We start from the raw sequence: 57,671 nt of genomic DNA on the forward strand, positions 1-57,671 counted from the left end.
GGCTTGCTCGCGAAGGCGTCAGATCAGTCGACATCATTGTTTACTGAAAGACCGCTTTCGCGAGCAAGCCCGCTCCCACAGGGTGATGTGTTTCAGCAACGGGATCAGGCGTAAGACAGGTCTTTCTCTTCGAGCAACTCCTGATACAACTCGGTCCACTTGCGGCCCATTTCATCGGCGGTAAACAACTGCCGGTAACGCGCCTCGGCCTTTATGCCCATGGCTGCTGCGCGTTCGGGGTTTTCCCAGAGGCTGCGCATTGCCTCGCGAAACGCCTGAGGGTTGCTCGGCGGCACCACCAGCCCGGTTTCGTTGTGGATGTTGATGTAGCTGGTGCCGGTACCGATTTCGCTGGAGATCATTGGTTTGCCGTACATCGCGCCTTCGAGCAGCGAAATGCCGAACGCTTCGGAACGCAGGTGCGACGGAAACACGATGGCGTAGCACAGCTGTAGCAGGGCGACCTTGTCTTCATCGCCCAGGCGCCCGAGAAAGTGGATGTTACGCAGCCCCAGCGCAGCAGCCTGGGCGTGCAACTCCAGTTCCAGCGGCCCGGCACCGACGATCACCACCGGATAGTCCACGTCCTTCAAGGCGTCGAGCAGGATGTGCAGACCTTTGTAATAACGCATGACCCCGACGAACAGGAAAAACTTATCCCCAAGCTGCTGGCGCCAGCGATTCATCCGTTCGCTGTCGGCCTGTGGATAACCGGCCTTGTTCAAACCGTAGGGATCACCCGGGTCTTGTTCTGAAACTGCTGCAACACGTCGCTGGTGTGCAGGTAGTTCGGCGAGGCCGCGACAATCCGGTCGGCGCTGGCGAGGAAGCGGTTCATCAGCGGTCGGTAGAGTTTGAGCAGATGCTTCTGACGAATAATGTCCGAGTGGTAGGTCACCACGCTCGGTTTGTTCATGCCGCTGGCAAAGTGCACCAGGTCCATGAACGGCCACGGAAAGTGATAGTTGACCACATCGGCTTCGGCGGCCAGCTCGCGAAACTGTTTGAACACGCTCCAGGAAAACCCGGTGGAGGCGAACTGAATGTCGAGTCTGGCGCGATGCACTTCGTGTTGACCCAGTTGCACCACCGGCGGGGTCGGGTCGGCGCTGAGTGTCAGCACCTGGCCGTCGATACCGTGATGCGCACCGCTTTCGCACAGCTGAAATATCACCTGCTCGATACCGCCGACCGAGTCAGGCAAGTAGGTTTTGAAAAAATGAAGAACTCGCATTCAACCTCCCATGGCCTGGCGGTAGGCACCGGCCGTGGCCTGTGCGCAGCGCTGCCAGGAAAAAAGCCGCGCCCGCTGCAATCCGGCTTCTCGGCATGCTTGCCAATGCACCTGATCGTCGAGCAGACGGATCAGCGCGTCGCGCAAGCCGTCTGCATTGTCAGGTTCAATATAGTTGCCCGCGTCGCCCGCGACTTCCGGCATGGCCGAAGCGCGGGTGAGTACCACCGGCGTGCCGCTGGCCATCGCCTCCAACACCGGCAGGCCAAAGCCTTCGTATAACGAAGGAAAAATCAGCGCCCGGGCACCAGCCAACAGCTGGGCCAGGTGTTCATCGGGCAAGTAGCCGAGCAGGCACACATGCCCGCTTGCCAATGCCTGACGCAGTTCGGCGCTGAACTGTTCGCGCTGCCAGCCAGCCATGCCGACGATCAGCAGCGGAAAGCGTTGGCGCACGGCCTCCGGCAGCAAGGCATGGGCGCGCAGGGCCAGCCGCAGATTCTTGCGTGGCTCCAGCGTCCCGACACAGAGGAAATACTCCCGCGCCGTAACGGCATGGGCCTTGAGTACCGGGTCGATGGTGTGTGCGTCGCGCGGACGAAAGCGCTCGGCCACGCCCAAGGGAGCGACCACGAAACGTTCAGCGGGCAGGCCGAAACAGCTTTGAGCTTCGTCGGCGATCGCTTGTGAATCGGTGAGGATCACTTGTGCCTGCCGTACGCCGGTAGCCAGTCGGCGCTCGATCTCTTGCAAACGTGCCGGCGGCTGAGTTTCGGGGTAATGCAGGTGCGTCAGGTCGTGCAGGGTGATCACGGTCGGGCCGTCGAAGGCCAGTGGCCACAGACTCGGTTCGTGATACAGATCGATGCCATGCGCGCGCGCCTGATCGAAACGCTTTTGTTCCAGCCAGCGCCGCGCCTGATAAGCCCCGGGGATCTGCCGCAGCAGTGGCGTCAGGCGCGAATAACCGGGCATCGCCGCCTCCGGCAAGGCCGAACTCCAGCCCCAGCCGTGGAACAACTCAATTTCGATATCGGTATCGCTGCGCAACGCATTCACCAACTCGGCGACGTAGTGGCCGATGCCGGTGCGCGGTGCCTGCAGGATCCGGGCATTAAGGGCAATGCGCATGCGGCCTCGCTGGCGCCAATGGCGCTTGCACTGCATTGCGTACGGTGCGCTCGGCCAGTTGCGCACTCGCCTCGTGCCAGTCGATCCAGCGCCAGTCCGCCACATCGCGAGCAGCGGGGAATTGGCCACTCTGCAGGAAACGCATGATCAAGTCAGCGAGGCTTTGCGGATCCTGCAAATCGAAATAGGCCATGAATTCGCCGCCGATTTCGCGGAACACCGCAATGTCGCTGCCCATCGCCGGCAAGCCACGCTGCATGGCTTCCACCAGCGGCAGGCCAAAGCCTTCGACAAACGAAGGGAATACCAGCGCACTGGCGTGGGCGTAGGCATGTTCGAGGCTGGTGTCGCTCAAGTCGTTGAACATGAACAGGCGGCGATTCAGTTCGGGATGACTGCGCACCCGGGCGAGCAGGGCGTCGCACTTCCAGCCGATGCGCCCGGCGATGCACAGACGCGCCGGGGAGCCGGCGGTCCAGGCCCGTTCGAAGGCATCGAGCAGGTATGCGTGGTTCTTGCGCGGCTCAATGGTACTGACCATCAGGAACAGCGGCTCCGGTGTATTGAACAGCTGTTGCAGGCGCGGTTCGACGGTTTCCCCGGCGCTGTGCAGATCCAGTTCGGAACCGAGGTGAAAATAATCGAACCAGCGTTTTTCGGCCTGTACCGTGCCGATCCGTTGCTGCAGTTCGGCGCGCACCTGATCGCGTACCGTGGCGGAAATGGCCAGGTAGCCGTCGGCCGTGCGGGTGATCCAGTCGAACCATTCACTGAAGACCTGCACCAGCCGCGTGTCGTAGAACTGCGGGTGGGTCAGCGGTATCAAGTCGTAGATGACCGCGACAATACCGACACCCTCGCGCTTGAGCTGTTCGGCGTGGGAGAAAAAGTCCGAGTGCCAGGACGAATCCAGCAGCACCAGTTGGTCTCCGGGCTGATGCTGCAAGGGGGCACAGCGTTTTGGCAGTTGCTGGCGGTTGATCCGCTCGATCAGCCGCAGGGGTACGCCAAATGCCGCGAAAGCGCTCAGCCGATAGCCGACGTACAACAGGCGTCGTGGGGTTTTTGCCTGCAGGCGGCTGTCGAGGCGCTGATGCCATTGCCAGAAACGGTGCGCAAGGCGTTCCAGTCGTTCGCCGAATGTCGCAATGGCGTTGAACAGCGGCGCGTCCAGCGGGGCCAGGCGCGTGACCCGATACAGCCGGCCCCTCAGCGAAATGACCGGCAGGCACTCGACATCACCCACCCGCTCCGGCAATTGCTTGATGACGTTGCGCACCACGCGTTGAATACCGGAGTTGATCTTCGGGTGTTTGAAGACGTGGGTGCACTCGACCAAGAGGCGGGTCATGGCGCACGCTCGGTCAGCGCTGCCTCGGTGTGAGGGGTGATCGTCGTCTTGGCATTGAGCCAGGAACAGCCGACGAAATCTTCCTGGCGGTTGTTGATCACGTGAAACACCAGACCGTAATCGCGCCATTCGAAGTTGCGGTCCAGATGCGAGTCCAGGCGCGACAGGCTCAACGATACCGAATAGTTGCCCTTGCCCAGCCCCATGACGAAGGCGAAGCGGTAAGTGAAGCGTTCGCCGGCGCGCAGATCGGTCAGGGCCTTGTTCAGGCGATGGGTGTTGATGCCATACATCATCTGGCCCAGACGATCCTTGAGGATGAAGCCGAGCACCAGTCGTTCAATGTCGCGCCGAACCTCCACCTGAACTTCCAGTACCACTGGCTGGCCGACCTCGGCAGCGTCGATTGCGCGATCGTGTTCGTCCAGCAGGCGCACACTCAGAATGCCGGCCTCGCCGGTGCCGGACATGGTTTGTACTTCGCCGCCGGCGAGCATTTCCTGACGCACGATCTGCCCTTCGCGTTCGGCCATCAGGGCGTTGTAATAGTCGAGCACCACTTCCGGCTTGTCGTACATGGCCATGTGGCCGTCCTTGAGCAGGATCGCCGAATCGCAGATCGACTGGATGGCCGAGCGGTCGTGGGAGACGATCAGCAGGGTCGTGCCGGCCTTGCGGAAGCTGCGAATGCGTTCGAAGCTCTTGTGCTGAAAGTAGGCGTCGCCCACCGACAGGGCCTCGTCGACGATCAGAATGTCCGGACGCCGCGCGGTGGCGACGCTGAAGGCCAGGCGCATCTGCATGCCGCTGGAGTAGGTGCGCACGGGGTGGTCGATGGCTTCGCCGATTTCTGCGAAGTGTTCGATGTCAGGCATCAGCGCTTCGATTTCGCCAACCTGCAGGCCCAGCAACTGCCCGGCCATGATCGCGTTCTGGCGCCCGGTAAAGTCCGGGTGAAAACCCATGCCCAGCTCCAGCAATGCCGCTACGCGCCCTTCAATCTCGATTTTGCCGCAGGTGGGTTGAGTGGTACCGGTGATCATCTTCAGCAAAGTGCTTTTGCCCGCACCGTTGGCGCCGACGATACCCACGGCCTCGCCGGGGGCAATCTCGAAAGCGACATCCTGCAGCACCCAATGCTCGCGGTGGCGCACCGGGGAAAACGGGATCAGCCATTCCGCCAGACGGCTCCAGCGTGTCGGATACTGTTTATAAGCCTTGCCCAGGCCCGTTACGCGTATAAGTCCCATCAGAGTTCATCCACCATTTCACCGACGCGCTGGCGGAACAACCGCAGGGCGATCAGACACATCACCACCGTGACGATGAACACCGGTAAAAGCGAGTTCCAGACCGGCCATTGCCCATACAGGAACAGGTTCTGATAGCTGCCGATCAGGCTGGTCATCGGGTTGAGTTGCAGCAGCCGCTGGACCCACTCCGGGAGGATGGTGATCGGATACACGATCGGCGTCAGCCAGAACCAGAACTGCAGGCAGATGGCGAAGAGCTGGCCGACATCGCGAAAGAATACATTCAACACGCCGAGGATCATGCCCAGACCAGCGCAGAACAGCATCTGCAGCGCAATCAGGGGAATCAGCGCCAGGAGCGCCATACCGGGCCAACGCCCGCTGATCAATAGAAATCCAAGGAACAGGCCGATGATGATGGCGAAATTGATCGCCGCATTGCACAGCACGATCACCGGCAGGCAGATGCGGGGGAAGCTGATTTTCTTCAGCAGGTTGGCGTTATCCAGAAACATGGTCTGGCTGCGCAGGGTGATTTCCGAAAACATTCCCCAGGCGAGCAGCCCGGCGCAGAGATAGACACTGTAGGCCATGCTGTCATCCACGCCCGGCAGGCGGGCGCGCATGATGTGAGAAAAGATCACGGTGTAGACGATGATCATCGACAGTGGATTGAACACGGGCCACAAGGCGCCGAGCAGCGAATTGCGATAACGCGCTTGAAACTCTCGCTGTACGCTGCCGAGGATGAATCCTCGATAGCTGTAAAGCGAACGGTACAGGGAAAGCAGCATCAAACCGTCCTGCCGTATTGGTCTTCGAAGCGCACGATATCGTCTTCACCCAGGTATTCGCCGCTTTGCACTTCGATGATCACCAGGTCGATCACGCCGGGGTTTTCCAGGCGATGGCGATGGCCGGCGGCAATGAACGTCGATTCGTTCTTGGCCACCAGATGCGTGCCGCTGCCGTTGTTGGTGACCTTGGCCATGCCTTCGACCACCACCCAGTGTTCGTTGCGGTGATGATGCATTTGCAGCGACAGCTTGCCGCCGGGCTTGACCACGATGCGCTTGATCTTGAAGCGCGGGCCTTCTTCGAGCACGGTGTAGGTGCCCCACGGACGGCTGACCGTGCGATGCAGGCGGTAGGCTTCGTGGGATTTTTCCTTGAGCTGCTTGGCGACGCGCCGCACATCCTGGGCGCGATCGGCGTGGGCCACCAGCACGGCGTCGGCGGTGTCGACGATGATCAGGTTATCCACACCCACGGCAGCCACCAGCCGGCCTTCGCTCTGCACGAAGTTGTTGTGACTGTCGATGAACACCGCTTCGCCGCTGGCGCGATTGTTGTCGGCATCGGCCGGTACCAGCGCTGCCACGGCCCCCCACGAACCGATGTCGCTCCAGTCGAAACCGGCGGGCACCACCACGACTTTCTCCGAACGCTCCATCAAGGCGTAATCGATGGAGATGTCGGTGATTTCAGCAAACAGTGTCGGCGACAGTTCCTGTTGCAGACAGCCGACGGTTTCCACCGGGGCGCTGGCCTGCATGCAGGCGCGGGTCTGTTCCAGCAACTCTGGCGCGTGCAATTGCAGTTCGTTGATCAGGGTCGCGGTGGTGAAGCAGAACATGCCCGAGTTCCACAGGAAGTTGCCGCTTTCCAGGTAATGGGTGGCGGTTTGCAGGTCGGGCTTTTCCACGAAACGCTGCACTTTCGCTGCGCCTTTGGCGTCCAGCGGTGCGCCGGTTTCGATGTAGCCGAAGCCGGTTTCCGGGGCGGTCGGCAGCACACCGAAGGTCACCAGATAACCGTCCTTCGCCAGGTTGACCGCGTGTTCGACGGCACTCTTGAGTGCGTCCTGGTTGACGATCAAATGGTCGGCGGGCATCACCACCATGATTGCGTTGTCGCCGTGCAGCGCCTGCAGCGACAGGGCGGCGGCGGCAATTGCCGGGGCGGTGTTGCGCCCGGTCGGCTCCAGCAGGAAGTGCCCGCGATGGCGCGACACGTGGGCGGCGCAATAGTGATCCTTGCTCTGGAAGTAGTACTCGCGGTTGGTCACCGTGACGATGTCGCCCCAGCCGTCGAGCAATGCTGCCGCCCGCTGGTATGTCTTGCCGAGCAGCGACTGCCCGTCGGGCAGGGTCATGAACGGTTTGGGATGGCCCTCGCGGGACACCGGCCACAGACGCGTACCGGCACCGCCGGACAGAATCACGGGAATGAGCATGACCTACTCCTTGGCGACGCGTTTCATATCCGCATCCATCATCATGCGGATCAGGGTGTCGAGGTCGGTTTTCGGTTTCCAGCCCAGCACACGCTGCGCCTTGGCCGGGTTGCCGAGCAGCACTTCGACTTCGGCCGGGCGGAAGAACGCCGGGTCGATCTTCACGTAGTCGCGGTAGTTGAGGCCAACGTGATCGAAGGCGATGCGGCACATCTCGCGCACGGTGGTGGTGACACCGGTGGCGACCACGAAATCGTCAGGCTTGTCCTGTTGCAGCATCAGCCACATGGCTTCGACGTAGTCGCCGGCAAAGCCCCAGTCGCGCTTGGCGTCGATGTTGCCCAGGGCCAGTTCCTGCTGCTTGCCCTGTTTGATGCGGGCGGCGGCGTCGGTGACCTTGCGGGTAACGAATTCGATGCCGCGCAGCGGCGATTCATGGTTGAACAGGATGCCGCTGCTGGCGTGCAGGTCGAAGCTTTCACGGTAGTTGACGGTGATCCAGTGACCGTAGAGTTTGGCCACGCCGTAGGGGCTGCGCGGGTAGAACGGGGTGTTCTCGTCCTGTTGCTCGGCCTGGATCAGACCGAACATTTCGCTGGTGGAGGCCTGATAGAAACGCGTGTGCGGGCTGAACTGGCGGATCGCTTCGAGCAAGTGGGTGACGCCCAGGCCATCGACGATGCCGGTGGTCACCGGCTGATTCCAGGAAGCGGCAACGAAGCTTTGTGCAGCGAGGTTGTAGACCTCGTCAGGCGCCGACTGAATGACTGCACGTTGTACCGAGCAGGCATCGGCCATGTCACCGTCCAGGTAGACGATGTCACCTTCGACGCCCATCTCGCGCAAGCGCCAGCGCGAATCGCTGCTACGGCGTGCTACCAGGCCGTGAACCTTGTAACCCTTGTCGAGCAGCAACCTGGCCAGATATGCGCCGTCCTGGCCGGTGATCCCCGTGATCAGTGCACTTTTCATTGTTGTTTTACTCGCTGCCCCCAGTCGGACAGGATCGCCCGCAGGGATTGTTGTGTGGTGATTGCCGGTGCCCAGCCCGTGGTCTGGACCAGCTTTGCGTGACTGCCGCAAACGCGACGCTGATCGGCGCGCCGCATGCGTGCCGGATCCTGCACCAGTTGCACTTCGACCTGCGCCAGATCGCCCAACTGCTCGATCAGACTGCGGATGCTTTGTTCGCGGCCCGAGCAGATGTTGTAGACCTGCCCGGGGGTGCCTTTTTCCAGAAGGGCGAAATAAGCCGCGATCACATCGCCGACATCGAGGAAGTCGCGCGTGACGTCAATGTCGCCGACTTCCAGTCGTGCTGCCTGCAAGCCTTGCTTGATGCGGTTGATCTGGCGTGCGGCGCTGGCGATGACGAAGCTGTCTTTCTGTCCGGCGCCGATATGGTTGAACGGCCGCGCCACCAGCACCGGCCAGCCCTCACTCAGGCCCCATTGCAGGCTGAGAAACTCGGCCGAGAGCTTGCTCACCGCATAGGGGTTGCGCGGGCAGGGCGGTTGCAGTTCGGTGATGGGCAGGGCGCGCTCGTCGACTTGCCCATAGACGTCGCCGGAGCTGACATACAGGAAGGTCCCCCGAAATCCGCGGGCCTTGAGGGCCTGCAACAGATTGAGGGTACCCAGCAGATTGATCTCGAGCGTACGGGCCGGGTCACGGAAGGCTTCGGGAACGAAGGTCTGACCAGCGAGGTGAATCACCGCGTCGGGCAATTGTGGCCACAGGTCGACGAGGCTCGCCGCTGACGTGAGATCGTAGGGTGCGGTGGCAGGCAGCAGTTCCCACGTCGAGTCAGGCTGGGCCAGACGCGACTGGATATGTTGTCCCACGAACCCACTGAGGCCCGTGACGAACAGACGCTTTTTCAAACAGCGACCCCTTGGTCTTTAACATTCGCCACTTTCCCACAGGCTTTGAGGGGAAGTCTGTCAGGCCGCATGAAAAAGGCCGACAGGATGACAGGCGAAGTCGTTGTTGTAGTTGTTTGTTACCAATCTGTGCCAAATGCTTGGCAATTTCAACAGTGCAAACCGTGACTGGTCAGTTCTCGTCAGAGTAGACGGATTTATTCTCGCCGGGCGGTTCACGAATCCGCGACGGATGTGTTTAGAATGCCCCTCGTCGCGTTCAACAGGGGTTGTTCAGCCCCAGTCAGACCGACCACTAAAAACAAGAACAAAGACGGGCTGGAAGATGCAGGACGAGTGTCGGCATGCCGACCACGATTCAGCGCTTCGCCGTCATGGATTGAAGCAGCCGGGATGGCGGCTTCATCGTGGGATGCCATGAACTTCATTCTTTACTCGGACGTCAACGACCGTTCCATCAGCCAGAGTCTCGGGCGTCCCGAATACAGTTACTACTTCGTGCTCAAGGCTTATCGCCCAGTGCTGGAAAGCCTTGGGCGGGTGCATGTGGTGTCCGCCATCACCGAGGTTGATCCGCTCTTTCGCCAATTGCGCGAGGTGGGCGAAGACAGCCTGTTTCTCTCTTTCACCCCGCCGCAAAATACGCCGACCGATCTTGAGTGTCCGACCCTGTGTGTGGTTGCCTGGGAGTTCGATTCGATCCCGGACGAGATCTGGGACAACGATCCGCGCCACGACTGGACGCAGATGCTGGCCCGACAAGGGCGGGTGATTACTCTGTCCAGCCATACTGCCCGGGCGATTCGCCGGGCGCTGGGCGAGGGCTTTCCGGTACTGGTGTTGCCGACACCGTTGTGGGAGAACTTTGCGGCGATTCGTCAGCAGCAAGTTCCGGCGCCGGTCAATCCAGGCACGCCGCTGGCGATCAAGGGCTGCATTTTCGACAGCCGTACGCTGGCGCTCTCAGCCGATGACCTGCTGCCCAAACCACTGACCGCCGAGCAACTGGCCGCGATCGAGGCACAGCGACCTCCTCCGCTGACCTTCAAACGGCGCCTGGTCATCGCCCGGCACTACCTGCGCCAGTGGCGCCTGGATGCAGGCCGCGAACAGCTACAGCCGCGGGTGAAGTTTCTGCATCACTGGTATTGGGAGGGACTGCGTGATCTTTTCTCACGCAGGGCGCATGCCTGGCTGGAGCGACAGCTGCCGAGTATCGCCGGTCCACAGGCGGTGGCAGTGGCCGAACCGCCGCCGCTGGATCTGCCGGACACCACGTCGGTGGTCGACACCACGGTCGACGGTGTGGTCTACGTCACCGTGTTCAACCCCAAAGATGGCCGCAAGAACTGGCATCAACTGATCACCGCGTTTTGCTGGGCGTTTCGGGAAACGGCCGATGCGACGCTGGTATTGAAAATCACCCAGAACGACCTGGCGTCTTACTACAGCGAATTAATGACCCTGTTGGCGCAGCTCTCACCCTTTGCCTGCAGGGTGGTGGTGTTGCACGGTTATCTGGATGACGCCCAGTACACCCGGCTTTACGCTGCTGCCAGTTACTACGTCAACGCCTCGCGCTGTGAGGGCCTCTGTCTGCCGTTGATGGAGTTCATGTCCAGTGGCAAACCGGTAATCGCCCCGGATCACACGGCCATGGAAGACTACATCGACGACAGCGTCGCCTTCGTGATCAAGTCCAGCGAAGAACCCGCCATCTGGCCGCAGGACTCGCGGCTGATTTACCGCACCCTGCGCCACCGCCCGGATTGGGCTTCGCTGAAACAAGCCTACGAGGACAGCTACCGCATGGCCAAAGACCAGCCGGAGCGGTACCGGCAGATGTCGGCGGCAGCGGTCGAGCGCATGCATGACTACTGCGCTTTTGCCCCCGTGCAAATGCGCATGGCGGAATTTTTCGGGCTTGCACCGCATCCCGCCAATGCTGCGTCAGTGACGGAAAACGCCTCATGCTGATCATCATTCATTCGGAAACCAACCAGCACACCATTGCACAGAATCTGGGGCGCTCGGAGTACAGCTATTACTTCGTGCTCAAGGAATATCGCCCGGTACTCGAGCGTCTCGGACGCGTGGTGGAAGTGGCCGATCCGCTGACCGAAGTCGACGCGCTTTACGAGGAATGCCGCGCCAGTGGCGAGCCGTGCGTCTTCCTGTCGTTCTCGCCGCCCCATCGCACGCCGGTACACCTGATGTGTCCGACTTTGCCGGTGTTTGCGTGGGAGTTCAGCACCATCCCCAATGAGCCGTTTGCCGGTGAGCCGCGCAACGACTGGCGCACGGTGCTGCAGGCTTGCGGAGCGGCGATCACCCATTCCAGCTACACCGTTAACGCGGTGCGCGAGGCAATGGACAGCGATTACCCGATCGTCGCGGTGCCTGCGCCGGTATGGGATCGCTTTGCCGCCCGCGGTGCGCCGTTGCAGGGCCAGCCACCGAATGGATCGGTACGGTTGAAGATCAAGGGATTGGTGGCCGACAGTCGCAAACTTGACTTGAACGCATTCGCCCCCCGGCCTTTGCGCACGGGCAAGGGACTCGATTTCCATGCGCCGGTCAGGGAGCAAGAGTTGCTGCTCGACGGCGTGGTCTACACCTCAGTGTTCAATCCCGGCGATGGGCGCAAGAACTGGGAGGACATGCTCAGTGCATTCTGCGTGACGTTCCGCGAGGTCGAGGACGCAACGCTCGTGCTGAAACTGACGCACCACGATGCCGAAGAAGCGCTGAGCGACATCCTCCACCACCTGTACAAGAATCAGTCCTACCGCTGCCGGATCGTGCTGATCTACGGCTACCTCGCGGACGCCGATTATGAGCGTCTGGTGCAGGCGACCCGCTATGTGGTCAACACGTCCTATGGCGAGGGCCAGTGCCTGCCGTTGATGGAATTCATGTCCTGCGGCAAACCGGCGGTGGCGCCGCGTACGACGGCAATGATCGATTACCTGAGTGCCGACAACGCCTTTCTGATCGACTCCACCGACGAACTCACGGCCTGGCCGCATGACCCGCGCAAGGCCTTCCGCACCCTGCGTTATGTGACCAACTGGACGTCGTTGTGCACGGCCTATCGCGCCAGCTATGCGGTCGCCAAAGACGATCCGCAACGTTATGCACAGATGGCCGCTCAGGCGGTGAGCAGCCTGCAGGATTTCTGCAGTCAGGCAGTGGCCGAGCAGCGGTTGCAGGTGTTTCTGGGGCAGTTGTTCGAACGCCGGGTTGCCGCAGACCCCGAGATGCGCGGGGCATGAACAGCAAACGGATCATGGACATCGAGGTACTGCGCGCGATCGCGGTGCTCGGTGTGCTGTTTCATCACCTGCAGGGCAGCCTGTTCACCGACACCGTGCCGCTGCTGCAAACAGTCCACCATTGGGCGCAGTCCTGGTGGGGCGTTGACCTGTTTTTTGCGATCTCCGGATTTGTCATCGCCCGCAGCCTGATCCCCGCTCTGCAAGGCTGCACGAGCCGTCGACAGTGCTGGGAGCAGACACGCAATTTCTGGCTGCGCCGGGCCTTTCGTTTGTTGCCCTCGGCCTGGCTGTGGCTGGCGCTGATGTTGCTGGCCTGTGTCTTGCTCAATCGCTCAGGTGCGTTCGGCACGCTGCACGCCAACCTGCAGGCGACACTGGCCGGGGTGTTGCAGTACGCCAATTTCCGTTTTGCCGACAGTTTCTTTCAGTACGAATACGGCAGCAGTTTCGTCTACTGGAGCCTGGCACTGGAGGAGCAGTTCTACTTGCTGTTCCCGCTGCTGATTGTCGTGTGTCGCCGACATCTGGGCTGGGTATTGCTGGCGCTGGTCGCGGTGCAACTGTTCACGTTGCGCACCCCCTTGCTGATGGTGGTGCGCACCGATGCCCTGGCCCTCGGCGTATTGCTGGCGATGTGGAGCGCGCAGCCGGGTTATTCCCGTTGGGAACCGAGGTTCCTGCGACGGCCGTGGGCCGGAGTTTCGGTACTGACTGTGCTGGCGTTGCTGCTGAGCTACATGGCCACCGACCGCTTCACGTTCGCCTCTTACCGCATCGGCTCGATCGCCGTGCTCAGCGCGCTGCTGGTGTGGATTGCCTCGTACAACCGCGATTACCTGCTGCCGCGCGGAAGGTTGCAACGGCTGATGGCGTGGATCGGCAGCCGCTCCTACGGCATCTACCTGATCCATATTCCGGCCTATCTGCTGGTCCGTGAATTGATCTTCCGCTTGCAGGACGCGGGGCTGCCCAGTCCGGCCGGGCACCCGATTCTCACGGTGCTGATCGCCGGCGGTCTGATCGCGCTGCTCAGCGAATTGAATTACCGATTCATCGAAATGCCGATGCGCAATCGCGGCGCCGCGCTGGTGCGCCGCCTCGGTACGTCGCGAACCGCCGTCCCATCCTCTGGAGCTACCTCATGCTGAGCCTTTTGAAGAAACTCACGGCAACGTCTCCCGCACCGGTTGCTGTGCCATCTGCCGCCGACAAGGTTGATCCGTACATGCTCGGCCTGTACGACGCAAAGCTCAGTGGCTGGTTCAATCAAGAGACCGACGAGCTGTTCACAGGCTTTCGGGTGAGCGCCGATGACACGTTGCTCGATGTCGGCTGTGGCGACGGCGGTAATGTGCATTTCTGCGGCATGCGCGGGGCGAAGATCATCATTGCCGACATCGACGCGGCCAAGGTCGAGGCCACCCGCCAGCGTCTGAGCGATACCCCGGCACGCAGCGTCGAATGCCACGTGACCGACTGCAACCCGCTGCCGATTGCCGATGCCACCGCCACCCGCGTGGTCTCCACCGAAGTCATCGAGCATGTCGACGATCCGGCGCAATTTCTCGCCGAACTGGTACGTGTCGGCAAGCCGGGAGCGCTGTACCTGCTGAGCGTGCCGCATCCCAGCTCGGAAGATTTGCAGAAAGACATTGCCTCGCCGGATTATTTCCAGAAACCCAACCACATTCGCATCATCAGTGAAGAGCAGTTCAAGGCGATGGTCAGTGACGCCGGGCTGGAGATCATCAGCCACAGTCAGTACGGCTTTTACTGGTCGATGTGGATGCTGTTGTTCTGGGAAGCCAAGGTCGAATTCAGTAACCCCGATCACCCGTTGCTCGAGCATTGGGCCAATACCTGGCAAGCGGTGCTCGATTCGCCCCGTGGTGCACAGATCAAGCAGGCGCTGGACGCCGTGGTGGCGAAGAGTCAGGTGATCATTGCCCGCAAGCCTTGAGTGCTTTTGTGTACCCTTGCAGCCTGATGTCTCAGGGATCTGCAAGGTATGCGCGTTATCGTCGGGTTGTCGGCCATGCTGGCGGTGTTGTTGCTCTGTGCTTGTGAGCGACAGGACGCAGCGCCACTCGATCAGCAACTCTACGTCTGGCAACGGCAATGGACGTCCGCCCATGAGCTCGCGCTGAAAGACAGCCGTAGCGACTTTTCGACCTTGCGCGTGCTGGCCTTGCAGGCATTCCCCAGTGACGGCTGGCATCGGGCGCGGATCGATGCGCCGTTGCTCAAGCACGATGGCCGGCCTCTGATCGCGGTGATTCGTCTCGACGGTCAGCTCAAAAGTCTGGATCAGTCGCAGGTCACGGCGCAGATTCTTCAGGTTGTCGCCGACTGGCAGGCGCAGGGGCTGACCCTGAGTGGCGTCGAGATCGATCATGACGCGGGTAATGCGCGTCTGCCGGAATACACCGAGTTCCTGACACATCTGCATTCCGCGTTGCCCGCATCGTTGCCGCTGAGCATCACCGCGCTGCCGGCGTGGCTCGGCAGTTCACAACTGCCGGCGTTGTTGGCCACAGTCGACAGCAGCGTGCTGCAGGTGCACGCCGTCAGCGATCCGCGACGCGGCTTGTTCGACCCCAAGCAGGCTCGGCGCTGGGCCAGCGCCTGGGGCAAAATCAGCAGCAAACCGTTCTATCTGGCGTTGCCGGCCTATGTCGTGGCGCTGCTGCCGGATGCCGACGGTGCCCCGGTGGTGGAAAGCGAAGTACCGATCGAACGTGAAGGGCAACGCCGGGAACTGCTCGCCGATCCGTTGCAACTGAGCCGACTTGCAAAAGCGCTGCGCGAGGACCCGCCGGAACATCTGGCCGGGCTGATCTGGTTTCGCCTGCCGCTGGCCAATGATCGCCGCGCCTGGAGCCTGACCACGTTGCGCGCCGTGGCCCGCGGCGATGCGTTGAGCAGCCGGCTCGGTCTGGCGTTCAGCGACCACGATGGCCTGCAGGACATCGCCCTGCGCAATGTCGGAAACCTCGACAGTGCCTGGCCCGCACGGATCATCGTCAAGGCCAGCGCTTGCGAGGGCGCCGATGCGCTTGCCGGTTATTCGTTGCAACAGAGCGCGGATCTGCTTACCTTCACCCGCCTGCGCGACGGTCGTTTGCCGGCGGGTGGACAACGCGCCATCGGTTGGGCGCGCTGTGCATTTATTGATCAAGGAGGTTCGCATGTTGACCCGTAACTGGCCCCGCCATCTGCTCTGCCTGAGCCTCAGCCTGCCGCTGGGTTCGGCGTTGGCCTGCGGCCCGGACTTCCCGATGCGCCTGCTCGACAATCGCGGGCAAACCCTGGCCGATTTGCCGGAGGGCAACTTCAACTTCGAGATCAGCCGCCTCGGCAAGACCATTGCCGGGCTGAAGAACGTCACCGCTGCGACGCACAATCCCGACGACCTGTACGGCGACGCAAGCGAGCCTGCTGCGCTGCGCGAAAAAGCCGAGCAGGTCGGTCTGAGCGCCGAACAACAGGCGCTGGTCAAGCAACTGCGTGGCCTGACCGATGCGCGTCAGGTCGAGGCGCAGGGCGCCAGCCTGCCAGCGGAAATCCGTTTGTACGTGGCCGGCGCGGTGGCGTTTGCCACTGGCGATCATCCGCTGGCGATCGAATACTTCAACAAAGTGCTGGCACTGCCGGCCGATCAGCGCCCGCTGCGCAGCACCTGGGCGGCGTATTCCCTGGGCCGTGCCTGGTTTGCCACGAGTGCCGAGGCGGGCGATGTCATCGAAGTGCTGGAGGACGCACGTGCGGCCTTCCGTCAGGCTCGACAACTGAGCATCGATGGCTTCAGTGATCCGCTGGAACTCGGTGTGGCCAGCCTCGGTGAAGAGGCGCGGGTGCTGCGCAACGCTGGTGACTGGAACGGCGCCATCGAACTGTATGAAGCGCAGAACCTGCACGGTTCGGCCGTGGGTTACACCTCGCTGAAACAACTGATGAATGAGCTGGCCGAACTGCCCGAGCCGCAACTGGCGAAGCTGCTGGAGCGCAAGGCGGTGCAGCAACTGGTTACCGCTTCGTTGATCAGCCGCATGGGCTGGTCATTCGACGAACAACCGCCGAACGAGAAGAAACTGATCAAGCTGCTGCAGGACAGCACCCGTGGCAGCCTGGAAAACGCCGATCGACTGGCGGCGATGAATTATCAACAGGGTGATTACGCCAGCGCCAAAGCCTTCCTTGAAAACGCCGGTGACGGCGGATTGGCGTGGTGGTTGCGGGCCAAGCTGGCGGTGCGTGACGGTGATAAAAATGCCGCGGCTGCCGCCTATGCCAAAGCCGCGCAGGCGTTCCCGCAGAGCGAAGATTGGGGCTACCGGCGCACCCCTGACTGGGACTTCGAAACCGTCCAGCCGAAATGCCGGGTCGAGGGCGAAAGTGCGATTCTCGCGCTGCAACGTGGCGAATACCTGCAAGCGTTCGTGCAGTTGTATCGCAGCAACAGCATCTACTGGTTCGACGCGGCGACGGTGGCCGAGCGCGTGCTGACGGTCGATGAGCTCAAGCGCTATGTCGATGACAACGTACCGGCGCCGCCGGCATTGACCCAGCAGCAGCGCGACAACTACGTGCCGCTGCCGGTCGCCGCCAGCCTGCGCAATCTGCTGGGACGGCGCTTGCTGCGTGAAGGGCATTACGAGGAAGCGGTCGGCTATTTCGACAATCCCGATCTGCAGCACAAGGCCCGTCTGTACGGCGAGCAACGGATGAAGGCTGACGCTGCGTGGTGGCCGACCAAACGCGCCAGCGCCTTGTACAACGCGGCGTGGACCGCGCGTGAATGGGGCATGGACATTCTCGGTTACGAGATGGCGCCGGACTACGCCACGTTTGGCGGCAACTACAGCCTGGAAAACACCGAGCTGAAAGTCGGGCCGCTGGTGGCCGAGGCTGAAGTCCAGCGCCAGAAGGCCAGTGAAGCGCAGCCGGATGAGCGTTATCACTACCGTTTTGTCGCCACCGCGCTGGCCAGCCGGGCCGCCGATAATTTGCCGCACACCAGTCAGGCGTTTGCGGCGGTGTTGTGTAACGCTGCGGGTTTCAACAGCAGCCTGGAAGAGCAGAGCGCGCTGTATCGACGCTACGTCAATGAAGGCCCGTACGTGCCGTGGGCGGTGGACTTCGGTAATCAGTGCCCCTATCCGGATTTCGAAAACGCCGACAAGCGTTACGTCACCCAGGTGACCGATGCCGCGCGCATGGCTCTGCGGCCTTACAAATGGCCGGTACAGATCGGCGCGATCGTACTGGCGGTCGGCGTTGCATTGGCGCTGATCAGCCGGCGCCAACGCAAGTCCCGCAAACCCTAGGCCTGCTGGATAAACGTCAGGCGCACGGCGAAGCCGATCAATAGGCTGCCGAACAGCCATTGCTGAACGCGTTGGGCGGTTGGACTGTGTTGCAGCCAACGGCCCAGCGCCGCGCCGGTCAGGGCATAGGCACTGTCGAACAGCAGCCCGATGCCCACCAGCAACCCGCCGAGGGTGGCAAACTGGGTCAGCACCGCTGCGCCGTCATTGACGATGAATTGCGGCAACAGCACCGAGCAGAACAGCAAGGCCTTGGGGTTGAGCAGATTGGTCAGCAGGCCACGGCGAATCGCCTCGCGCCATTGTCCTTGGGTGTCAGTCACGGCAGCCGTATTCAGGTTCGGCAGCAAGCTGCTGCGCAAGCATTGAATGCCGATCCACAGCAAGTACGCCGCACCAGCCAGGCGCACCAGATCAAACGTCCACGGCGCCGCCTTGAACAGCGCCGCCAGACCCAATGCCGCCAATGCCACGTGACAGCCTCGGGCGATCGCCAGGCCACCGGCGGTTGCCAGCGCCGCACCGCGACCCTGGCGAGCACCGGTTTGCAGCAACAGAATCATGTCCGGGCCGGGCAACAGGAAGACCACCGCCAATGCCAGAAAAAACAGCCAGAAACTCGTCATGTCGCAGCCCTTTCGTTATCGATTCGGTGAGCAAAGTCTATGGCGCAAGGGCGGGGCAGGTGCTTGCGAAGTCAGCTTCAAAAACCCTTGGGATTGGCATAACCTGCTGTCTTTTTGTGCCTTGACCCGCAGGATCTGCCAAACATGAAACTCGACGCTTTTGATCGCAAGATTCTCGCTGCCTTGCAGCGCAACGGACGGCTGAGCAATGTCGAGCTGGCGGACGAGATCGGCCTGTCGGCGTCACCTTGCTTGCGCCGGGTGCGGATGCTGGAGGAGGCCGGGGTGATTCGTGGCTACCAGGCCAACCTCGATCGCGATGAAGTGGGACTGGGGCTGACGGTGTTTGTCGGGGTCAAGGTCGAGCGCCACAACGATGAGCAGGCCGAAGCCTTTTACGCGGCAGTCACCGCCCTGCCGGAGGTGATCTCGGCGTTTCTGGTGTCGGGCGAATCGGACTTTCTGTTGCAGGTGGTGGTGCCGGACCTGCGCGCATACGACCGCTTTCTCAGCGGCTGCCTGCTGAAGCTGCCGGGGGTGAGTGACATTCGCAGCAACTTTGCGATTCACACGGTGAAGACGCCGGGGGCGTTGCCGTTGGGGCATCTTCCGCTGTAGAGCGGGTTGCTCCCACATTCGACCGCAATCCTCCAGCAGGAACACGGTCAACTGTGGGAGCTGGCTTGCCACCGATAGCGGTGTGTCAGCGACCGCAACGGTTAAAGGACTGACGCCATCGCTGGCAAGCCAGCTCCCACAGGGTTTGGGTGACCACCTACATCTGCGTCGCCATCCCCTCGACATTCATCGCCGCCTGACGCAGCGCCTCGGAGCGGGTCGGGTGCGGATGGCAAGTCAGCGCGATATCTTCGGCAGACGCACTGAACTCCATGGCCACGCAGTATTCACCGATCATTTCACTGACGCTCGGGCCGACCAGGTGCACGCCGAGGATCTCGTCCGTGCGTTCGTCGGCGAGGACTTTGGCGAAGCCTTCGGTCTCATGGTTGATCTTGGCCCGGCTGTTGGCGGTGAACGGGAATTTACCGACTTTATAGGTGCGCCCTTCAGCCTTGAGCTGCTCCTCGGTCTTGCCGACGCTGGCCAGCTCGGGCCGGGTGTAGATGACGTTGGGAATCAAGTCGTAATTGACCTCGCCGGCCTTGCCGACGATTTGTTCCACGCAGGCCATCGCTTCGTCTTCGGCCTTGTGCGCGAGCATCGGGCCGGATGTCACGTCACCGATTACCCATACGCCGGTTGCCTCGGTACGGTGCTGGCGGTTGGCGAGCATGCCGCGTTTGTCGGTGCTCAGGCCGACGTTCTCCAGGCCCAGGCCTTTGGTGTACGGGCGCCGGCCGATCGCGACCAGCACGTAGTCGGCTTCCAGTAACTCGGCGCTGCCACCGGCGGCGGGTTCGACGCTGAGCTGCACACCGTTGACCGAGGGGGTGGCGCTGGTGACCTTCGAGCTCAATTTGAAGCTGATGCCTTGCTTGCTCAGCGCACGCTGCAGGGTTTTGCCGGCCTCGCCATCAACACCCGGGCAGATGCGGTCGAGGTATTCGACCACGGTCACCTGGGCGCCGAGACGCCGCCAGACCGAGCCCAGTTCCAGGCCGATCACCCCCGCGCCGATCACCACCAGATGCTTGGGCACTTCACCCAGCGACAGCGCGCCGGTGGAGTCGAGGATGCGTTGATTGTCGATCTCGACGCCGGGCAGGGGCGTGGGTTCGGAGCCGGTAGCGATGATGATGTCCTTGGCGCTCAGCTCGGTTTTGTTGCCTTGATCGTCGGTCACAGTGACTTTGCCCGGGCCGTCGATGTGACCCCAGCCTTTGATCCAGTCGACCTTGTTTTTGCGAAACAGAAACTCGATGCCTTTGGTCAGGCCGCTCACGCTTTCGTCTTTCTGTTTCATCATTTGCGCGAGGTTGAGCGTGGGTTTGACCTCGATGCCGAGGTTGGCGAATTCCGCACCCATGGCCGCGTCGTACAGCTCCGAAGCATGCAGCAAGGCCTTCGACGGCATGCAACCGACGTTCAGGCAAGTGCCGCCGAGGGTGGCGCGGCCTTCCACGCAGGCTGCCTTCAGGCCAAGCTGGCCGGCGCGGATCGCCGCGTTATAACCACCGGGGCCGCCGCCCAGAATGACCACGTCGTAGTTGCTCATGCTGTTGCTCCTCGTTGGGGATGCGGATCGCTAAAAGTAGTCGGTCGATAAAATTACGAACGTAATATGTGCGTTTCCGGACATTTCGGTCAAGGCTTCAGGCAAGCGACAGGTTGCGCATCTTTAGATAAGCGAATTTGTGTACGAATATTTCACGATTTTCGTTATATCGTAACGATAAGACCGGTGAATCAATGGCTTTGGGGTGATATGCAAGTCGATCTGGATGTCGATGGCACGCAAGTGACCGGGTTGCCGCGCTTTCAACAAGCGTCCACGCAGGGGCGACGTTTGCGTCGTCTGGCCATCGGTCTCGGCGGATTGGCCGGGGCAGGGTGGCTGCTGGCGCTGTTTGTCGAACTGTTTGCCGCGCAATCGATATGGCCGGCCTTGTTGGTGAATTTGGGCGCGGCTTTGCTGGTGTTGGTCGCCGGCTTGCAGTCGGCGTGGTGGGTGACGCAATGGCGTGCAGGGGTGATTGACCCGCCGGTATCGGTGGCGCTGACCGAGGAGCTGGAGCCAGTAGCGCCGGATGGCTGGTACGAACGGCTGCTGGAGCGGTTGAGTCAGTGCGGCCTGCACCTGCTCGGTCAGATTGGCGCGGCCACGTTGTGGCTGGGCGGCTGGTCAGTACTGGTGGTGCTCGCCGTCGGGCAGGTGTGGAATCTGGCATTGCCTGCCGCTGCGGTCGGGTTGTCGGCCACGGTGGGCGCGGCGCTGATGTTGCTGTTGGGTTTCGGCTTGCTGGTGCTGGAGCGGCAACTGGCTCAGGAGAGTCCAGCGCAATGGCCGGAAGCCGGGTCTCTCGCGCAACTGGCGCGGGTGGCGATCATCAGCCTGGTGCTGGGCGCGTTGTGCCTGCTGTTCGCCAGCGAGGCTTCGGTGTGGCCAGTACGGCTTGCGGTGTTGATCGGGATCTTGCCGGGATTCGTCGCGATCGAGTTGCTATTGCGCGCAGTCCTGTCGATATTCAGTCCTCGTCGTGAACAGCTCGAACCGACCCTGCTGGCACGCAGTTTTGTCGCTGACATGCTGCGCTGGCCGCCGCAGCCGCTGCTGGCCTTGCAGCACGAATTGCACAATCGTTTCGGCATCGATCTGCGCCAGATCTGGGCGTTCAGTTACATGCGCCGCGCCTTTCTGCCGGTGCTGGCGCTGGTCGCTGCGGTCGGCTGGTTACTGACCGGTATCCACGAAATCCCGCTGCAAGGGCGCGGTATCTACGAGCGTTTCGGCAAACCGGTGCAGGTGTTCGGCCCCGGATTGCACGCTGGGTTGCCGTGGCCGTTGGGCCGCGTATTGAGCGTCGAGAACGGCGTGGTGCACGAATTGGCAACCAGCGTCGGCGATGCGCTCGCGCCGACCCAGGCCGAGCCAGCCGAAGACCCGGCGCCGATGACCGCCAACCGCTTGTGGGATGCCAGCCACGTCAACGACAAATCCCAGGTGATCGCCAGCAGCCGTGGCGATCAGCAGAGCTTTCAAATCGTCAACATGGACGTGCGCTTCGTTTATCGCATTGGTCTGCGTGATCAGGATGCCTTGGCCGCCACTTACAACAACGCTGATGTGCCGACGCTGATCCGCAGCACCGCGAGCCGGATTCTGGTGCACGATTTTGCCTCGCGCACCCTCGACGGTCTACTCGGTGCTGACCGGGTAGGGCTGGGCGAAGAAATCGGCCGCGCAGTGCAAGGTGATCTACAGAAACTCGACAGCGGTGTTGAGATTCTCGCCACCGTGGTCGAAGCAATTCATCCACCCGCCGGCGCCGCCAATGCTTATCACGGCGTGCAAGCCGCGCAGATCGGCGCGCAGGCGTTGATCTCCCGTGAGCGCGGTGCTGCGGCAGAAGCCAGTAATCAGGCGCAGTTGCAAGCCAGTCTCGCTCGCGATCAGGCCAGTGCCAGCGCCCGTGAAATCAATGCGGCGGCGCAGGCGGCAGACCTGAAGTTCAGCGCTGAGCAGAAAGCCTATGCCAGCGCTGGCCAGGCATTCGTGCTCGAGCAATATCTGAGTCAGCTCAGCCTCGGCTTGAGCAAGGCCAAACTATTGGTACTCGACCACCGTTTAGGCGGCAGCAGCAATGCGCCGACCATCGATCTGCGTACGTTTACGCTGCCGGCTGATCCCACGCCTGCACGCACCACCGCTCAACCAGGAGTTGCCCCTTGAGCCAGTCGCACACTCACGATTCCCATGACCACAGCGGCCACGATCATGGCCACGCCGGGCATCACCATCATCATGGGCCTCATCACCATCACCACGGTGCGCCGGAAGAGGCGGGGCCATTCCCCTGGCGGCGCATGGGCTGGGCGTTGTTGCTGGTGGGGTTTGCCATCGCGGCGGCAAGCCTGGTCCAGGTGCGCTCGGGCGAGGCCACCGTCATCACCCGTTTCGGTAATCCGTCGCGGGTGCTGCTTGAGCCGGGTTTGAGCTGGCGCTGGCCGGCGCCGTTCGAAGCGGCGATCCCGGTGGATCTGCGCCTGCGTACCACCTCGAGTGGTTTGCAGGATGTCGGCACCCGCGACGGTTTGCGCATCATCGTTCAGGCCTACGTGGCGTGGCAGGTGCAGGGCGACCCGGACAATGTGCAGCGTTTCATGCGCGCGGTGCAGAACCAGCCGGACGAAGCGGCGCGGCAGATTCGCACCTTTGTCGGTTCGGCGCTGGAAACCACCGCCAGCAGTTTCGACCTGGCGGATCTGGTGAATACCGATGCCAGCAAAGTGCGTATCGCCGATTTCGAAGCGCAACTGCGTCAGCAGATCGACCAGCAGTTGCTGGCCACCTACGGCGTGCGTGTGGTTCAGGTGGGCATCGAACGCCTGACCTTGCCTTCGGTCACGCTCACGGCCACGGTCGATCGGATGCGCGCCGAGCGTGAAACAATTGCCACCGAACGCACCGCCATCGGCAAGCGAGAAGCCGCGCAGATCCGTTCTGCGGCCGAGCGCGATGCGCGAATTGTCCAGGCCGATGCCACGGTGAAGGCCGCAGAAATCGAAGCACAGTCGCGGGTCGAAGCCGCGCAAATCTACGGCCGTGCCTATGCTGGCTCGCCGCAGCTGTACAACCTGCTGCGTTCGCTGGACACCCTGGGCACTATCGTCACGCCGGACACCAAGCTGATCCTGCGTACCGACGCCGCGCCATTCCGCGTGCTGGTGGACGGCCCGCCGAATGTTGAAAATAAATTCGGATCGCAGCCATGAGTGATGAAGTTCCACGTGGAACACATTCGTTGAGCAGTCCGTGGATTCAGGCCGGACGCCTGGCGTTTTTCGCCTTATATGCGGTGACGGTATTGGCTGCGTTGGCGTGGGCGTTTTCCAATGTGCGGCAGATTGATCCGCAAAATCGCGCGGTGGTCTTGCACTTTGGCGCACTGCAACGCGTCCAGAATGCCGGGCTGTTGCTGGCCTGGCCGCAGCCGTTCGAGCAGGTGGTTTTGCTGCCGGCGGCGGATCGGGTCATCGAGCGCCGAGTGGAAAACCTGCTGCGCAGCAGTGAGGCGATCAAGGCTGATCGTGTAGCAACCTTCGCCACGCCACTGAGCGATGCACTGGCCGGTTCCGGCTATCTGCTAACCGGCGACGCCGGCGTGGTGCAACTGGATGTGCGGGTGTTTTACAAAGTCAGCGATCCCTATGACTTCGTGCTGCAGGGTGATCATGTGCTGCCAGCACTGGATCGGCTGGTCACCCGCAGCGCTGTGGCCCTGACCGCTGCACGGGATCTGGATACGATTCTGGTCGCTCGACCGGAAATGATCGGTGCCGACAATCAAGCGGCTGAACGTCGTGAGCGTCTGCGCGGTGATCTGGTGCAAGGCATCAACAAGCGTCTGGCTGAATTGAAGGCGAGCGGGCAGGGCATCGGCATCGAAGTGGCGCGGGTCGACGTTCAGTCGAGTCTGCCGGATCCGGCGGTCAGTGCTTTTAATGCTGTACTGACCGCCAGTCAGCAGGCCGACAAAGCCGTCGCCAATGCACGCACCGAGGCGGAAAAACTCACCCAAACCGCCAACGAACAAGCCGACCGTACTCTGCAAGTGGCCCATGCTCAGGCCGGCGAACGGCTGGCAAAAGCCTCTGCCGACACTGCCACGGTAATGAGCCTGGCCAAGGCGCAACAACAGGGCACCGACCCGCAGATGCTCCTGCGTCTGTACCGCGAACGCATGCCGAAAATTCTTGGTCAGGCCGGTTCGGTGACCACGGTCGATCCGAAAGACGATTCCCGCCTGATCATTCAGGGAGCCAGTAAATGACTGCGACCACCGCTGCACCGAGCCTGTTGTCCTCGGCCGAACAGCGCCGCGCTGCGCGCCAATTGACTTTGGCAATGCTCGCCTTGGGCTTGCTCGGCCTCGGTTTGATCTGGCGCTGGATGGTGCCGGAGCAAACTGGTGTCAGTCAGTTGCTGCTGGGTTTCGCCTCCTTATTAGTAGCGGTGCCGGTGATGCGCTCTGCTTGGTACAGCTTGCGTTATCCGAGCCTGCACGGCATCACCGATCAACTGATTGCTTTGGCGATGCTCGGTGCGTGGGCGACTGGCGATCTGCTGACCGCCGCGTTGCTGCCGATCATCATGATCTTCGGCCACGTGCTGGAAGAGCGCAGCGTGATCGGCTCGCAGGAAGCGATTCACGCTCTCGGCCAATTGACCCGCAGCCACGCACGCAAGATTCAGGCAGATGGCTCGATCATCGAAGTCGATAACGGCACGCTGGAACCCGGTGACACTGTAGAGGTACGCGCGGGCGATCGGGTGCCGGCGGATGGCCGGGTGTTGTTGGGCCAGGCCAGCCTCGACACGGCGTCAATTACCGGCGAGTCGGTGCCAGTGGAAACGGCAGTGGGCATGACGGTGTTCGGCGGCGCGATCAACCTCGACGGTTTGCTGCGCATTGAAGTGACCCGCACCGGTGATCAATCGACGCTGGGCAAAGTCATCGCGCTGATGCAGAACGCCGAGCGTTCGAAGCCGCCGATCACCCGTCTGCTTGAACGCTATGCCGGCAGCTACATGGTGCTGGTGTTGCTGTTGGCGGCGGTGACCTGGTTTGTCACCCATGACGCGCAAGCGATGCTCGCGGTGCTGGTAGCCGCATGTCCTTGCGCCTTGGTGCTGTCGGCACCGGCCACGGCAATTGCCGGAGTGGCGGTGGCGGCGCGCCACGGTATTCTGATCCGCAGCTCGGCGTTCCTTGAGGAGTTGGCAGACCTCACATCACTGGTGGTCGACAAGACCGGCACGCTGACTTACGGCACCTTGCGTTTGCAATCGATCAGCAGCCCGCGTCTGGATCAGGCCTCGGTGATGGCGCTGGCCGCCAGTCTCGGTGCGGCCAGCAGTCATCCTGTCAGCCGGGCGTTGGCGGGGCTGGTGAGTCAGGAGCAGAGCCTGCCGCTGACGGACATTCACGAGCGTCAGGGCCTCGGGGTCGTGGCCATGACCGCGCAAGGCGAGGCGGCGCTGGGACGTCCCGAACTGTTCGCGCAACTGGGCATCGTCACTACCATCGTTCCCGAGCACGACGGGCCGATTGCCGGATTGGCACTGAACGGCGAATTTGTCGCCTGGCTGTTGCTGGCCGACAGCGTCAAACCGGAAGCGCGCTTTGCCCTCGCTGAATTGCGCGAACTGGGGCTGGGTCGCCAGTTGCTGCTGACCGGCGACCGCCAGAGTGTTGCGCAGACCCTGGCCCGCGAGGTCGGCCTGCAAGAGCTGGAAGCGCAGGCGCTGCCTGAGGACAAGCTCAACCGCGTGCTCAAGGAAATCGACAACGGTTTCCGGCCGATGGTGGTGGGTGACGGCATCAATGATTCGCTGGCGCTCAAGGCCGGGGTGGTGGGTGTGGCGATGGGCGCCGGCGGTGCCGACATCGCGCTGGCCTCGGCAGATATCGTATTGATCGGCAGTGACCTGCGCCGCCTCGGCACCTGTGTGCGGCTCAGTCGCCAGTGCCGGCGGACCTTGCAGGTCAATGTGATCATCGGTCTGGGCTGGACCCTGGCGATCGTGGTGTTCGCGGCATTCGGCTGGCTCGGCGCGGCGGGGGCAATGATTGCCGCGCTGCTGCACAACCTCAGTACGCTGCTGGTGTTGGGCAATGCCGGACGGCTGCTGCGGTTTCAGGAGCCATTGCTCAAGCTCAAGGATGATCACTGAAGTGAATTTCAGCGAACTGTGCGCCGAATAGGCAGTCATCTATGGAGAGGGCGCACACTTCACGCCGTTACCTGGGCTAAAGCAGTAGTGGGTGCATGACGGCATGCAGGAGCGCCTGGAACGATAGTCTCGGCTAATTAAATCGATAGCCTGCTATTTTTCAAGGATGGTCTACCCTCAGATCTGACGTCTGAAACAAGGGGGATTTTCCATGCTCGCGCAACTTCCACCGGCCTTACAGAATCTGCAGCTTCCGCTTCGCTTGCGACTCTGGGATGGCCATGAGTTCAACCTGGGGCCGACGCCCAGCGTCACCATTGTGGTCAAGGACCCGACGATGGTCACCCAGTTCACCCATCCGAGTCTCGACGCGCTGGGGGCGGCGTTTGTCGAAGGCAGGCTGGAACTGGAGGGCTCGATCAGCGAGGTCATCCGGGTCTGCGACGAATTGAGCAGCGCCTTGCTCGATGAAGGCGAAAGCGCGCAGCCAGTGCGTGCGGTGCACGACAAGGAAACCGACGCCAAAGCCATTTCCTATCACTATGACCTGTCCAACGCGTTCTATCAGCTGTGGCTGGACAGCGACATGGCGTATTCCTGCGCGTATTTCGAAACCGGCAGTGAAACTCTGGAACAGGCACAGCAGGCCAAGTTCCGCCATCTGTGTCGCAAGCTGCGTTTGCAGCCGGGCGATTACCTGCTGGATGTCGGTTGCGGCTGGGGTGGTCTGGCGCGTTACGCGGCACGTGAATTCGGCGCCAAAGTGTTCGGCATCACCTTGAGCAAGGAACAGCTGGAACTGGCCCGGGAGCGGGTCAAGGCCGAGGGCCTGGAAGATCAGGTTGAGCTGCAATTGCTCGACTACCGCGATCTGCCGCAGGACGGGCGTTTCGACAAGGTAGTCAGCGTCGGCATGTTCGAACACGTCGGCCACGCCAACCTCGCCGAGTACTGCAAGGTCCTGTTCGGCGCGGTGAAGGAGGGCGGTCTGGTGATGAACCACGGCATCACCGCCAAACACACCGATGGCCGTCCGGTAGGACGCGGCGCTGGCGACTTCATCGAGAAATACGTGTTCCCCAACGGTGAGCTGCCGCACTTGGCGATGATCTCGGCCGAGATCAGCGAAGCCGGGCTGGAGATTGTCGACGTCGAAAGCCTGCGTCTGCATTACGCGCGCACGCTGGATCACTGGAGCGAGCGGCTGGAGGACAACCTCGAAGCGGCCGGGAAACTGGTGCCGGATCAGGCATTGCGCATCTGGCGGCTGTATCTGGCCGGGTGTGCCTATGCGTTCGCGCGTGGCTGGATCAACCTGCACCAGATCCTGGCGGTGAAGGCGCATCCGGATGGCAGCCATGAACTGCCCTGGACCCGCGACGACATTTATCACCCCTGAGGCCTGACGACCGTTCGCTCGTTCGAGCGAGCGGTCAGTCAAAGAATCGGTGAAATAAGCCGGGCGATCCGCATGCCGAGCTGTTGCAGGCGGTGGATCTCCCGGCTTTCTTCTTTGGCGACTTCATAAGCCTGCTCGAAGTCTTCGTTGAGCATCTGTTCCACGTGGGCGGCGAATTCGCTGTCGACGGTCAGCAGCATCACTTCGAAATTCAGCCGGAACGAACGGTTGTCCAGATTGGCGCTGCCGATGGCGCTGATTTCGCTGTCGATCAACACCACTTTCTGATGCAGGAACCCCGGCTCGTAGCGGAATACCCGCACGCCGGCGCGTACTGCTTCGAACGCGTAGAGGCTGGACGCGGCGTAGACGATGCGGTGATCCGGACGCGATGGCAGCAGCAGGCGCACGTCGACGCCGCGCAGCACCGCCAGGCGCAACGCGGCGAATACTGCCTCATCGGGAATGAAATACGGGCTGGTGATCCACACTCGTTCCGTCGCCGCGTGGATGGCTTCGACGAAGAACAGTGAACAGGTTTCGTAGGCATCCGCCGGGCCGCTCGCCAGCAATTGGCAGAGCACGCCATCTTCCGGGTAGACATCCGGCAGGATCAGCGGTGGCAACGTCCGTGCTGCCCAGAACCAGTCCTCGGCAAACGACTCCTGCATGCAGGCCACCACCGGCCCGCGCACCTGAACATGGGTATCGCGCCACGGCGCCAGGGGCGGTTTCTCGCCCATGTATTCATCGCCGACGTTGTGCCCGCCCACAAAGCCGAGTACGCCATCGACCACGACGATTTTGCGGTGGTTGCGGAAATTCACCTGGAAGCGATTGAGCCAGCCGCTGCGTGTGGCGAAGGCTTTGACCTCGACACCGCCATCGCGCAGCGCCTGCACATAACTGTGGGGCAGGGCGTGGCTGCCGATGCGGTCGTAGAGCAGATGAATTGCCACACCTTCCGCGGCCTTCTTCAGTAACAGGTCGCGCAGGCGCTGCCCTAGGCGGTCGTCATGGATGATGAAAAACTGCACCAGTACGGCTTCGCGCGCTTGATCGATAGCCTGGAAAATCGCCTCAAAGGTCGCGTGGCCATTCACCAGCAGTTGCACTTGGTTGTTCGCCAGGCACGGCATGCGCCCCAGTTTGGGCATGGCGCGCAGCGAGGCGTAGGCCTTCGAGGCGCGGGCGGTGAGGGCTTCTTCAACCCACGGGCGCCAGTTCAACTCGGAGATCGCCTGACGCATCTGTTCGTTGGCCTGACGCCGCGCCTTGATATAGCCGTCGAAGGTGCTGCGGCCGAAAACCAGATAAGGGATGAGGGTCAGGTAGGGAATGAAAATAAGCGACAATGCCCAGGCGATCGAGCCTTGGGCGGTGCGTACGGTCAGCACCGCATGGATGGCGGCGATCAAGCCGAGGCTATGTATCAGGGCGATCAGATAACCGAAAATGTGCGGTCCAAAATAATCCATGGGGCAGCCTTGCTCCTGAAGACTCAATGCGTAACAGACCATGTTCCGAGGCGAATGTCGCTATTTAATTGGTGCATGAACCGAAGCAATCGGCCGACGTCTAACGGCCACTACTGATCAGGAGTTTTTCGATGAACGTTCGTCTGCTGGGTTTGGCGCTGGGCCTGGGTTTGGCAATGCCGGTGGTTGCGCAGGCGCAAATGCTGCAGCCGGGGCTATGGGAAATGACCTCAAGCAACGTCAAGGTCGATGACCAGCCCATGGATGTGCAATCGATCCTTGGCCAGTTGCAAGGCCAGATGACCCCGCAGCAGCGTGCGACGCTGGAAAAGAACGGAATCAACATCGGCGGCAAGGGCATTCGTGCCTGCCTGACGCCGCAGCAAGTGGCGACCAACGATATTCCGCTGGCCGATCCGCAATCGGGCTGCAAACAGCAGATCACCGAACGCACCGGTAACCAGTGGAAATTCCGCTTCAGCTGCCCTAAAGCGCAAGGCACGGGTGTCGCGACGTTCCTCAGTGATCGTGAGTTCACCACGGTGGCCAACGGCACGTTCAATGCGATCGGGATCAACCAGAAGGGCAGCCTGGAAACCCGCGCGGTGTGGTTGGGTCAGGATTGCGGCACCGTGAAGCCAAGAGCTTAAAAGCTTCGCGAGCAGGCTCGCTCCCACAGGGGACAGCACAATCCTTGTGGGAGCGGGCTTGCTCGCGAAGGCGTCTTGGTTGTCACCGCATGAATCGCAGCGCCAGCCCCTGACATCCTTCGTTGATACGCTGCTCTCGCCAGGCAATCTGCCCCGACACCAACGTGGTATTCACCCGATAGCGAAAAGTCTTGTCAGCAAACGGCGTCCACCCGCATTGCGACAGAATCGGTTGCCGCGACACTTCAAGAGCCACAGGCTCAACCAGCACCAGATCCGCCCAATACCCCTCGCGCAAATAACCTCGATCCGGAATCGCAAACAGATCCGCCACCCGATGGCTGGTCTTCGCCACCAACGTGGTGATCGGCAGCACGCCATCGGCCACCAGCTCCAGCAGTGCCGGCAAAGCGTGTTGCACCAGCGGTAAACCGGACGGCGCATCGGCATACGGGCGCTGTTTTTCTGCCCAGGTATGTGGCGCGTGATCGCTGCCGATCACATCCAGTCGATTGCTCAACAAGGCCTGACGGAGCGCGTCTCGGTCGGCTTGTGTCTTGATCGCCGGGTTGCATTTGATCAGGTTGCCGAGGGCCGGATAGTCGCGGTCATCGAATAGCAGATGATGCAGGCAGACTTCGGCCGTGATGTGTTTCTGGGCGAGCGGCTTGTCCTCGAACAACTCGAGTTCGCGAGCGGTGGTCAGATGCAAAACGTGCAGGCGGGTGCCGTGACGTCTGGCCAGTTCCACTGCCAACGAAGAGGAGCGGTAGCAAGCCTCGGCATCGCGAATCAGTGCATGGATATTCGCGGGCAGGTGTTCGCCAAGACGTTCGCGCAGACGTGTTGCATTGGCCTCGATGCTCGGCGTGTGTTCGCAATGCGCCAGCAGTATCGTCGGCACTTCGGCGAATAAACGCTCGAGAGTCCTCGGATCGTCCACCAACATGTTGCCGGTGGACGCGCCCATGAACACTTTGACCCCGGCCACTTCGCAGGGGTTGAGTGCGGCGACGGTGTCGAGGTTGTCCCGGCTCACACCGAAATGAAAGCCGTAGTTGGCCACAGAGTTGATTGCCGCCCGACGCTTTTTATCCGCCAGCGCTTCAAGGGTGAGGGTGGCCGGCTGGGTGTTGGGCATGTCCATGAAACTGGTGATGCCGCCCGCCACCGCCGCTCGAGACTCGGTGTGAATGCAGCCCTTGTCTGGCGCCCCCGGTTCGCGAAAATGCACCTGGTCATCGATCATCCCCGGCAACAGCCATTGGCCGTTGGCGTCGATTTCCACCCGCGCAGTTTCACCGTCGATGCTGCGCGCGATCTTGACGATGCGGCCATGGCTGACCAACAGATCGCCGTCGAACTCGCGTCCTTCATTGACCAGCCTGGCGTTGCGAATCAGCACGCTGCTCATGGTTCAGAACTCGTTCTGCAAGGCTTTGTAGCCGCGCACCAGATCGACATTGGTGCGTGCCACGTCTTCGGAAAACTCCGAGGCGCTGACACTCACCGGCGGGAACTGCGAGAGGTCGGTATTGGGGCCGATGCGGGTGGTGGAGGGCACGTAGAACGCATCCGGCAAATCGCGGCCATCGACCACCGAGTTGTGCCGCACCACACAGCCGTCACCGATCACGCAATTGAACAGCACGCTGTTGAAGCCGATGAACACCCGGTCGCCGACTACGCACGGGCCGTGCACGATCGAGCGGTGAGCGATCGAGGTGAATTCGCCGATGGTCACCGCGGCGCCGGATTTGGAATGGATCACCACGCCGTCCTGGATGTTCGAATTGGCGCCGATAGTGATCGGCTCCATCGTGCCTGAAGCGTCTACTTCATCGGCGCGGATCACTGCGTAGGGGCCGACGAAGACGTTCTCGCCAATGACCACCTTGCCGCAGATGATCGCGGTTTTGTCGACGTAGGCCGACTCGGCAATTTGCGGAAGATCGCCGGAAGGATTTTTACGGATCATGGCTGGCTCAGCGCTTTGTAAAGGGTGTTGAGGTTGTATTCGAACAGTCCGGTAACGGTGCTGGCCGGGCCGCTAGCGGCGAGGGCATCGGAGTACAACGTGCCGCCGATGTGCGCGCCGCTTTCGTCGGCGATCTGCTTGAGCAGGCGCGCGTCCTTGATGTTTTCCATGAACACCGCTTTGACCTTGGCCTGACGAATCTGCTTGATCAGCGCGGCGACTTCGGCGGCTGACGGTTCGCGCTCGGTGGACAGACCTTGCGGCGCCATGAAGTCGATGCCGTAGGCCTGGCCGAGATAACCGAAAGCATCGTGGCTGGTGACAATCTTGCGGTTGCCCGGTGGCAGCGAGCCAAGCTTGGCCTTGGCTTCGGCGAGCAGGGCGTAAATCTGTTTCAGGTAGGTCTGGCTATTGCGTTGGTAGTCGGCTTTGTTCGCCGGATCGGCGGCGATCAGCGCCTTGGTGATGTTGGCGATGTACAGCTCGGTGTTGGCCAGGTTGTGCCAGGCGTGCGGGTCGGGAATGGTCTCGCCGTCTTCATCCAGCGAGCGTGGTATTACGCCATGACTGGCACTGATGACGGGGGATTTGGTCTCGGTGCTGGTCACCAGGCGATCGAGCCAAGGCTCGAAACCGAGGCCGTTCTTGATGATCAGTTTGGCCTTGAGCAGTGCTTTGGCGTCATCGGGCGTCGGCTCATAAGTGTGGGCATCGGCATCCGGGCCGACCATGTTGGTGATCTGGATATGCTCGCCGCCCACCTGGTGAACCATGTCGGCGAGGATGCTGAAGCTGGTAACCACCGGCAATTTTTCCGCCGCCGACAACGACATCGATAGCAGCAAGCTGAACAACACGAGTAGAGCGCGCATCGGGAAACACCTCATTGGGATGTGAGCAAAGGCGGGCGGCGCAACAAGCCGTGCACCGGCCCGAATACCACGGACAGCAGATAACTGATACCCGCGACCAGCACGATCGCCGGACCGCTGGGCAGCGAGTAGTAGAACGAGATCAACAATCCGCACCACACCGAGAGGCAGCCGATAAGCGCCGAGATGGCAATCAGGCTCGGCAGGCGACGACTCCAGAACCGTGAAGCGGCGGCGGGCAGCATCATCAGGCCGACGACCATCAAGGCACCGATGGCCTGGAAACCAATCACCAGGTTGAGCACTACCAAGGTCAGGAACACACCGTGGGCGAGAGGGCCGAGGCGGCTGACGGTTTGCAGGAATAATGGGTCGAGGGTATCGAGCAGCAGCGGTTTGTAGATGAGTGCCATGGCAATCAGGCTAAAGGCCGAGACCCATAACATGCCGTGAAGAGTAGGGCCGTCGACCGCCAGTGCCGAGCCGAACAACAGGTGCAGCAAGTCGAGGCGTTTGCCGGCGATGCCAAGAATCAGCACGCCACTGGCGAGCGAGATCGGGTAGATCGCCGCGAGGCTGGCGTCTTCGCGCAGGCCTGTGCGTCGAGTGATCCAGGCAGCCAGTCCAGCCATGCCCAGGCCGGCACCCAGACCACCGAAGGTCAACGCGGGCAGACTCAGACCGGCGAGCCAGAAGCCCAATGCCGCGCCGGGAAGGATACCGTGGGCAACGGCGTCACCGATCAGGCTCATGCGCCGCAGGATCAGAAAAATGCCGAGTGGCGCTGTGCTACAGGCCAATACCAGTCCGCCGAGCAGCGCTCGGCGCATGAACACGAACTCGCTGAACGGTTGCCAGAGGTGGGCGACGGTGAGCATCAGGCCACCTGCATATTGGGTGTTTGCTGGATCAGTTCGGCACTGGGGCCGAACACGCATTCGCGGTTTTTGATCAGCAGTGTCTGCGGGATGTGTTGGCGGACGGCGGCGAGGTCATGGCAGACCATCAGCAATGTTCGTCCTTCGGAGTGCCAGGCATGGATGTGTTGCCAGAGTAACTGCTGGCCCAGTTCATCGAGAGCTGCGTGGGGTTCGTCGAGCAGCAGCAATTGGGCGTCGGTCAGACTCAAGCGGGCGAGCAGGGCGCGCTGCAACTCGCCACCGGAAAGGGCCATCAGCGGACGCTTTTCCAATCCACTCAAGTGCCAGTTTTCCAGTGCGTTACCGAGTCGTTGTGCTCGCAGTTGCGTCGACAATCGACGCCCCCAGAAACCCGCGGCTACCAGTTCTTCGAGGCTGATGGGGAACTGCCGGTCGAGGTGTTGCTGTTGCGGCAGGAACGCCAGGCCGCCCTGGCGTGGAACACCCAGTGCGACTTTTCCCGATAGCGGCTTCTGCAATCCGGCGATGACTTTCAGCAAGCTGCTCTTACCGCAGCCGTTGGCGCCGATGATGGCGCTGAGGCTGCCGTGTTCCAGCGAGAGGGTCAGTGGCGAAGTCAGTGGTTGGCCGGGTGCGCCCCAACTCAAGGTGTGGCAACGGATCATTCGAGTTCTCGATGCCAGTGGCTTTCGGCGACCGCGTCGTGAGCGTGCAGGCTTTCGGCGTGGATCACCCGCAGGTGGAAGCCACAGACCCCGGGGGAGCGACGCAGAGCCAGATTGAGTCGTCGCGCGGCGTCTTCGCAGAACATCAGGTTCTGCCCATTGGCCAACGCGAAGGCCTGCTCGTCGGCGCGTTTCACGGCGGTTTGCACGGCGGTGCCGAGCGCCGCTTCGGCGTCATTGATGATCACACTCAGGGGAAGCTCGTCGATGAACTCGTCGAGGTGCATATGCAATTGCGCGATGCTGCGTTGGCTGTGCGGGGTGGCGACAATGCCTTGGCTTGATCCTAGCCAGGCCAACACTTCGGCATGTTGCAGTGGCTTGTTGGCGAAATCATCGATGAATTGCTGCTGAATCAACTGTCGCGCCAGCGCTGCTGAGCAGGGGCAAGTTGAGGAGTAGGGCACCTCGATTTTAAGTTCCACGTGGAACATTTGGTTTTTCAGACTCGCTGAAATGCTCACTGGGTAGCTCTTCCAACCCGCTAGAGGGCTGACTAACGCAGGCCTTTTCAGCAGCACTTCGCAGTGGATTTTCAGGTAGGCGCTGTTGGATAAACCGTCATGGCTGATCAGAAATTCCTTGAGAACCTGGCGCAATAGGGAGGGAGAGAGGTCCTGCCGCTCAAGTGCCGCCAGTGCGAGATATAGCCGCGACATGTGAATGCCGCGCGCCTCGCCATCATCGAGACTTACGCCTGCATCAGCTTTTGCGCTCAGACGTTGGCCTCCTAATAAAACAGGCAGAGCAATGCCGCACATTCCCACCCAATCAAGCGGTAACGCCTGCCGAGCGGCTTGAGTCGCAATATCCGGAAGTGTCAGCGAATTCATGTTCGGAACCATCGTGTTGATTGAATTAGATGTTACATTATAACAATTCAAATCACGATGCCTTTTTCATGAACAGGCTTTCATATGCACCGACGTCATCTGCTCAACCTGCTTGTGGCCAGCACGGCTTTGGCTTTTCCCTTCACCGTTTCGGCTACACAAATTCGCAATGCACGCCTCTGGCGTTCGGATGACAAGCTCAGATTGGTGTTCGATCTGAGCGGTCCGGTGCGCTACAAAACCTTTTCGCTGAGCGCTCCAGAACGCTTGATCATCGACCTTTCCGGGGCGAGTTTGAGTAGCGATCTCAGTCAATTGACGCTTGCCGATACAGCTATTCATTCGATTCGATCAGGGCGCTTTGGTCAGGGTGATACACGGATCGTTCTCGATCTGAACCATCCGGTGCTATTGAGCAGCTTCCTTTTGGCGCCTCAAGATGGCCAGGGGCACCGCTTGGTGCTTGATCTGGTAAACGCCAAACAGGCATCAAGTCCGGCAATGGTTCCACGTGAAACACTTTCGAATCAGGCTCACCCCAAGCGCGACATCATCGTTGTCGTTGATCCCGGGCACGGCGGGAAAGACCCGGGCGCGGTTGGTGCCAAAGGTGAACGGGAAAAAGATGTGGTGCTGTCCATCGCCCAGTTGCTCGCCAAACGGCTGAAGAGGGAGAAAGGCTTCGACGTGAAACTGGTGCGCAATGATGATTTCTTCGTGCCACTTCGCAAACGTGTGGATATAGCGCGCCAGCACAAGGCCGACATGTTTATCTCAGTGCATGCCGATGCGGCGCCACGTCTAACGGCGTCGGGAGCGTCTGTGTATTGCCTGTCCGAGGGTGGCGCGACGTCTGCGACTGCACGCTTCATGGCACAGCGAGAGAACGGCGCGGATCTGCTGGGCGCGACCAGTCTGCTCAACCTTAAGGACAAGGATCCGATGCTCGCCGGCGTGATTCTCGACATGTCGATGAACGCCACCATTGCCGCCAGTTTGCAACTCGGCAGCACCGTTCTCGGCAGTCTGGCGGGCATTACCACGCTGCATCAGAAGCGCGTGGAGCAGGCAGGGTTTGCCGTGCTGAAGTCGCCGGACGTGCCGTCGATTCTGGTGGAAACCGGCTTCATTTCCAACGCCCGTGACAGCCAGCGCCTGGTCACTCCACGACATCAGCAAGCCGTGGCGGATGGTTTGTTCGAAGGGCTGCAGCGTTACTTTCAGAAGAATCCACCGGCCGACAGCTACATCGCTTGGCGGCAGGAGCAGCAAAAAACGCAGGTTTAGCAGCCGGTGATCCGGCTGCAGGTGAACTTGGCGCTACTGCCGCCAGAACTGGAAAAGCGATTGATCGTCGTCCAGCCGACGCGACGGGTGTAGCCGACCCAGGCTTCGCCGTCAGAGGCGAGGCCGGTGAAGAACGTCAGCTGGCCGAAACGACTGTTGGTCTGTGCCCAGTAGCGATTGCCGTCCTTTTCAAAGCCACGCAGGTAAATCGTGCTGCCCACCGTGTTTACGCTGTAGGTATTGCCCTGCGCATCGATGCAGGCCAGCAGATTGGCGCTGCGTGTGCAGTTGGCGAGCGCGGGAATTTGCCCCCACGCGTTGGCTCCCGACAGCAACGCGAGACTCAGCAGCGAGCATTTCATGGCATCTTTCATCGCGGTTCTCGATGGGCGGATTGCGTACACAGCTTCCTGCTCTTCATCGTTTCGGACAAGAGCAGGACTGGCTTATTCGTGTTGTTATACTATAACATAAAATTGAATTGAGCCTGAGCTCGCCGATTTCAAGCGTCTGCTTCTGCCATATCGCTGTTTTGAAGCTCTAGAGCGCGGTGCGCTACGCCAAACCAGGCCAAAACGCACATCGGCCACCACATGATGAGGATTATCCAATGTCATCACCGCTTCCCGTGACCGTTCTATCGGGCTTTCTCGGCGCCGGAAAAAGTACACTTTTGAATTACGTACTACGTAATCGAGAAGGCTTGCGTGTTGCGGTCATCGTTAACGATATGAGTGAGATCAACATTGATGGCAGCGAAGTCCAGCGTGATGTCAGCCTGAATCGTGCGGAAGAAAAGCTGGTGGAGATGAGCAACGGTTGTATCTGCTGTACGTTACGCGAAGACTTGCTCGAAGAAGTCAGCAAACTCGCCCGCGAAGGAAGATTCGATTACCTGCTCATCGAATCCACCGGGATTTCCGAACCGCTGCCGGTCGCCGAAACGTTTACCTTCCGCGATGAGCAGGGCCAGAGCCTTGCTGACGTCGCGCGGCTCGACACCATGGTGACGGTAGTCGACGGCGTGAATTTCCTCCTCGACTATCAGGCTGCCGAGAGCCTCGCGTCCCGAGGCGAGACCCTGGGCGATGAAGATGAACGCTCGATCACCGATCTGCTGATCGAACAAATCGAGTTCGCCGATGTACTGCTGATCAGCAAGATCGACCTCATCAGCCGCCAGGAGCGCGAAGAGCTGATGGCCATCCTCAAGCGTCTCAACGCCCAAGCGGAGATCATCCCGATGGTGATGGGCGAGGTGCCGCTGGAGAAAATCCTCAACACCGGGCGTTTCGATTTCGAGAAAGCCGCTCAGGCCCCAGGCTGGTTGCAGGAATTGCGCGGTGAGCACGTGCCGGAAACCACGGAATACGGTATCGCCTCGACGGCCTACCGCGCACGCCGTCCGTTCCATCCGCAGCGCTTTTTCGACTTCATCGATCGTCCATGGCCGAACGGCAAACTGCTGCGCTCCAAAGGCTTCTTCTGGCTCGCCAGCAAACCCTCCGACGCAGGCAGTTGGTCGCAGGCCGGCGGTTTGATGCGCCATGGTTTCGCCGGTCGCTGGTGGCGTTTCGTGCCGAAAAACCAATGGCCGCAGGATCAGGAAAGTACCGCAGCGATCATGGAGAACTGGACACCGAGCGTTGGAGATTGTCGTCAGGAGCTGGTATTCATCGGCCAGAACATCGACTTCGTACAGCTCAAGTCGGAGCTCGACGCCTGCCTGCTGACTGATGAAGAAATGGCCATTGGCGCAGATGGTTGGCGCAGGCTGCCGGACCCGTTCGGCCCTTGGCACGAAGAGGCCGCCTGATGCTTGCGCTCAAACTGCAGCAAAACCGGGTGCGCCATCAGCATCAGGGGGCGACGCCGAAAACGCTGGCGCGAATCCTCGAAGACGACGTCAATCTCGCGGTCTGGCAGCGCCAACTGCCGCTGCACATCGCCGATTTCGCAGAGTTGCTGCTCTCGCTCAACGAGCCTTTGGCGGAATCACTGTGCATCGAATTGCCGAATGAAGACGCCGACCCTGATCTGCAAGGACTGGCCACCGGGTTCCGTGATCTGCAAGGCTACGAGGGCTTCATCGCGGACCTGCAATGGCTGGTGAGTGCCTTCGCCTGTCTGCTGGGCGCTCGCCGCATCGGTTTGCGCCTGCGGGTGTTGGACAAAGCCATGTGCCCACGCTTCCATGTCGATCATGTGCCGGTGCGCTTGATAACCACCTATGCCGGAATTGGCAGCCAATGGCTCAAGGAAGGGGTGATGGATCGCGAGCAGTTGGGCCAGGCCAACGCTGAGCCACACGGCATGAGTCAAATCCAGCAACTCAAGCGTGGTGACGTGGCGTTATTGAAAGGTGAGAAGTGGCACGGCAACGAAGGCTTCGGCCTGATTCATCGTTCCCCGCAACCGGCGCCGGGCGAACGACGGCTGCTGCTGACCCTCGACTGGCTCGGTTGACGGCTCAAGGCTTGAGCCATTTGCCCTGGCTCTGGCCTTCGCAGTACGGCTGTAAATACGCCGCGTCGGAGGCGACGCCGTAATAGTGGATATCCTGGCGATAGGGCATATTGGCGACTTGCGCGTTGCTGCACACGCCGAACGCGCCGCTCGGGCATTGATCGACGTACTGCACCTCGACTTTCTGCCCGGCCAGGGTCGGTTGGCAGAAGCCGTCGCTAAACAGCTTCTCGGGAATATTGCGGTTCTGCTGGCAGACTTTGACGTCGAGCCGCTCGCCCTGGCTGTGCACCACGCAAGCCTGGGCCCATGCTTCGCTCGACAGCAGCGTCAACAGCAACGACCATCCCATCCAACGCATGTCCAATCCCCTCAGAAAACGCCCAGTCATGTTGCAGAACATTCCTACCCATGTCATCGCCGGCCCTTTGGGCGCTGGCAAGACCAGCCTGATTCGCCAGCTCATGGCCCAACGGCCGGACGGCGAGCGCTGGGCGGTGCTGATCAACGAGTTCGGTCAGATCGGCCTCGATGCCGCGTTGCTGACACGCGACGCCGATGGTATCGCACTGGGCGAGGTCGCCGGAGGGTGTCTGTGTTGCGTGAATGGTGCGCCGTTTCAGATCGGCCTCGGCCGTTTGCTGCGCAAGGCCAGGCCGGATCGACTGTTCATCGAGCCGTCCGGGCTGGGCCATCCGGCGCAGTTGCTCAAGCAGTTAAGCGAAGCACCGTGGTTGGGTGTACTGGCGCTGCAGCCCTGTGTGTTAGTGCTGGATGCCCAGGCGCTGGCCGCCGGGAAAGCCTTGCCGCCCGCTCAGCAGGAGGCTTTGGCCAGCGCCGGCCTGCTGTTGCTGAACAAGGCAGAAAGTCTGGATGAGGCTGCACGGCAGACCATCGTCGAGCGTTTGCCGGCAGTCAAAATGACCTGGACGCAGCAGGCGCAACTGCCGTTGAGCGAGCTGCCGGGTGTGGCTGCGCAAGCGGGGGCTGCGGTGGATAACCTTGTTGTGCCCGAGGGATCGGGACCGATTCCGGCGATCTGGAGCGACCCGGCATCGCCGATCTGCCTGAGTCAGGCACAGGAGGGCGGTTGGAGCATCGGCTGGCGTTGGCACCCGGGACAGACGTTCGATACGCAACGTCTGAGCCAATGGCTGCAGAGCCTGGACTGGCGGCGGGCCAAACTGGTTATCCACAGCGCCGAGGGCTGGGTGTCGGCCAATGCCGTGGATAACGCCGAACTGGATTGGCAACCGAGTGAGTGGCGACGGGATTCACGTATAGAGCTGATCTTTGCCGATGCACAACGTATCGATGCTTTGCAGTCAGGCCTGACGCAATGCCGGGTGCCGGCGGGTTAGCTCAAGGCTTCCACTTGTTGTGTTCCTGCCGCCACTGGCTCAGTTCGATCACTTCGGCCCGTGGGCGGGTAACTTCGACCACCGGCGGCGTATCGTCGAACGGCGCCGGGTAGGGCGCCAGTTCGATTTGCGCACTGTGCGCGCCGAACTGGGTGATGGTGCCGTTGTGCCGGGATTCACCGGTCACGGTGAACTCGAAGTTATAGACCCGGGCCAGGCGCCGCCGCCCGCTGGCGTCCTTGATCAGACCGATTTTTTTCAACGCGACGTTACCGTCCAGCAGTTCGACGCCGACGTTGATGCAATGCTGCTTGACCCGCTCCAGCGCCCGCTCGCGCAAGCCGTGGTTGTGCCATAACCATGCGCCGGCAGCGGCGAACAGCATCAGCACGAAGATGTTTTCGAGGGTCAGCATCAACAGGAAACTCCAAAAGATAAGCTCAGCTTAACTGCGTCGCCGGTCTGTCGTACAGGCTGTGTTTCGTCGCATACTGCGCGGCTTGAATTTCAATCGTTTTACGGAATAACCCGAATGAAACGTACGCCTCATCTGCTCGCCATTCAGTCCCATGTGGTCTTCGGCCACGCCGGCAACAGCGCCGCCGTGTTTCCGATGCAGCGGGTCGGGGTGAATGTCTGGCCGCTCAACACCGTGCAGTTTTCCAATCACACCCAGTACGGGCAGTGGGCCGGTGAAGTGCTGGCGCCGCACCAGATCCCCGAACTGGTCGAAGGCATTGCCGCCATTGGCGAGCTGGGCAATTGCGACGCCGTGCTTTCCGGTTATCTGGGCAGCGCGGCGCAGGGCCGGGCAATTCTCAGTGGCGTCGAGCGCATCAAGTCGGTCAATCCGAAGGCGTTGTACCTGTGCGACCCGGTGATGGGTCATCCGGAGAAGGGCTGCAGTGTGCCGGCCGAAGTCAGCGATTTCCTGCTGGAAGAAGCCGCTGCGGTGGCGGACATCATGTGCCCGAACCAACTGGAGCTGGACAGCTTCTCCGGGCGCAAGCCGCAGTCGCTGTTCGATTGTCTGGCGATGGCTCGGGCGTTGCTGGCACGTGGGCCGAAAGCGGTGCTGGTCAAGCATCTGGATTATCCGGGCAAGCCGGCGGACGGTTTCGAGATGTTGTTAGTGACCGCAGATGAAAGCTGGCACCTGCGCCGTCCGTTGCTGGCGTTTCCGCGTCAGCCGGTGGGTGTCGGCGATCTGACTTCCGGTTTGTTCCTCGCGCGGGTACTGCTCGGCGACAGTCTGGTGGCGGCGTTTGAGTTCACCGCAGCGGCGGTGCATGAGGTGCTGCTGGAAACCCAGGCGTGTGCCAGTTACGAGCTGCAACTGGTGCGAGCGCAGGACCGGATTGCGCATCCGCGGGTGAAGTTCGAGGCGACGGCGATCAGTCTGTAAGACCGCGTTACACCCATTCGCGAGCAAGCCCGCTCCCACCTTCGACCGCGTTCTCATGGGAGGACTGCGATTCAATGTGGGAGCGGGCTTGCTCGCGAAGGCTATCTGTAAAGCGACATCATTCCAAAGGGCTGATCAGGCGTCGCCCTTGATCTCCTGATAACGCTTTTCCAGCTCCTGACGAATCTGCCGACGCTGCTGCGCCTGCATGTAGCGGCGCTTGTCTTCGCTGTTCTGCGGTTGTAGCGGCGGCACGGGGGCCGGTTTACGCTGGTCATCCACCGCAACCATGGTGAAGAAGCAGCTGTTGGTGTGGCGTACCGAGCGCTCGCGGATGTTTTCGGTCACCACTTTGATGCCGACTTCCATCGAGGTGTTGCCGGTGTAGTTGACCGACGCGAGGAAGGTCACCAGTTCGCCGACATGGATCGGCTCGCGGAAAATCACCTGATCCACCGACAGCGTTACCACGTAGCGGCCGGCATAGCGGCTCGCACAGGCGTAGGCCACTTCGTCGAGGTATTTGAGCAGGGTACCGCCGTGGACATTGCCAGAGAAGTTGGCCATGTCGGGGGTCATCAATACCGTCATCGACAGTTGGGCGTTTCCGGGTTCCATAACGTTCTCACGGATCAAGGCTGGATGGCTGGACGCACCTCTGCGGGTGCCTGGTGGTTTTTTCAAAAGCACCGTTATCGGGACGCCAGACGACTGGCTGCCGTCACGCCGCGACCGATCTGTTTCCTTATATTGCACCGCCTTCCAGCCGGAAGTCGCGGTGTTAACCTGCAAAAGGCCCTGCCCAAGGGCAATTCCTACACGAAAAGCGGATTTTTACCCAGCTCGCTCAGACCTTTCTGAAGTCTGACGGCGGGTCACGTCATACAAGGAGCCCACACCATGCATGCCATCAGCTTTATTCAGGACCTGGCAGTGATCATGTTGGTCGCAGGTGTGGTCACCGTGCTGTTTCACCGCTTCAAGCAGCCGGTGGTGCTCGGTTACATCGTCGCCGGTTTCATCATCGGCCCGCACACACCGCCGTTCGGCCTGATCCACGACGAAGAAACCATCAAGACCCTCGCCGAGCTGGGGGTGATTTTCCTGATGTTCTGCCTCGGGCTGGAATTCAGCCTGCGCAAGTTGTTCAAGGTTGGCGCCACGGCGTTTATCGCGGCATTCCTCGAAATCGTCCTGATGATCTGGATCGGCTACGAAATCGGCCGCTGGTTCGACTGGAACACCATGGACTCGCTGTTCCTCGGCGCGATCCTCGCCATCTCCTCAACCACCATCATCGTCAAGGCGCTCAACGACCTGAAGATGAAAAACGAGCGCTTTGCGCAGCTGATCTTCGGCGTACTGATCGTCGAGGACATCCTCGGCATTGGCATCATCGCCTTGCTGTCGAGCATCGCGGTCAGCGGCACGGTCAGCTCCGGCGAAGTGTTCTCCACGGTCGGCAAACTGTCGCTGTTCATGATCGTCGCGCTGGTGGTCGGCATTTTGCTGGTACCGCGTCTGCTGGCGTATGTCGCCAAATTCGAAAGCAACGAGATGCTGCTGATTACCGTGCTGGGCTTGTGTTTCGGCTTCTGCCTGCTGGTGGTCAAGCTCGAATACAGCATGGTGCTCGGCGCCTTCCTGATCGGCGCGATCATGGCCGAGTCGCGGCAGTTGCTGAAGATCGAACGGCTGATCGAGCCGGTTCGCGACCTGTTCAGTGCAATCTTCTTCGTCGCCATCGGCCTGATGCTCGATCCTATGATCCTGCTGCAATACGCGTGGCCGATTGCAGTCATTACCGTGGCGGTGGTGCTCGGCAAGATGTTGTCCTGCGGCCTCGGGGCGTTTATCGCCGGCAATGACGGACGCACCTCACTGCGTGTGGGGATGGGGCTGTCACAGATTGGCGAATTTTCCTTCATCATCGCCGCGCTCGGGATGACGCTGCAGGTCACCAGCAACTTTCTGTATCCCGTCGCGGTGGCGGTGTCGGTGATCACCACGCTGCTGACGCCGTATCTGATCCGTGCGGCCGATCCGCTGTCGATCAAGCTCTCGGCGGCAGTGCCCAAGCGTCTGGGCCGGGTGTTCGGCATGTATGGCGAATGGCTGCGCAGCATTCAACCGCAAGGCGAGGGCGCGATGCTGGCGGCGATGATCCGGCGGATCCTGTTGCAGGTCGGGGTCAATCTGGCGCTGGTGATCGCGATCTTCTTCAGCGGCGCGTTCTTCGCCGGACGGTTGTCGGTGTGGATGCAGGACTGGATCGCTGATCCGAGCTGGCAGAAGGCGTTGATCTGGGGCGGGGCACTGCTGCTGTCGCTGCCGTTCCTGATTGCGGCGTATCGCAAGCTCAAGGCGCTGTCGATGCTGCTGGCGGAGATGGGCGTGAAGCCGGAGATGGCCGGGCGTCACACGCAGCGAGTGCGTCGGGTGATCTCCGAAGTGATCCCGATCCTCTCGCTGCTGGTGATCTTCCTGCTGTTGGCAGCCTTGTCGGCCAGTATCCTGCCGACCAACAAGTTGCTGGTGCTGGTCGCCGTGGTCGCGGCCGCCGTGGCGGCGCTGCTCTGGCGCTGGTTCATCCGCGTGCACACGCGGATGCAGGTGGCCCTGCTGGAAACCCTCGACAACCACAAGGAGTCGTCGGGGCACTGACCGGCCCGGGCATCCGGCTAATCAGCTCTCCAGCCAGACATCCCGCGCCCAATGCCACACCGATTCCCAGGACTCTTCGGTGATCAGCTCTTCTTCGCCGGACCACAGCACCACGGTGCCGTCTTCTTCGACGCAGTAGTAGTTGTCGCCGTCCTGGCAGATCGGGATCAGGTCGCGCGGTACGCCGATGTCCCAGGCGTTGGCCGCGACATCCGGCAGGTAGGTGTGTGATTGCGGGTCGGTGACGGTCACCGGCTCGAGGCTGCCGTACACCACGTCGCTGACGGTCAGCAGAAACTCTTTGAAGACGAACGGGATGTTGATGAAGAGTTCTTCTTCGATTTCCACCAATTGGTCTTCGTCGGGCAACTCCAGGGGAACCGGTACGGGTTCGTTGGCTTCGCGCAGTTGTTCGATGATTTCTTCCACGTCCGGGATCCTCTTGCTTGAATGGCGCGGTTTATATGGGCCGGTTTATACAGTAGCTCGCTATAGATGCAACTGCGAAATAGAAAACCCCGGCCGAGGCCGGGGTTTTTATTACCACATGCGTAACGCGCAGGGGATCAGCCGTTCTGGCGGATACCGGCCACCAGCCAAGGCTGGTTTTCGCCCTGCGGACGTTCCATGTTCCAGCTTTCGCTGAACACTTCGCCCTGGTCGAAACGCGAGGTCTTCGACACACCGCTGAAGGTCAGGGTGGCGATGGTCTTGTCGGCACGATCATCCACGCCGTCCAGCTGCACCTGCAAGTTGTCGATGTAGGTCGACTGGAAGCCGTCGCCCAGGTCCGCACGCTCACGCTTTAGGAAGTCGAGCATTTGCGGGGTCACGAACTCAGCAATCTTGTCCATTTCGTTGGCGTCCCAGTGCTGCTGCAGCGACTGGAAGTGGCTGCGCGCAGCGGCAAGGAAGTTCTGCTCGTTGAACCAGGCCGGTGCGTTGATCACCGGACGAGCGGCAACCGGCGCGGCCGAACCACCGAAGATCGAACCCATGGCGGCAGGCTTCTGCTCGAACACTTCACGCTGCATCGGCGCGCCGGCCGGAGCCAGGTGCTCCTGCTGCTTGCGTCGACGCGCAGCGATGAAGCGGAAGATCACGAACGCGATCACGGCCATGATCAGAATGTCGAAGATCTGCATGCCCTGGAAGCCGCCGCCCATGAACATGGAAGCGAGCAGGCCACCGGCGGCGATACCGGCCAGAGGGCCGAGCCATTTAGAAGCGCCGCCAGCCTTGGCCGCGGCACCGGCAGCGCCGGCTGCACCAGCGGTCGCTGCTGCGCCGCCCATGCCTGGGGAAGAAGGAGCCATCTGGCTGGTCTGGTGCGTCGGCGCAGCGCCGGCGCTTTTGCCACCACCAAAGCGCTTGGCGTTGGCGTCGAGGCTCATCGTCAGGCCGATGCACAACGCCATGGCGATGCTAAGAAAACGTTTCATAAAGGGAATTCCCGTTTGTGGAGACACGCGCGCCATGTTGCACAGCTGAAGTGTTACTGGCTAGCGAGAGAGTGTTTCGGGCTTTTGCCTGACAGCTTAGGTTCAGCTCCATCGAAGCAATAAGGCCATGTACTTTTGTCTGTAGGAAAATGGGATAGGTTCAGCGGGAAACCTGCTTATCGACGCAACGCCAGCATTACCACACCGGCGGTGATCAGGCCGATGCCGCCCCATTGGCGCAGGTCGAGTTTCTCGCCCAGCAGGATCACGCCGAGCACCGCCACCAGTACCACGCTGAGCTTGTCCACTGGCGCGACCAGCGAAGCTGGGCCGACTTTCAGCGCGCGGAAGTAACACAGCCACGATGCGCCGGTACCCAGGCCAGATAACAGCAGGAACAAGTAGCTCTTGGCGGAAATTGATCCCAATGACTGATATTGGCCCGTCGCGTACAAAATCAAGGCCAGGCTGACCAGGACCACGATGGTGCGCAGCAGGGTAGCGAAGTCGGAATTGACGTTTTCGATGCCGATCTTGGCGAAGATCGCCGTCAGCGCGGCGAAAGTCGCCGAGAGCAAGGCCCAGAATGTCCAGGAAGAAAAGAAGCCTGAGCCCATGGAAATATCCTTAAAGATGAGCCGACACAAAGCCTTGTAGGAGTGAGCCTGCTCGCGATGAGGGCGTGTCAGACAATAAATATATTGAATGATAAATCGCTATCGCGAGCAGGCTCACTCCTACAGAAGCAATCGAGCAAGGCGTTAAATGGCTTCCAGCTTCGCGTACCCCAGCATCAGCCACTTGCTGCCTTCGCTGAAGTTCACCTGCACCCGCGCCTGCGCGCCGGAACCTTCGAAGTTGAGGATCACGCCGTCGCCGAAGATCGAATGGCGCACGGCCTGACCGAGGCTGAAGCCGGTTTCCGGGATCTCGCTACCGCTGAACAGGTTGCTGCCGCTCATCGACTGGTTGCCGCCGAATGGTCGGCTGACACTGTTCGACAGGCGCACTTCCTGAATCAGCCCCTTCGGCACTTCACGGACGAAACGCGAGACCTTGTTGTAGGTTTCACTGCCGTACAGGCGTCGGGTTTCAGCATAGGTCATCACCAGATTCTGCATGGCACGGGTGATGCCCACATAGGCCAGGCGGCGCTCCTCTTCCAGACGACCCGGTTCCTCCAGGCTCATCTTGTGCGGGAACAGGCCCTCTTCCATGCCCACCAGGAACACGTAAGGAAATTCCAGGCCCTTGGCGCTGTGCAGGGTCATCAGCTGAATGCTGTCTTCGTGTTCGTCGGCCTGAGTGTCGCCGGCTTCCAGCGAAGCGTGGCCGAGGAACGCCGCCAGCGGCGTCAGCTCTTCGTCTTCTTCGGTGTTCTCGAAGTTGCGCGCGGCGCTGACCAGCTCCTCAAGGTTTTCCACCCGGGCCTGGCCTTTCTCGCCTTTTTCCGCTTCGTGATAGGCGATCAGCCCCGATTGCTCAATGACGGTCTGGGTCATCAGATGCAGCGGCATCTCCATGCACTTGGCGGCAAGGTTCTCGATCAGCTCGATAAACGCACCCAAGGCGCCGGCAGCGCGACCGGTCAGGCCTTTATTGGCGACCAGTTGGCGCATCGCTTCCCACATTGATACATCGCTGTGGCGAGCATGGTCGCGGATCGCTTCGACGGTTTTTTCGCCAATGCCGCGGGCCGGGACGTTGATCACCCGCTCCAGTGCGGCGTCGTTGCCACGGCCTTCAAGTAAACGCAGGTAGGCCATGGCGTTCTTGATTTCCGCGCGTTCGAAGAAGCGCTGGCCGCCATAGATGCGGTACGGAATGCGTTCGCGCAGCAAGGCTTCTTCGAGAACGCGCGATTGGGCGTTGGAGCGGTAGAGAATTGCGATATCGCTACGGGCCAAGCCGGTTTTCAGCGCGCTTTCGATGGTTTCGACAACGTAGCGTGCTTCGTCGTGTTCGTTGAACGCGGCGTACAGGTTAATCGCTTCACCGTCGCCACCGTCGGTCCACAGCTCTTTGCCGAGGCGCCCGGTGTTGTTCGCGATCAGGGCGTTGGCCGCCTTGAGGATGCCGGCGGTGGAGCGGTAGTTCTGCTCCAGGCGAATGGTCACCGAATCCGGGAAGTCGGACGAGTACTGATGAATGTTCTCGATTTTCGCCCCGCGCCAGCCGTAGATCGACTGGTCGTCGTCGCCGACCACCATCAGGCTGTCGCCGCCCTTGCCCAGTAGGCGCAACCAGGCGTACTGCACGGCGTTGGTGTCCTGGAACTCGTCGACGAGGATATGACGGAAGCGCTTCTGATAGTGCGCCAGCAGACCCGGGTGATCGCGCCACAGGTCGAGGGCGCGCAGCAGCAGTTCGGAGAAGTCGATGACGCCGGCGCGCTGGCAGGCCGCCTCGTAAGCTTCGTAAATGCCGCGCATGGTCGCCAGGTACAAGTCGCCGCTGGCCTGAATGTGTTGCGGACGCAGACCTTCGTCTTTCTGCCCGTTGATGAACCACTGGGCCTGACGGGCTGGCCAGCGTTGTTCGTCCAGTCCCAGCTCGCGGATCACCCGCTTGACCAGCCGCTGCTGGTCGTCGCTGTCGAGAATCTGGAACGTCTGGCTCAACCCGGCTTCCTGCCAGTGCGCCCGCAGCAAGCGGTGCGCCAGGCCGTGGAAGGTACCGACCCACATCCCGGCCGGGTTGATACCCAGCAACTGCTCGATGCGATGACGCATCTCGGCAGCGGCCTTGTTGGTGAAGGTCACCGACAGAATGGAGTGGGGCGAGGCGTTTTCGACCTGGATCAACCAGGCGATACGGTGCACCAGCACTCGGGTTTTACCGGAACCGGCACCGGCCAGGACCAACTGACGGCCAACGGGGGCTGCTACGGCCTGGCGTTGGGCATCGTTGAGGGAGTTCAGCAGAAGGGAGAGATCATCGCGCATCGGGGCATTCTAGGGTGCGCCGCAGGCCCGGGCAAACCGAGCTTTGCATTAGCCGATGAAAGCGCCGTCGATGACGACCGGTCGGTCACTGGCTACAGGCTTCGGCCCGCCTCACTCTGCGGGTTTTGCCAGTGATCGGACGGCGGAAAGTTTCCGGAAAATTATGATCTGGAGCAGTTTGGCAAAGGGGTTGGCTTGTGTATGCTCCGTCCACGTTTCGGGCCCATGCTCACTCTTATAAGAACAACAACATTGCACAAGACCCTCAGCTCAGACCTGTCGGGCCCCTCTGTGGAACCCCGGGTCATCCGCAAGCATTACGCCACCGAAATGGCGGTCGAACGCACGCGCCTGCTGTATCAGGGCTCGCTGCTGCCGACGATGTTCATGTTACTCAATGGTCTGGTCTGCGCCGCTTTGCTCTGGAGCCCGCAGCGCTATTTCGTGGTCAGCATCTGGCTGGTCTGGTTGTTGTCGCTGGTGGCACTGCGGGTGATTCAGGTCGCCGCGTTCGATTCGGCGATCCCGGATCGCCAGGCCCAGCCGATCTGGTTTCGCATGTTCCTGCTCGGCTCGACCATGACCGGTCTGACCCTGGCCGGTGCCGGCATCGCCCTGGTGCCCGCCGACAACTTCATGCAGCAAGCCTGGGTGTTCGGCCTGATCGGTGCCGCGACGTTATCGGCCAGCGTTGCCTATGCCGTCAGCCTGCCGGCGTTTCTGTCCTTTACCTTGCCGTGCCTGCTGCCGGCGATAGGCTACCTGTTCTGGGGCGGTGATGAGCAGGCGCGCGGTTGGGGCTGGCTCGGGCTGATTCTGCTCGGTTCGCTAAGCGTGGTCGCCTGGCAGGTCAATCGGCTGATTGATCGCGGCTTGCTGCGGCGCTTTCAGAATCAGCACTTGATCGAGCACCTGCAGCAAGCGCAGAACCGCAGCGAGCAGCTCAATCAGGCGCTGGCCAAGGAGATCGAACAGCGGCGCTGTGCCGAGGGCCAATTGCGTGAAGCACAGATCGAGCTGGAAGACCGCGTGGCCCAGCGCAGCCGCGAGCTGGACGTGGCCAATCAGGCGCTGAGCAAAAGCGAAGCCCGTCTGGCCCTGGCGTTGAAGGCCAGTGAACTGGGGCTGTGGGACTGGAACCTGCAAACCGACGAAGTCCACCACACGCAGATTCAGGAGCTGTTCGGCCTCGCGCCGGAGTACGTCACGGCGATCTTGCGCGACCTCAAGCCACGCCTGCACCCGGAGGATGTGCCAGGGCTCAAGCAGGCGCTGATCGAACACCTGAAAGGGCGCACCGAGGACTATCAGATCGAATACCGCGTACGTCACGGCGACGGTCATTGGGTGTGGATCGAGGATCGCGGCCGCGCCGTGGAACGCAGCGACGCTGGCCGGGTGATCCGCATGGTCGGCACCCGGCGCGACATCAGCGCGAGCAAAAGCCTTGAAGAACAGCAGCGACTGGCGGCCACGGTGTTCGAAGCGGCCAGCGAAGGCATCGTCATTCTTGATCCGAACTACGCCTTGATCGCGATCAATCAGGCGTTCAGCCGCGTCACCGGTTATGACATCGAAGACATGCTCGGGCGCAACGTCGTCGAACTGCCATGCAGTCGTGATGCGCGGCGGCACTACGTCTCGATCCGCCACGCGTTGGAGCAGCACGGCAGTTGGCAGGGCGAACTGGTGGAAACCCGCAAGAACGGCGAGCTGTATCCGCAGTGGCTGCAACTCAACGCGGTGCGCGACAGTCGAGGAAATGTCAGCCATATCGTCGGCTTCTTCGCCGATCTATCGGCGCGGCGCGAATCCGAAGAGCGCATGCGCTTCTTGACGCATTACGATGAGCTGACCGGGCTGGCCAATCGCTCGCTGTTCCGCGAACGCCTGCACGAAGCCCATCAGCGCGTGCGTCAGGGCGGGCGCCGCAGTCTGGCGCTGCTGCACATCAATCTGGATCGCTTCAAATTGCTCAACGATAGCCTCGGCCACGAGGTGGCGGATCAGCTGTTGCAGAAAATGGCTCGACGCCTGGTCAACGCCTTGCCGGAGGCCGACACCATCGCCCGACTGTCCGGTGATGAATTTGCCGTGTTGTTCGATGCCTACGGCAACCTGTCGAGCCTGGCGCGGGTCGCCACGCGGCTGTCGAGCAAGCTGCGCCTGCCGTTGACGGTCGAAGGGCATGAACTGGTGGTCAGCGCCTCGATGGGCATCAGCATGCTGCCGGACAACGCCCGGGAAATCTCTGCGCTGGTCAGTCAGTCGAACATGGCCATGCAACACGCCAAGCATCTGGGCGGCAACAATTTCCAGTTCTACACCGACAGCCTGCAGGCCAGTACCCTTGAGCGCCTGCAACTGGAAAACCAACTGCGCAAAGCCATCGAAGACAAGCAGCTCAAGGTGTTCTACCAGCCGAAGCTGTGCCTGCAAACCGGGCGCCTGAATGCGGCGGAAGCGCTGGTGCGTTGGGATCATCCAAGCATGGGCCGGGTGCCGCCGGGGGACTTCATCGGTCTGGCCGAGGAAACCGGACTGATCGGCCCGATCGGCGAGTTTGTGCTGCGCCAGGCCTGCTGGCAGGCGTGCGAGTGGCAGCGGCAAGGGCTGGAGCCGATTCGGGTATCGGTGAACCTGTCGGTGCATCAACTGCGTCAGGGCAAACTGGTCAGCCTGGTGCGCCAGGTGCTGGAGGAAACCGGGCTGGCGCCGCACTACCTCGAACTGGAACTCACCGAGAGCCAACTGCTCGACAGCGTCGAACACATCATCGCGACCTTCCAGCAATTACGCGATCTGGGGGTGAAGCTGGCGATCGATGACTTCGGCACCGGCTATTCGTCGCTGAGTTACCTGAAACGAATTCCGGTGGATTACGTGAAGATCGATCAGGCGTTCATTCGCGGACTGGGGCAGGGCAGCGAGGATGCCGCGATCACCCGGGCGATCATTGCCATGGCGCACGGGCTGTCGTTGAAAGTGGTGGCTGAAGGCGTCGAGCGGCAAGAACAGCTGGAATTTTTACGTGCTGAACGCTGCGACGAAGTGCAGGGGTATCTGATCAGTCGCCCAGTGGAGGCTGAGCGTCTGGCCGGGCTTTTGCGCGAACAGGGAAATCCGCTTTAAGGGCTACATGCACTCCATCGCGCCTGATACGGGGACATGGAGTTACGCATTGAGCAGGCAAAAAGCCAATTCATGTAGTATAACTACAAGCGTGCTACATCCTTGCCCATAAGAAGAGTCCAGCCCCTTGAATCTGCTGCAACACATCGCCCAGTCACGTCACCTGTTACGCAAGTCGGAGCTCAAGGTCGCCGACCACGTGCTGCTTGACCCTGCGGCCGTGATGCACAGTTCCATGGCCGACCTGGCCCACAGCGTCGGCATCAGCGAGCCGACCATTGTGCGTTTCTGCCGGGCCATCGGCTGCTCCGGGTTTCAGGATCTCAAGCTGAAACTGGCGCAAAGCCTGGCCGCTGGTGCCAGCTTCGGTCAGTTCGCGATCCATGAGGACGACTCGGTCGCCGACTACAGCCTGAAAATTTTCGACACTACCCTGCACACTCTGATGGAGGTTCGCGAGAAGCTCGATCCGGTGGAATTGCAGCGTGCGGTGACGTTGATGTCCCAGGCCCAGCGTGTCGAGTTCTATGGCTTTGGTGCGTCAGGCGCGGTGGCGGCGGATGCGCAGCACAAGTTTTTCCGTCTGCTGCTGACGGCGGCGGCGTATTCCGACCCGCACATGCAGGCGATGTCGGCGGTGACCTTGAAGCCGACCGATGTGGCGATCTGCATTTCTCAGTCCGGGCGCTCCAAGGATCTGCTGATCACCGCCAACCTCGTTCGCGAGAGCGGCGCTTCGCTGATCACCTTGTGCCCGAGCCAGACACCGCTGGCCGAGCTGTCGACCGTCAACCTGGCGATCGATGTGCATGAAGACACCGAAATCTATACGCCGCTGACCTCGCGCATCGCCCATCTGGTGGTGATCGACGTGCTGGCCATGGGCGTGGCCATGGCGCGCGGGCCAAGTCTGGTCAATCACCTGAAGAGCGTGAAGCGCAGCCTGCGCAGCTTGCGGCTATCCCCCAAGGCCGTGAAAGCTCTGGACGATTAAAGCAAGGTCGTTCCGACCTTATTCGCGAGCAAGCCCGCTCCCACAGGGGATCTCTGGTGACCACAGATTTTGTGTCATATCGAGATCAAATGTGGGAGCGGGCTTGCTCGCGAAAGCGTCCTCAATAGCACCGCAATCGGCAAAGTTTCATCGCACTGTCATCCCTGCGCAGCCAAACCGTCATCCGTCCCGCCTATCGTGAAACTCCCGTACTCGCCTTGGGAGACTCGAAATGGCTCAGCCCTACGAAGAACGCAACAGCGCCGCGAAAACCCGTCGTCAGCAGGAAGACCAGCGCCGCATGGAATTCCGTCGCGCGATCGAAGATCGCTTCGAACTTCGTCAGCTTCAAAGCGAAATCAGCGATTTTCCCGAGGACATCGAACTCAACTACTGGCAGGCAGCGCCCGCAGCTTCCCGTCGAAGCGTTCAACCAGCGCGCTGATCTGCACCCGTTCGCTGCGGATAAACGCCAGGAAGGCGTGCGCCACCGGTGACAGGCGTTTGGCCTTGGCTTGCACCAGGCACCAGCTGCGAAACAGCGGCAACTCTTCGACCGGCAGCTCGACCAGGCCGCCGGTCGCCAGCTCCAGGTTCAGGGCGTGGCGCGTCAACAGCGCCAGGCCCAGACCCGCCACTACGCATTCGCGCTGGGCTTCAGCCGAGGCCACTTCCTGGGTCTGGGTGAAGTGCACGCGTTTCTCCTTGAAATACTCTTCACAGGCCAGCCGCGTACCCGAACCGGGTTCGCGGATCAGCAGCGTGTAAGGTTCAAGATCCTGCAAACGCAGCGGTCCCATGTGTGCCAACGGATGGTCCGGGCGCGCCACGGCAACAATCGGATTGTTGAGAAACGGCAGAAATTCCAGGCCCATGTCCTGCGGCACCATCGACATGATCACCAGATCATCGCGATTGTCCGAGAGGCGGCGAATCACCTGGCCTCGGTTGACCACGGTCAGTTGCAGGTTCACTTCCGGGTGCTGGCGCTTGAACGCGGCGAACAGGTGCGGCACGAAGTATTTAGCGCTGGATTCCACCGCAAGTTTCAGTTGCCCCTGCAGCGAGCCCTGCATGTCCGACAGCTGCATGTCGAGGTTTTCCAGGCGGCCGAAGATGTCCCGGCTGGCGCGCTGCAGGGCTTCGGCGGCCTCGGTCATGTAGAGTTTTTTGCCGACATAATCGAATAATGGCTGCCCGATCAGCTCTTCCAGCTGACGAATCTGTAGGCTGACGGCCGGTTGTGTCAGAGACATTTCATCGGCTGCGCGGCTGTAGGAACGTAAATCACACACTTCGTTGAAGATCTGCAACTGGCGTAATGTCATACGCATCAAGGACTTACGCATTTTTTATAGGCTCTGACGGCAGGCTGATGGTTTAACTATAAGTCTTTGCTTATGCCTGACCCAATTTTTATTCATTTTTGTTAATCCATTGTGAGGGCTAGTGTGGGGCTGCGACTAAATTGAAACATTTAGTCACGCGTCGACCTGGGTCTAGCAGGTCGTGGTGCCACCGGCTCAAGGGAATTTCCAAGTGATAAAAAAGATCCTGATCGCCAACCGTGGTGAGATTGCCGTACGAATCGTGCGAGCCTGCGCCGAGATGGGCATTCGCTCGGTAGCGATTTTTTCTGACGCCGATCGCCATGCCCTGCATGTGAAGCGTGCGGACGAAGCCCACAGCATCGGTGCCGAGCCACTGGCCGGCTACCTCAACCCGCGCAAGCTGGTGAACCTGGCGGTGGAAACCGGTTGCGATGCATTGCACCCCGGTTACGGCTTTCTCTCGGAAAATGCCGAGTTGGCAGACATCTGCGCCGAACGTGGAATCAAATTCATCGGCCCGTCGGCAGAAGTCATTCGCCGCATGGGCGACAAGACCGAAGCCCGGCGCAGCATGATCAAGGCCGGTGTGCCGGTCACCCCGGGCACCGAAGGCAACGTGTCGGGTATCGAAGAAGCCCTGACCGAGGGCGACCGAATCGGTTACCCGGTGATGCTCAAGGCCACCTCCGGTGGTGGCGGGCGCGGCATTCGTCGCTGCAACAGCCGCGAAGAACTCGAACAGAACTTCCCTCGGGTGATCTCCGAAGCGACCAAGGCCTTCGGTTCGGCAGAAGTGTTCCTGGAAAAATGTATCGTCAATCCCAAGCACATCGAAGCGCAGATCCTCGGCGACAGCTTCGGCAACGTCGTGCACCTGTTCGAGCGTGACTGCTCGATCCAGCGCCGCAACCAGAAGCTCATCGAAATCGCCCCGAGCCCGCAACTGACCCCGGAACAGCGCGCCTACATCGGCGACCTGTCGGTGCGTGCGGCCAAGGCTGTGGGCTACGAGAACGCCGGCACCGTGGAGTTCCTGCTCGCCGAGGGCGAGGTGTACTTCATGGAGATGAACACCCGGGTGCAGGTGGAGCACACCATCACCGAAGAAATCACCGGGATCGATATCGTCCGCGAACAGATCCGCATCGCCTCCGGCCTGCCGCTGTCGGTGAAGCAGGAAGACATTCAGCATCGTGGTTTCGCGTTGCAGTTCCGCATCAACGCTGAGGATCCGAAAAACAACTTCCTGCCGAGCTTCGGCAAGATCACCCGCTACTACGCCCCTGGCGGCCCCGGCGTGCGCACCGACACGGCGATCTACACCGGCTACACCATTCCGCCGTTCTACGACTCGATGTGCCTGAAACTGGTGGTCTGGGCGCTGACCTGGGAAGAGGCAATGGACCGTGGCTTGCGGGCGCTGGACGACATGCGCCTGCAAGGCGTGAAGACCACCGCCGCGTACTACCAGGAAATCCTGCGCAACCCGGAATTCCGTAGCGGCCAGTTCAATACCAGCTTCGTGGAAAGCCATCCTGAACTGACCAACTACTCGATCAAGCGCAAACCCGAAGAGCTGGCCCTGGCCATCGCCGCCGCCATCGCCGCCCACGCAGGCCTGTGAGGAATACAACAATGTCCAAGAAAATTTTCGTAACCGACACCATCCTGCGCGACGCTCACCAATCGCTGCTCGCCACCCGCATGCGCACTGAAGACATGCTGCCGATCTGTGACAAGCTCGATAAGGTCGGCTACTGGTCGCTGGAGTGCTGGGGCGGTGCGACGTTCGACGCCTGCGTGCGCTTTCTGAAAGAAGACCCGTGGGAGCGTCTGCGCCAACTGCGCGCCGCGCTGCCCAACACTCGTCTGCAAATGCTCCTGCGTGGGCAGAACCTGCTCGGCTATCGCCACTACAGCGACGACGTGGTCAAAGCTTTCGTTGCCAAGGCTGCGGTCAACGGCATCGACGTTTTCCGCATCTTCGACGCGATGAACGACGTGCGTAACCTGCGCGTGGCCATCGAAGCGGTGAAGGCTGCTGGCAAACACGCCCAGGGCACCATCGCTTACACCACCAGCCCGGTGCACACCATCGACGCGTTTGTGGCGCAAGCCAAGCAGATGGAAGCCATGGGTTGCGACTCGGTGGCGATCAAGGACATGGCCGGTCTGCTCACGCCATACGCCACCGGCGAACTGGTTCGCGCACTGAAAGCCGAGCAGTCGCTGCCAGTGTTCATCCACTCGCATGACACGGCTGGTCTGGCGGCGATGTGCCAATTGAAAGCCATCGAAAACGGTGCCGATCACATTGATACCGCGATCTCCAGCTTCGCCTCGGGCACCAGCCATCCAGGCACCGAGTCGATGGTTGCTGCGCTTAAAGGCACCGAGTACGACACCGGTCTGAACCTGGAACTGCTGCAGGAGATCGGTCTGTACTTCTACGCCGTGCGCAAGAAGTACCACCAGTTCGAAAGCGAGTTCACCGCCGTCGATACCCGTGTGCAAGTCAACCAGGTACCCGGCGGGATGATCTCCAACCTCGCCAACCAGCTGAAAGAGCAGGGCGCACTGAACCGCATGGCCGAAGTGCTGGCGGAAATCCCGCGTGTACGGGAAGACCTCGGTTTCCCGCCACTGGTGACGCCGACTTCGCAGATCGTCGGCACCCAGGCGTTCTTCAACGTGCTGGCCGGTGAGCGCTACAAGACCATCACCAACGAAGTGAAGCTGTACCTGCAAGGCGGCTACGGCAAGGCGCCGGGCGTGGTTAACGAGAAGCTGCGCCGTCAGGCCATCGGCAGCGAAGAGGTGATCGACGTACGTCCGGCCGATCTGCTCAAGCCGGAAATGACCAAGCTGCGTGCCGACATCGGTGCGCTGGCCAAGTCCGAAGAAGACGTGCTGACTTTCGCCATGTTCCCGGACATCGGCCGCAAGTTCCTCGAAGAGCGTGCCGCCGGCACCCTCGTTCCGGAAGTGCTGTTGCCGATCCCTGAGGCCGGTGGTGTGGCGAAGGCCGGCGGCGAAGGCGTGCCGACCGAGTTTGTCATCGACGTCCACGGCGAAACCTACCGCGTCGACATCACCGGTGTCGGCGTGAAGGCCGAAGGCAAGCGTCACTTCTACCTGTCCATCGACGGCATG

At 61.1% G+C, this 57,671-nt stretch carries 49 protein-coding genes and 1 pseudogene (1 of these 50 running past the window's edge); 24 read left to right on the top strand and 26 right to left on the bottom strand.

What is annotated here, in order from left to right; all coding sequences use genetic code 11:
* Positions 1–104: 104 nt before the first annotated feature.
* The 8 genes and pseudogenes from QMX91_RS04310 to QMX91_RS04345 all read right to left on the bottom strand — a co-directional run bounded on the left by QMX91_RS04310 (position 105) and on the right by QMX91_RS04345 (position 9,088).
* Positions 105–1,234 (bottom strand): annotated as a pseudogene (locus QMX91_RS04310) (glycosyltransferase family 4 protein).
* Positions 1,235–2,365, bottom strand: a complete 1,131-nt coding sequence (locus QMX91_RS04315; RefSeq protein ID WP_223007068.1) for a glycosyltransferase family 1 protein — start codon at positions 2,363–2,365, stop codon at positions 1,235–1,237. It lies immediately after the preceding pseudogene.
* Entirely contained in the window at positions 2,349–3,716 is a 1,368-nt protein-coding gene (locus QMX91_RS04320) for a glycosyltransferase family 1 protein (RefSeq protein WP_223007067.1), read from the bottom strand. The genes QMX91_RS04315 and QMX91_RS04320 overlap by 17 nt, the downstream gene beginning before the upstream one ends.
* Entirely contained in the window at positions 3,713–4,966 is a 1,254-nt protein-coding gene (locus QMX91_RS04325) for an ABC transporter ATP-binding protein (protein WP_098966403.1), read from the bottom strand. The genes QMX91_RS04320 and QMX91_RS04325 overlap by 4 nt, the downstream gene beginning before the upstream one ends.
* Positions 4,966–5,763, bottom strand: a complete 798-nt coding sequence (locus tag QMX91_RS04330) for an ABC transporter permease (protein WP_098966401.1) — start codon at positions 5,761–5,763, stop codon at positions 4,966–4,968. The genes QMX91_RS04325 and QMX91_RS04330 overlap by 1 nt, the downstream gene beginning before the upstream one ends.
* Positions 5,763–7,205: a mannose-1-phosphate guanylyltransferase/mannose-6-phosphate isomerase gene (locus QMX91_RS04335; protein WP_135296891.1), complete on the bottom strand. Its 1,443-nt coding sequence runs from the start codon at positions 7,203–7,205 to the stop codon at positions 5,763–5,765. Before QMX91_RS04335 ends, QMX91_RS04330 begins: the two co-directional genes overlap by 1 nt.
* Positions 7,206–7,208: 3 nt before the next feature.
* A complete protein-coding gene (gene gmd / locus QMX91_RS04340; RefSeq protein ID WP_027610307.1) occupies positions 7,209–8,177 on the bottom strand; it encodes a GDP-mannose 4,6-dehydratase in 969 nt (322 codons plus the stop codon).
* Entirely contained in the window at positions 8,174–9,088 is a 915-nt protein-coding gene (locus QMX91_RS04345) for a GDP-mannose 4,6-dehydratase (RefSeq protein WP_282412307.1), read from the bottom strand. Before QMX91_RS04345 ends, gmd begins: the two co-directional genes overlap by 4 nt.
* A gap of 417 nt (positions 9,089–9,505) precedes the next feature.
* Here QMX91_RS04345 and QMX91_RS04350 point away from each other — a divergent pair, with 417 nt between their 5' ends.
* Genes QMX91_RS04350 through QMX91_RS04375 form a run of 6 tightly spaced genes read left to right on the top strand, consistent with a single transcriptional unit; the run spans position 9,506 to position 17,693 of the window.
* Positions 9,506–11,065, top strand: a complete 1,560-nt coding sequence (locus tag QMX91_RS04350; RefSeq protein ID WP_282412308.1) for a glycosyltransferase — start codon at positions 9,506–9,508, stop codon at positions 11,063–11,065.
* Entirely contained in the window at positions 11,059–12,363 is a 1,305-nt protein-coding gene (locus QMX91_RS04355; protein ID WP_282412309.1) for a glycosyltransferase, read from the top strand. Before QMX91_RS04350 ends, QMX91_RS04355 begins: the two co-directional genes overlap by 7 nt.
* Positions 12,360–13,514: an acyltransferase gene (locus tag QMX91_RS04360; protein ID WP_282412310.1), complete on the top strand. Its 1,155-nt coding sequence runs from the start codon at positions 12,360–12,362 to the stop codon at positions 13,512–13,514. The genes QMX91_RS04355 and QMX91_RS04360 overlap by 4 nt, the downstream gene beginning before the upstream one ends.
* Positions 13,508–14,326, top strand: a complete 819-nt coding sequence (locus tag QMX91_RS04365) for a class I SAM-dependent methyltransferase (protein ID WP_027610312.1) — start codon at positions 13,508–13,510, stop codon at positions 14,324–14,326. The genes QMX91_RS04360 and QMX91_RS04365 overlap by 7 nt, the downstream gene beginning before the upstream one ends.
* Positions 14,327–14,374: 48 nt before the next feature.
* A complete protein-coding gene (locus QMX91_RS04370) occupies positions 14,375–15,568 on the top strand; it encodes a DUF3142 domain-containing protein (protein ID WP_282412311.1) in 1,194 nt (397 codons plus the stop codon).
* Complete coding sequence (locus QMX91_RS04375) at positions 15,555–17,693, top strand: hypothetical protein (RefSeq protein ID WP_282412312.1); 2,139 nt, start codon at positions 15,555–15,557, stop codon at positions 17,691–17,693. The genes QMX91_RS04370 and QMX91_RS04375 overlap by 14 nt, the downstream gene beginning before the upstream one ends.
* Here QMX91_RS04375 and QMX91_RS04380 read toward each other — a convergent pair.
* A complete protein-coding gene (locus QMX91_RS04380) occupies positions 17,690–18,319 on the bottom strand; it encodes a LysE family translocator (RefSeq protein ID WP_282412313.1) in 630 nt (209 codons plus the stop codon). The genes QMX91_RS04375 and QMX91_RS04380 overlap by 4 nt on opposite strands.
* Before the next feature lie 144 nt (positions 18,320–18,463).
* Between QMX91_RS04380 and QMX91_RS04385 the strand changes: the two genes are divergently transcribed.
* Positions 18,464–18,937, top strand: a complete 474-nt coding sequence (locus tag QMX91_RS04385; RefSeq protein WP_007960832.1) for an Lrp/AsnC family transcriptional regulator — start codon at positions 18,464–18,466, stop codon at positions 18,935–18,937.
* A gap of 157 nt (positions 18,938–19,094) precedes the next feature.
* Here QMX91_RS04385 and lpdA read toward each other — a convergent pair whose 3' ends face one another.
* On the bottom strand, positions 19,095–20,495 hold the full coding sequence (gene lpdA / locus QMX91_RS04390; protein ID WP_135296885.1) for a dihydrolipoyl dehydrogenase: 1,401 nt from the start codon (positions 20,493–20,495) through the stop codon (positions 19,095–19,097).
* 210 nt (positions 20,496–20,705) lie between these two features.
* On the opposite strand from lpdA, the gene QMX91_RS04395 reads away from it, so the two are divergent.
* From QMX91_RS04395 to cfaB, 5 genes are all read left to right on the top strand, one after another.
* Entirely contained in the window at positions 20,706–22,670 is a 1,965-nt protein-coding gene (locus tag QMX91_RS04395) for a protease modulator HflK (protein WP_282412321.1), read from the top strand.
* Complete coding sequence (locus tag QMX91_RS04400) at positions 22,667–23,713, top strand: protease modulator HflC (protein ID WP_282412314.1); 1,047 nt, start codon at positions 22,667–22,669, stop codon at positions 23,711–23,713. Before QMX91_RS04395 ends, QMX91_RS04400 begins: the two co-directional genes overlap by 4 nt.
* A complete protein-coding gene (locus tag QMX91_RS04405) occupies positions 23,710–24,771 on the top strand; it encodes a protease modulator HflK (RefSeq protein WP_134785048.1) in 1,062 nt (353 codons plus the stop codon). The genes QMX91_RS04400 and QMX91_RS04405 overlap by 4 nt, the downstream gene beginning before the upstream one ends.
* Entirely contained in the window at positions 24,768–26,675 is a 1,908-nt protein-coding gene (locus QMX91_RS04410) for a heavy metal translocating P-type ATPase (RefSeq protein ID WP_282412315.1), read from the top strand. Before QMX91_RS04405 ends, QMX91_RS04410 begins: the two co-directional genes overlap by 4 nt.
* 211 nt (positions 26,676–26,886) lie before the next feature.
* Complete coding sequence (gene cfaB / locus QMX91_RS04415) at positions 26,887–28,074, top strand: C17 cyclopropane fatty acid synthase CfaB (RefSeq protein ID WP_098966378.1); 1,188 nt, start codon at positions 26,887–26,889, stop codon at positions 28,072–28,074.
* Between the two features lie 38 nt (positions 28,075–28,112).
* Here cfaB and cls read toward each other — a convergent pair whose 3' ends face one another.
* Positions 28,113–29,552 (bottom strand): cardiolipin synthase, encoded by a 1,440-nt coding sequence (gene cls / locus QMX91_RS04420; protein WP_098966376.1) that lies wholly within the window; start codon positions 29,550–29,552, stop codon positions 28,113–28,115.
* A gap of 131 nt (positions 29,553–29,683) precedes the next feature.
* Here cls and QMX91_RS04425 point away from each other — a divergent pair, with 131 nt between their 5' ends.
* A complete protein-coding gene (locus tag QMX91_RS04425; RefSeq protein WP_134785045.1) occupies positions 29,684–30,202 on the top strand; it encodes a DUF3617 domain-containing protein in 519 nt (172 codons plus the stop codon).
* A gap of 82 nt (positions 30,203–30,284) precedes the next feature.
* Here QMX91_RS04425 and QMX91_RS04430 read toward each other — a convergent pair whose 3' ends face one another.
* From QMX91_RS04430 to folE2, 6 genes are read right to left on the bottom strand one after another with little or no spacing between them, the layout of a single operon-like run.
* A complete protein-coding gene (locus tag QMX91_RS04430; RefSeq protein ID WP_282412316.1) occupies positions 30,285–31,616 on the bottom strand; it encodes a dihydroorotase in 1,332 nt (443 codons plus the stop codon).
* 3 nt (positions 31,617–31,619) lie between these two features.
* Positions 31,620–32,180 carry a DapH/DapD/GlmU-related protein gene (locus QMX91_RS04435; RefSeq protein ID WP_223007054.1) on the bottom strand — a complete coding sequence of 187 codons (561 nt, stop codon included), beginning with the start codon at positions 32,178–32,180 and terminating at the stop codon, positions 31,620–31,622.
* Positions 32,177–33,052, bottom strand: coding sequence for a metal ABC transporter substrate-binding protein (locus tag QMX91_RS04440; protein ID WP_223007053.1), 876 nt, complete (start codon positions 33,050–33,052; stop codon positions 32,177–32,179). Before QMX91_RS04440 ends, QMX91_RS04435 begins: the two co-directional genes overlap by 4 nt.
* 11 nt (positions 33,053–33,063) lie before the next feature.
* The gene (locus QMX91_RS04445; RefSeq protein ID WP_223007052.1) at positions 33,064–33,930 is read right to left on the bottom strand and encodes a metal ABC transporter permease; all 867 of its coding nucleotides are present in this window, start codon (positions 33,928–33,930) and stop codon (positions 33,064–33,066) included.
* Positions 33,930–34,598: an ATP-binding cassette domain-containing protein gene (locus QMX91_RS04450; protein WP_223007051.1), complete on the bottom strand. Its 669-nt coding sequence runs from the start codon at positions 34,596–34,598 to the stop codon at positions 33,930–33,932. Before QMX91_RS04450 ends, QMX91_RS04445 begins: the two co-directional genes overlap by 1 nt.
* Positions 34,595–35,491, bottom strand: a complete 897-nt coding sequence (folE2, locus tag QMX91_RS04455; protein WP_282412317.1) for a GTP cyclohydrolase FolE2 — start codon at positions 35,489–35,491, stop codon at positions 34,595–34,597. Before folE2 ends, QMX91_RS04450 begins: the two co-directional genes overlap by 4 nt.
* 84 nt (positions 35,492–35,575) lie before the next feature.
* On the opposite strand from folE2, the gene QMX91_RS04460 reads away from it, so the two are divergent.
* Positions 35,576–36,778: an N-acetylmuramoyl-L-alanine amidase gene (locus QMX91_RS04460; protein ID WP_282412318.1), complete on the top strand. Its 1,203-nt coding sequence runs from the start codon at positions 35,576–35,578 to the stop codon at positions 36,776–36,778.
* Here the strand turns inward: QMX91_RS04460 and QMX91_RS04465 are convergent.
* On the bottom strand, positions 36,775–37,152 hold the full coding sequence (locus QMX91_RS04465; protein ID WP_098966365.1) for a glutamine synthetase: 378 nt from the start codon (positions 37,150–37,152) through the stop codon (positions 36,775–36,777). The genes QMX91_RS04460 and QMX91_RS04465 overlap by 4 nt on opposite strands.
* Before the next feature lie 236 nt (positions 37,153–37,388).
* Between QMX91_RS04465 and zigA the strand changes: the two genes are divergently transcribed.
* Both zigA and QMX91_RS04475 read left to right on the top strand, forming a co-directional pair.
* Entirely contained in the window at positions 37,389–38,594 is a 1,206-nt protein-coding gene (gene zigA, locus QMX91_RS04470) for a zinc metallochaperone GTPase ZigA (RefSeq protein WP_027610333.1), read from the top strand.
* Positions 38,594–39,244, top strand: a complete 651-nt coding sequence (locus QMX91_RS04475; RefSeq protein WP_139055067.1) for a DUF1826 domain-containing protein — start codon at positions 38,594–38,596, stop codon at positions 39,242–39,244. Before zigA ends, QMX91_RS04475 begins: the two co-directional genes overlap by 1 nt.
* A gap of 4 nt (positions 39,245–39,248) precedes the next feature.
* Here QMX91_RS04475 and QMX91_RS04480 read toward each other — a convergent pair whose 3' ends face one another.
* Positions 39,249–39,605 carry a hypothetical protein gene (locus QMX91_RS04480; protein ID WP_027610335.1) on the bottom strand — a complete coding sequence of 119 codons (357 nt, stop codon included), beginning with the start codon at positions 39,603–39,605 and terminating at the stop codon, positions 39,249–39,251.
* 28 nt (positions 39,606–39,633) lie between these two features.
* Here QMX91_RS04480 and QMX91_RS04485 point away from each other — a divergent pair, with 28 nt between their 5' ends.
* Entirely contained in the window at positions 39,634–40,605 is a 972-nt protein-coding gene (locus QMX91_RS04485) for a CobW family GTP-binding protein (RefSeq protein ID WP_282412319.1), read from the top strand.
* A 1-nt stretch (position 40,606) separates the two neighbouring features.
* Here QMX91_RS04485 and QMX91_RS04490 read toward each other — a convergent pair whose 3' ends face one another.
* Positions 40,607–41,020 (bottom strand): DUF3301 domain-containing protein, encoded by a 414-nt coding sequence (locus tag QMX91_RS04490; protein ID WP_282412320.1) that lies wholly within the window; start codon positions 41,018–41,020, stop codon positions 40,607–40,609.
* A gap of 117 nt (positions 41,021–41,137) precedes the next feature.
* On the opposite strand from QMX91_RS04490, the gene pdxY reads away from it, so the two are divergent.
* A complete protein-coding gene (pdxY, locus tag QMX91_RS04495; RefSeq protein ID WP_027610337.1) occupies positions 41,138–42,010 on the top strand; it encodes a pyridoxal kinase PdxY in 873 nt (290 codons plus the stop codon).
* Between the two features lie 135 nt (positions 42,011–42,145).
* Here the strand turns inward: pdxY and QMX91_RS04500 are convergent, their stop codons facing one another.
* A complete protein-coding gene (locus QMX91_RS04500; protein WP_041073853.1) occupies positions 42,146–42,628 on the bottom strand; it encodes an acyl-CoA thioesterase in 483 nt (160 codons plus the stop codon).
* Positions 42,629–42,910: 282 nt separating this feature from the next.
* Between QMX91_RS04500 and QMX91_RS04505 the strand changes: the two genes are divergently transcribed.
* Positions 42,911–44,674 (top strand): cation:proton antiporter, encoded by a 1,764-nt coding sequence (locus QMX91_RS04505; RefSeq protein WP_007960872.1) that lies wholly within the window; start codon positions 42,911–42,913, stop codon positions 44,672–44,674.
* Positions 44,675–44,695: 21 nt separating this feature from the next.
* Here the strand turns inward: QMX91_RS04505 and QMX91_RS04510 are convergent, their stop codons facing one another.
* The 4 genes from QMX91_RS04510 to uvrD all read right to left on the bottom strand — a co-directional run bounded on the left by QMX91_RS04510 (position 44,696) and on the right by uvrD (position 49,061).
* Positions 44,696–45,103, bottom strand: a complete 408-nt coding sequence (locus QMX91_RS04510) for an SMI1/KNR4 family protein (protein ID WP_047596914.1) — start codon at positions 45,101–45,103, stop codon at positions 44,696–44,698.
* 137 nt (positions 45,104–45,240) lie between these two features.
* Entirely contained in the window at positions 45,241–46,116 is an 876-nt protein-coding gene (locus tag QMX91_RS04515) for a Tim44 domain-containing protein (RefSeq protein ID WP_007962237.1), read from the bottom strand.
* Between the two features lie 176 nt (positions 46,117–46,292).
* Complete coding sequence (locus QMX91_RS04520) at positions 46,293–46,733, bottom strand: EamA family transporter (RefSeq protein WP_027610340.1); 441 nt, start codon at positions 46,731–46,733, stop codon at positions 46,293–46,295.
* Between the two features lie 144 nt (positions 46,734–46,877).
* Entirely contained in the window at positions 46,878–49,061 is a 2,184-nt protein-coding gene (uvrD, locus tag QMX91_RS04525; RefSeq protein ID WP_041073860.1) for a DNA helicase II, read from the bottom strand.
* 201 nt (positions 49,062–49,262) lie between these two features.
* Between uvrD and QMX91_RS04530 the strand changes: the two genes are divergently transcribed.
* The 3 genes from QMX91_RS04530 (at position 49,263) to QMX91_RS04540 (ending at position 53,632) form a co-directional block, all read left to right on the top strand.
* Entirely contained in the window at positions 49,263–52,193 is a 2,931-nt protein-coding gene (locus QMX91_RS04530; protein WP_210556271.1) for a GGDEF domain-containing phosphodiesterase, read from the top strand.
* Between the two features lie 127 nt (positions 52,194–52,320).
* Positions 52,321–53,187 carry a transcriptional regulator HexR gene (gene hexR, locus QMX91_RS04535; RefSeq protein WP_007962240.1) on the top strand — a complete coding sequence of 289 codons (867 nt, stop codon included), beginning with the start codon at positions 52,321–52,323 and terminating at the stop codon, positions 53,185–53,187.
* A gap of 232 nt (positions 53,188–53,419) precedes the next feature.
* On the top strand, positions 53,420–53,632 hold the full coding sequence (locus QMX91_RS04540; RefSeq protein WP_027610343.1) for a hypothetical protein: 213 nt from the start codon (positions 53,420–53,422) through the stop codon (positions 53,630–53,632).
* Here the strand turns inward: QMX91_RS04540 and QMX91_RS04545 are convergent.
* Positions 53,574–54,536 (bottom strand): LysR family transcriptional regulator, encoded by a 963-nt coding sequence (locus QMX91_RS04545; RefSeq protein WP_027610344.1) that lies wholly within the window; start codon positions 54,534–54,536, stop codon positions 53,574–53,576. The two genes, QMX91_RS04540 and QMX91_RS04545, sit on opposite strands and share 59 nt — an antisense overlap.
* Positions 54,537–54,726: 190 nt before the next feature.
* Here QMX91_RS04545 and QMX91_RS04550 point away from each other — a divergent pair, with 190 nt between their 5' ends.
* Positions 54,727–56,142, top strand: a complete 1,416-nt coding sequence (locus QMX91_RS04550) for an acetyl-CoA carboxylase biotin carboxylase subunit (protein ID WP_027610345.1) — start codon at positions 54,727–54,729, stop codon at positions 56,140–56,142.
* A gap of 11 nt (positions 56,143–56,153) precedes the next feature.
* Positions 56,154–57,671: the 5' portion of a sodium-extruding oxaloacetate decarboxylase subunit alpha gene (gene oadA / locus QMX91_RS04555; protein WP_007962245.1), read on the top strand. The gene runs 291 nt beyond the window's last position; the window shows 1,518 of its 1,809 coding nt (coding positions 1–1,518); its start codon is at positions 56,154–56,156; the stop codon falls past the right edge of the window.

Origin of the sequence: Pseudomonas sp. PS01299, assembly GCF_029960145.1 — a bacterium.
GTDB lineage: Bacteria > Pseudomonadota > Gammaproteobacteria > Pseudomonadales > Pseudomonadaceae > Aquipseudomonas > Aquipseudomonas putida_A.

Bases quoted from the DNA above. Each gene is read 5' to 3' on its own strand.
- QMX91_RS04315 (WP_223007068.1), bottom strand. From the start codon at position 2,365: ATGCGCATTGCCCTTAATGCCCGGATCCTGCAGGCACCGCGCACCGGC.
- QMX91_RS04320 (WP_223007067.1), bottom strand. From the start codon at position 3,716: ATGACCCGCCTCTTGGTCGAGTGCACCCACGTCTTCAAACACCCGAAG.
- QMX91_RS04325 (WP_098966403.1), bottom strand. From the start codon at position 4,966: ATGGGACTTATACGCGTAACGGGCCTGGGCAAGGCTTATAAACAGTAT.
- QMX91_RS04330 (WP_098966401.1), bottom strand. From the start codon at position 5,763: ATGCTGCTTTCCCTGTACCGTTCGCTTTACAGCTATCGAGGATTCATC.
- QMX91_RS04335 (WP_135296891.1), bottom strand. From the start codon at position 7,205: ATGCTCATTCCCGTGATTCTGTCCGGCGGTGCCGGTACGCGTCTGTGG.
- gmd (WP_027610307.1), bottom strand. From the start codon at position 8,177: ATGAAAAGTGCACTGATCACGGGGATCACCGGCCAGGACGGCGCATAT.
- QMX91_RS04350 (WP_282412308.1), top strand. From the start codon at position 9,506: ATGAACTTCATTCTTTACTCGGACGTCAACGACCGTTCCATCAGCCAG.
- QMX91_RS04355 (WP_282412309.1), top strand. From the start codon at position 11,059: ATGCTGATCATCATTCATTCGGAAACCAACCAGCACACCATTGCACAG.
- QMX91_RS04360 (WP_282412310.1), top strand. From the start codon at position 12,360: ATGAACAGCAAACGGATCATGGACATCGAGGTACTGCGCGCGATCGCG.
- QMX91_RS04365 (WP_027610312.1), top strand. From the start codon at position 13,508: ATGCTGAGCCTTTTGAAGAAACTCACGGCAACGTCTCCCGCACCGGTT.
- QMX91_RS04370 (WP_282412311.1), top strand. From the start codon at position 14,375: ATGCGCGTTATCGTCGGGTTGTCGGCCATGCTGGCGGTGTTGTTGCTC.
- QMX91_RS04375 (WP_282412312.1), top strand. From the start codon at position 15,555: ATGTTGACCCGTAACTGGCCCCGCCATCTGCTCTGCCTGAGCCTCAGC.
- QMX91_RS04380 (WP_282412313.1), bottom strand. From the start codon at position 18,319: ATGACGAGTTTCTGGCTGTTTTTTCTGGCATTGGCGGTGGTCTTCCTG.
- QMX91_RS04385 (WP_007960832.1), top strand. From the start codon at position 18,464: ATGAAACTCGACGCTTTTGATCGCAAGATTCTCGCTGCCTTGCAGCGC.
- lpdA (WP_135296885.1), bottom strand. From the start codon at position 20,495: ATGAGCAACTACGACGTGGTCATTCTGGGCGGCGGCCCCGGTGGTTAT.
- QMX91_RS04395 (WP_282412321.1), top strand. From the start codon at position 20,706: ATGCAAGTCGATCTGGATGTCGATGGCACGCAAGTGACCGGGTTGCCG.
- QMX91_RS04405 (WP_134785048.1), top strand. From the start codon at position 23,710: ATGAGTGATGAAGTTCCACGTGGAACACATTCGTTGAGCAGTCCGTGG.
- QMX91_RS04410 (WP_282412315.1), top strand. From the start codon at position 24,768: ATGACTGCGACCACCGCTGCACCGAGCCTGTTGTCCTCGGCCGAACAG.
- cfaB (WP_098966378.1), top strand. From the start codon at position 26,887: ATGCTCGCGCAACTTCCACCGGCCTTACAGAATCTGCAGCTTCCGCTT.
- cls (WP_098966376.1), bottom strand. From the start codon at position 29,552: ATGGATTATTTTGGACCGCACATTTTCGGTTATCTGATCGCCCTGATA.
- QMX91_RS04425 (WP_134785045.1), top strand. From the start codon at position 29,684: ATGAACGTTCGTCTGCTGGGTTTGGCGCTGGGCCTGGGTTTGGCAATG.
- QMX91_RS04430 (WP_282412316.1), bottom strand. From the start codon at position 31,616: ATGAGCAGCGTGCTGATTCGCAACGCCAGGCTGGTCAATGAAGGACGC.
- QMX91_RS04435 (WP_223007054.1), bottom strand. From the start codon at position 32,180: ATGATCCGTAAAAATCCTTCCGGCGATCTTCCGCAAATTGCCGAGTCG.
- QMX91_RS04440 (WP_223007053.1), bottom strand. From the start codon at position 33,052: ATGCGCGCTCTACTCGTGTTGTTCAGCTTGCTGCTATCGATGTCGTTG.
- QMX91_RS04445 (WP_223007052.1), bottom strand. From the start codon at position 33,930: ATGCTCACCGTCGCCCACCTCTGGCAACCGTTCAGCGAGTTCGTGTTC.
- QMX91_RS04450 (WP_223007051.1), bottom strand. From the start codon at position 34,598: ATGATCCGTTGCCACACCTTGAGTTGGGGCGCACCCGGCCAACCACTG.
- folE2 (WP_282412317.1), bottom strand. From the start codon at position 35,491: ATGAATTCGCTGACACTTCCGGATATTGCGACTCAAGCCGCTCGGCAG.
- QMX91_RS04460 (WP_282412318.1), top strand. From the start codon at position 35,576: ATGCACCGACGTCATCTGCTCAACCTGCTTGTGGCCAGCACGGCTTTG.
- QMX91_RS04465 (WP_098966365.1), bottom strand. From the start codon at position 37,152: ATGAAAGATGCCATGAAATGCTCGCTGCTGAGTCTCGCGTTGCTGTCG.
- zigA (WP_027610333.1), top strand. From the start codon at position 37,389: ATGTCATCACCGCTTCCCGTGACCGTTCTATCGGGCTTTCTCGGCGCC.
- QMX91_RS04475 (WP_139055067.1), top strand. From the start codon at position 38,594: ATGCTTGCGCTCAAACTGCAGCAAAACCGGGTGCGCCATCAGCATCAG.
- QMX91_RS04480 (WP_027610335.1), bottom strand. From the start codon at position 39,605: ATGCGTTGGATGGGATGGTCGTTGCTGTTGACGCTGCTGTCGAGCGAA.
- QMX91_RS04485 (WP_282412319.1), top strand. From the start codon at position 39,634: ATGTTGCAGAACATTCCTACCCATGTCATCGCCGGCCCTTTGGGCGCT.
- QMX91_RS04490 (WP_282412320.1), bottom strand. From the start codon at position 41,020: ATGCTGACCCTCGAAAACATCTTCGTGCTGATGCTGTTCGCCGCTGCC.
- pdxY (WP_027610337.1), top strand. From the start codon at position 41,138: ATGAAACGTACGCCTCATCTGCTCGCCATTCAGTCCCATGTGGTCTTC.
- QMX91_RS04500 (WP_041073853.1), bottom strand. From the start codon at position 42,628: ATGGAACCCGGAAACGCCCAACTGTCGATGACGGTATTGATGACCCCC.
- QMX91_RS04505 (WP_007960872.1), top strand. From the start codon at position 42,911: ATGCATGCCATCAGCTTTATTCAGGACCTGGCAGTGATCATGTTGGTC.
- QMX91_RS04515 (WP_007962237.1), bottom strand. From the start codon at position 46,116: ATGAAACGTTTTCTTAGCATCGCCATGGCGTTGTGCATCGGCCTGACG.
- QMX91_RS04520 (WP_027610340.1), bottom strand. From the start codon at position 46,733: ATGGGCTCAGGCTTCTTTTCTTCCTGGACATTCTGGGCCTTGCTCTCG.
- uvrD (WP_041073860.1), bottom strand. From the start codon at position 49,061: ATGCGCGATGATCTCTCCCTTCTGCTGAACTCCCTCAACGATGCCCAA.
- QMX91_RS04530 (WP_210556271.1), top strand. From the start codon at position 49,263: ATGCTCCGTCCACGTTTCGGGCCCATGCTCACTCTTATAAGAACAACA.
- QMX91_RS04540 (WP_027610343.1), top strand. From the start codon at position 53,420: ATGGCTCAGCCCTACGAAGAACGCAACAGCGCCGCGAAAACCCGTCGT.
- QMX91_RS04545 (WP_027610344.1), bottom strand. From the start codon at position 54,536: ATGCGTAAGTCCTTGATGCGTATGACATTACGCCAGTTGCAGATCTTC.